The sequence below is a fragment of the Bradyrhizobium sp. JYMT SZCCT0180 genome (assembly GCF_018130165.1).
GTDB lineage: Bacteria > Pseudomonadota > Alphaproteobacteria > Rhizobiales > Xanthobacteraceae > Bradyrhizobium.
The window spans coordinates 1-55,624 of record NZ_JAFCLZ010000009.1 but is presented as its reverse complement, the minus strand read 5'-3'; the positions used below and the strand labels follow the sequence as shown (position 1 = coordinate 55,624).

The following is a 55,624-nucleotide window of genomic DNA, read 5'->3' as shown; positions in this document are numbered from 1 at the left end:
TGCCTCGTCGAAACCGGTGTTCCCTGCTTCGCCTATTGGCCGAAAACCACCGCGTGCATGATCCGCCCGGGAACGAAGGTGAACAGCCCCGCAACCACCAGCGCGCCGGCAAAGATCGAGATCATCGTGATCTTGTGGCCACGGACCTTGTGCCGGCGGGCGTACCAGACGCCGAGCGCCAGCATGATCGGCGTGAAGATCGACAGCAGATGGATCGGGCTCCAGGGACCCAGCAACCTGATCTCGTGGATCCAGAACGAGGAGATCGCGACAACGGCCATCAGGCCGACCCAGATCCAGCCCAGCGTCCGGTGCGGCAGCGTTCCCTTCGGGGCCGCGAACTGGACCACGCCCAGCGCGAACGCCGCCATGGCCGCAAAGGCATGAAGCGGGATCGCGGGAGCAGCCTCCAGCAGTGGCGCGAGCGACATTTGAAACTCCGGGATCGTTGCGGGACCCGGTCAAACGAGCCTTCGCGTCATGCGGCCCATCCTTGCAGCAATCTTTCCACCGTCAAGTTAAATCTTTCCAGTGTCAAGTTGATGGCAGCGCACTTCCACCACCGGATCAACGGGCTATCGTCCCGCCTCAAAAATTGCCGCCAACCCCTTAGAAGCGCACGATTCCGCCGTGGCCGGGCTTGTCCCGACCATCACGGCTTCGTTGCTACGCAAGATATGCGGATGCGCGGGAAATCTGACGCGAAGAACTGCTTCGCGCTCCACCCAGGCAAGACGATCCGGTTAGAGCACCCTCCCGACGGAGGCCTTCACCTTAGAACGGGATATCGTCGTCCATGTCGTTGTTGCGCCCGGTGCCGGCGGCGACCGCGCGGCGCGGCGCGGAAGTGGCCTGGCCACCGCCAAAATCGCCGCTGGAATCGTCGGAGCCAAAACTGCCACCCCCGCCGCCGGAGCGGCCGTCGAGCATGGTCAGGGTCGAATTGAAGCCCTGCAGCACCACTTCGGTCGAGTATTTCTCGACCCCGCTCTGGTCGGTCCATTTGCGGGTCTGCAGCGCGCCCTCGATGTAAACCTTGGCGCCCTTCTTCAGGTACTGCTCGGCGACCTTGCAGAGCCCTTCATTGAAGATCACCACGCGGTGCCACTCGGTCTTTTCCTTGCGCTCGCCGGTACCCTTGTCGCGCCAGGTTTCCGAGGTCGCGATGCTCAGATTGGCGATCGGCCGCCCGTCCTGTGTCCGCCGGATTTCCGGATCCTTGCCGAGGTTTCCGACCAGGATCACCTTGTTCACGCTTCCCGCCATCGTCGCTCTCCACTCAAAATCGGTACCAAAAAACTGCTGCGCCACCGCTGCGATCGGCCGGCACGGGCCGCCCGATTGGCCGCCTCATCCACATCAGGGACATTTGAGACGACCCTATACGCCCGATGGCCGCCCCGACTTAGCGATCCCTCGGCAATCCAGCGGTTATCCACATATAGCATCGCCCGAGGTATTGTTCCAGTTTTGTTCTGCGCAACCTCAGGTCATCCACACCCTGCCGGTATTTCGGTATTTGCTGCGTGCCCGGGGGCCGCGTCCAGCCAGAGTTGCGCGGCGGATTTTCTGAACAAATCATTACCTTGAATCGCCCTCACTTCGCCCGCGAGTGTTGCATTTCAGAGACGGCATTTCCGGTTGAGCTAGCGTATGAATCTACCCAACGGCGCGGCGCTCGCGTCTTGGACGAAACGCTTCGGGACCAACGAGAAGCGAACAAGGACTGGGGACTTTTGAAATGAAGAAGTTTTTGCTTGGTACTGTTGCTCTCGTTGCCTTTGCGGCTCCCGCTGCTGCGGCTGATCTCGCTGCGCGTCCTTACACCAAGGCGCCCCCGATGGTCGTGGCCATCTACGACTGGAGCGGCTTCTACATCGGCGCCAACGGTGGTTGGGGTTCGAGCCGCAAGTGCTGGGACATGAACAGCTTCCTCGGCGTTGCGGTTGCGCCGGCCCTCAACGAAGGCTGCCATGATGCAAGCGGCGGCACCGCCGGTGGCCAGATCGGATATCGCTGGCAGTCGAGCGCTTGGGTGTTCGGCCTGGAAGCTCAGGGCAACTGGGCTGATTTCAAGGGTTCGAACTCGAGCCTCCAGCTCATCGCGCGCAATGAATCGAAGGTCGAGGCCTTCGGCTTGTTCACCGGCCAGATCGGCTACGCCTGGAACAATGCGCTGCTCTATGTGAAGGGCGGCGCTGCCGTGACGAGCGACAAATACGCCGGCTACACGCTTGCTGGCTTGGCATTCGACAGCGCCAGGGAAACCCGCTGGGGTGGAACGGTTGGTGTCGGCCTCGAGTACGGCTTCGCCCCGAACTGGTCGGCTGGCGTCGAATACAACCACATGTTCCTTGGTCACCGTGACGTCGGACTGTCATCGACTGGCCTGCTGTTCGCTGCGGGCGCTGCGAGCCGCACCGACCGCATCAGCCAGGACGTCGACGTCGTCACCGTCCGCGTCAACTATCGCTGGGGCGGCCCGGTCATCGCGAAGTACTGAGCTTCGCTAAAATCCAAAACGGAATATTGAAAAGGCCGGCCTCGCGCCGGCCTTTTTGTTTGCGGTTTGTCGGCCGCTCCGCTGCCACCTGCTGCCATTGCAGTTCCCAGGCAACTCCTTGCAAAACAAACCGTTGATGGCTCGCTGCGAGCACTGGAAATCCCGCGCCGTTCTTCCTACGTTCCAGCTTTCTGCCATCGGCGCCCGGCCTAGGTCTTCCCTGGCCATGCGCGCCCAACGTGGCGCGCCTCCACGCGCCTGGAAATGCCGATATGGATGAAGTGCTGAGGGCGAAGCGCCAAACCAACGCCGGCTCGGGAACGCGCGCGATTACGATCCGCGGCGCGCGCGAGCACAATCTGAAAAACATCGACGTCGAGATTCCCCGCGACAAGCTCGCGGTGTTCACGGGCTTGTCCGGCTCCGGCAAATCCTCGCTCGCCTTCGACACCATCTATGCCGAGGGCCAGCGCCGCTACGTCGAGTCGCTCTCGGCCTATGCGCGCCAATTCCTCGAGATGATGCAGAAGCCGGATGTGGACCAGATCGACGGCCTGTCGCCGGCGATCTCGATCGAGCAGAAGACGACGTCGAAGAACCCGCGCTCGACCGTTGGCACCGTCACCGAGATCTACGACTACATGCGCCTGCTATGGGCGCGCGTCGGCGTGCCCTATTCGCCCGCGACGGGCCTGCCGATCGAGAGCCAGCTGGTGTCGCAGATGGTCGACCGCGTGCTGGCGCTGCCGGAAGGCACCAGGCTCTATCTGCTGGCGCCGGTCGCGCGCGGCCGCAAGGGCGAATACAAGAAGGAGCTCGCCGAATACCTCAAGAAGGGCTTTCAGCGCGTCAAGATCGACGGCAGCTTCCATGAGCTCGCCGAGGCGCCCACGCTCGACAAGAAATTCCCGCACGACATCGACGTCGTCGTCGATCGCATCGTGGTCCGCCCCGACATCGGCCAGCGCCTCGCCGAAAGCTTTGAGACCGCGCTGAAACTGGCCGAAGGGTTGGCGGTCATCGAATACGCCGACGCGCCCGCGGCTGCCGAGGAAAAGAAGTCCGACAAGAAGACCGCAAAGATCCACGACAAGAGCGGCCCGGAACGGATTCTGTTCTCGGAGAAATTCGCCTGTCCGGTATCCGGCTTCACCATTCCCGAGATCGAGCCCCGGCTGTTCTCGTTCAACAACCCCTATGGCGCCTGCCCGGCCTGCGGCGGCCTCGGCGTCGAGCAGCATATCGACGAGGACCTCGTCATCCCCGACAAGGAGCTGACCTTGCGCAAGGGCGCGATCGCGCCCTGGTCCAAATCGTCCTCGCCCTATTACATCCAGACGCTGACCGCGCTCGGCAAGTTCTACAAGTTCACGCTCGACACCAAGTGGAAGGACCTGCCGAAGAAGACCCAGGCAGCGATCCTGCACGGCTCCGGCGACGACGAGATCAAGTTCTCTTATGAGGACGGGGTGCGCTCCTACGACACCAAGAAACCGTTCGAGGGCGTCATCACCAACCTCAACCGCCGTTTTCGCGAGACCGAGAGCGAATGGGCGCGCGAGGAGCTGGCAAAGTATTTCTCCGACATCCCCTGCGAAGGCTGCCACGGCTACCGGCTGAAGCCGGAGGCCCTGTGCGTCAAGATCGGCGGCAAGCATATCGGCGAGATCAGCGAACTCTCGGTGCGCCGCGCCGGCGAATGGTTCGAGAGCGTGCCCAAGGCGCTCAACGCCCAGCAGAACGAGATCGCCATCCGCGTGCTGAAGGAGATCCGCGAGCGGTTGTCGTTCCTGCTCGACGTCGGCCTCAATTACCTGACGCTGTCGCGTTCGTCCGGCACGCTCAGCGGCGGCGAAAGCCAGCGCATCCGCCTCGCCTCCCAGATCGGCTCGGGTCTTACGGGCGTGCTCTATGTGCTGGATGAACCTTCAATCGGCCTGCACCAGCGCGACAATGCGCGGCTATTGGAAACGCTGAAGCGGCTGCGCGACCTCGGCAACACCGTGATCGTGGTCGAGCATGACGAGGACGCCATTCGGCTGGCCGATTTCGTGCTCGACATAGGCCCCGGCGCCGGCATGCATGGCGGCCACATCGTCGCGCAGGGCACGCCCGCCGAGGTGATGGCCAATCCGAAGTCGCTGACCGGCAAATATCTCACCGGCGAATTGTCGGTGGCGATCCCCGAGCGCAAGCCACCGAACCATCGCCGCACCATCAAGGTCATCAACGCCCGCGGCAACAATCTGAAAAACGTCTCGGCGGAAATTCCGCTCGGCCTGTTCACCGCCGTTACCGGCGTCTCCGGCGGCGGCAAGTCGACGCTGCTGATCGACACGCTCTACAAGGCGATCGCGCGAAAACTCAACAACGCCAGCGAGGGCGCCGCGCCGCACGACCGCATCGAGGGGCTGGAGCATATCGACAAGATCATCGACATCGACCAGTCGCCGATCGGCCGCACCCCGCGTTCCAACCCTGCGACCTATACCGGCGCCTTCACGCCGATCCGCGAATGGTTCGCCGGCCTGCCCGAAGCCAAGGCGCGCGGCTACGAGCCCGGGCGCTTCTCCTTCAACGTCAAGGGCGGCCGCTGCGAGGCCTGCCAGGGCGACGGCGTCATCAAGATCGAGATGCACTTCCTGCCCGACGTCTACGTCACCTGTGACGCCTGCAAGGGCAAGCGCTACAACCGCGAGACGCTGGAAGTCCTGTTCAAGGGCAAGAGCATCGCCGACGTGCTCGACATGACGGTGGAAGAAGCCGCCGAATTCTTCAAGGCCGTCCCGCGCGTCCGCGAAACTTTTAAAACCCTGCACCGCGTCGGCCTCGACTACATCCATGTCGGCCAGCAGGCCACGACGCTGTCCGGCGGCGAAGCCCAGCGCGTCAAGCTGGCAAAAGAACTGTCAAAGCGCGCGACAGGACGCACGCTCTACATCCTGGACGAGCCCACCACGGGCCTGCACTTCCACGACGTCGCGAAACTGCTGGAAGTGCTGCACGAGCTGGTGTCGCAGGGCAACACGGTGGTCGTGATCGAGCACAACCTCGAAGTCATCAAGACCGCCGACTGGGTCATCGACCTCGGCCCCGAAGGCGGCGACGGCGGCGGCGAAATCGTCGCCTGGGGCCCGCCCGAGGACATCGTAAAGGCGCCAAGGAGTTACACCGGCAAGTTCCTGGAGCCGGTGCTGAAGCGGGCGGCGGGGAAGCCGAGGAAGAGTAGCGGGGCGAGTGAGGCGGCGGAGTAGACAACCAGACGTGAGGAGAGCCATTTGAGCGATACGCTCACTCAGATTCAGGCTCTCGTGACGCGGAGTTTGCTCCGCATTTCCGATCACGGCTATGACGAACTCGCCAAGGATGATATATCGGTAACTGAGGTACTGACTGGTATCGATACCGCTGTTGTTGTCGAGGATTATCCGGCGGCAATGCGAGGACCTAGCGTTCTCGTTCTACAGTGGGACACTTTTCGGAGGCCGGTTCATGTGGTTTGGGCAATCCCCAAGGATCAATCGGAACCTGCGGTACTAGTCACGGCATACCGACCCGACCAAGAGCGATGGTCATCTAACTTCATGCGACGGAAGAAATGATGCTCCGAAAAACCATCAAACTCATTCACGAAGGCCGCTATGCGGCAGAAGTCCCGGTTGAGCTCATCGAGGACGATACCGGGTGGTCGCCATACCTTTCCTTGGAAGATGCACAGAAGCTTGATGCAGTCCGGCTGGCGTTGCGCAGAGGTGAAATCGCGGAAGCCGCAAAGCATGGCCGGGTATTCGAATTGACGCCAATTTCCGCTTAGCAGGTTAGGCCCGTGCCTAGCCCGATTTACACCTTATTCCGCAATGCGATCCTGGCCGAACAGCAGGTGGTCTGCACCTATGAAGGCCGCCATCGCGAATTGTGCCCGCATATCCTGGGTCTCAACAAGCGTGGTGAGGAAGTCGTGCTGGCGTGGCAATTTGCCGGACCAAGCAGCGGCAAGCTGCCGCAGTGGCGGTGCCTGCGGCTTGCCGACGTCAGAAATGCCAATCCGCGTAACGGGCCATGGCACGCGGGAGGCTCTCACCGTACCGAGCAAACTTGCGTCAACAGCATCGACCTCGACATCAATATTCACGTGCGCAAGCTGCGGTAGCGCGGCCGGCCGGTGCCCCGGGCGTCCCTTTGCAGTAACGCGCCGCTCGCCCTCGCTCTACACCGTCCAATAATGCGGATGCGGGTACGATTTTGAGCGGTCGCCCCAGTCGAAGCCGTCTTCGTCGAACTCGGACGGGCCGGCGCGCAAATCGTCCAGCGTCAGCTCGACCACGAAGGCCTGGCGCGCGGGATCAAACCTGAGGGCGTCCCACCGCACCGGATAATGGTGATGGGTGGCGAGCAGCCCGCCGGTTCTTATCACGGCATACGCGACGGTTCCGCGCACCTTGTCCAGCATCAGTCGTTCGATCGTGCCGAGTTTTGCGCCGTCTCGTCCGTAGACGTTCGCGTGCTCGACGCGATCACTGGGCACCAGGGTATGCGGCATGGCATCCTCCCTGTTTTTCTCTGTTCTCCAGCCAAATGTAGCACCAATGAGCCGGACATGCGCGCGCCCGGCAGCCGCGGCGCACGGACGCATGTAGTATGGGTCGAGCGCAGCGAAACCCATCAGTCCCGCGCGCGGAGGGATGATGGGTATCGCGGAGCCTGTCATCGGGCGCGCATTCGCGCGACCCGTTGGCTCCACCCATCCCACGACCTCTACCGTCGCAAAAACATCCCGAACGCCCGCGGCCCGTCGCCGACCTTGATCTCACCGGTCACCTTCAGCTGGGCCGCATCGATCACGCTGATCGAGTTGCTCTCCCAGTTCGCCACGATGATCTGCTTGCCGTCCGCCGTCGCCGCGATCCCTTCCGGATAATCGCCGACATTGATGCGCTTGACCGGCGCAAGCGTTGCGAGGTCGAACACGCTGACGGTGCCGTCATACTGGTCGCTGACGAAGCCGCGGCCCTGGGCAAGTGCGACCGCGTAGGGGCGCAGGCCCGTCTTCACGCGTCCGATTTCGCTGCCGGCGGCGATGTCGATCACGGAGACGTCGTTGGATCCGACATTGGCGGTGTAGGCCCGCCGGCCGTCCGCATCGATCGTGATGCCGAACGGGCGCGTGCCGACCTTGATGACCGCCCGGCGTTCGCGCGTCGCGGTATCGATGACGGATACGCTGTCGGCATCGCGGTCCGCCGACAGCAGCAGCCGCCCGTCCGGTGTTACCGCAAGCCCCGACGGCGATGCGCCGACCGCGATATCGGCGACCACGCGCTGCGATTTCGGATCGATCACCCGCACCGCCGCGGCGTACCAGTCGGCGACATAGACCGCGCCGCCATCCGGCGCCACCGCAACACCGAGCGGACCGCCACCGACATTGATCCTGCCGACGACCTGGCGGGCGGCGGCGTCGACCACGGTGAGCGCCTTGGCGTCGGGGCTCGTCACATAGGCGAAGCGTCCGTCCGGCGTGATGGCTACCCCTGCCGGCTTGCCGCCGATCGCGATGGTCGCAACCGGCCGCGACGTCGCGAGGTCGACGACCGTGAGATTTTCGCTGAGCTGATTGGTGACGAACGCCTCCTCGGCCCGGGCGGCCCAAACCGTGCCGATGCTGGCGACCGCAGCCGCCAGAACGACATAGCGTTTTCCAGCGAAACCCTGCCCCGCACTTGATGCGGGGTGGACCCGGTTCGCGCTCAGAAAACGCGTCAAGACAAGACTCTAGCCCGCACGATCAGCTTCCGCTTTCGACCTTCTTCTTGAGCGCCTCGAGGCCAGCCTTGTAGAGCCCGCTCACCGCCTTGATGGCGGCCTGGTCGCTCAGCTCCGGCGGCGGATCGTTGTTGGGAAAACCGCGGTAGAACGCGCCGGCCCACTCCAGGCTGCTTCCCTTGCCGTCGGCGCTGGGCGTGACCGTCAGGGTGGACGAATAATTGGTGACCGGCAGCACCTTCACGTCGACGGCCGTGATCCGGTAGGAATAGGTCATCTTCTCGGCATCGTACTTGTAGAGTTCCTCATCGACGGTCGCACCACCAGCCAGCGTCAGACGCCGCGTGGCCTCGATCGCGTTGCCTTTCGTGCCCTCGGTCTTGCCGACCGGCGGCAGCCAGCTCATGTCCTGAAAATTCCCGATCGCAGCCCAAACCTTGGCCGGCGGCGCGTTGATCTCGATCGATTCCCGAACCTTCTGGCGGGTCGGCCCGTGCGCCCAGGCCACCCCCATCACTGCCAGCGCCGCCACCACGGCCCCCACCTTCGCGGTCGTCGTCCTCATGTCGTTTCCTCTTGGTCGTTATGGCCGCGCAGGCGCGCGGCGGCGTTATGGCAACGCATTTTCATACCAAAGGAGGCTGGTTTGTGGCGCCGCCGAAACGCGCGGCGTATTCCACCTGGGGGCACCGCCCGTGCGCAATACACCTCGCTATCGCGCCCTACTTCTCCCGCTTCTCCAGCGACGTCGCGATCCGCTCCAGAAACCCGTTCATCCGCCGCGTCTCTGCGACCTGCTGCTCGTAAAGCTCGATCATGGTCGAGCCGGACGATCCACGCGCCTGCATGCCGTTGCGGCGCGCGAACCAGAACCACACGCCGATCAGCAACACGAACGGCAGCCACGCTACCGCGAAGATATCCATTCATTCATGACAAACGTCTCCGATTTCACTTCCGATCGCCAGGCGGCTTGATGATTGTAACGCACGGCGCAAGGGCGCATGGCCGGTCAAGCCGAAGTGCCCGCACGACCTTTGTAGCGGCTCGGCGCCTCGACGTTCACCGCCCCTCACCCGGTCGAGTCCACCAGGATGGCGATGATGCCGATGAGCGGCACCAGGAATGTGATCGCCTGCCAGAGCGAGCCGTCGATCGACCAGGCGCCGTAGATCTCGCGGCTTCCCGGAATTGGCCTCGCAACCGGCAGCGAGGACGGCCGCTCGTTCCGGAACGCTTTCCATCGCGCCTCGACCGGCTCGCGAACCTGTTTGGGCGGAATGGAGAACAGCTCGTGATGCAGCACCATCTGCATCGACGAACCCTTCGGCGATTCCTTGGGCGATTCCTTGGGCCAGAACACCTGATCCCAGCCGCCGTGGTGATACCTGTCGACGAGCCACTCTGCCAGCTCACGCCCGGGGCCCATCATGAAGCCACGCTTCGGCAGGATGTGCGCCTCATAGAACTCCTGCGATATCACCACGACCGTCAGGTCCTGATAGCGATAGGGAATGCCCGAGGCGGGCATCGTCTCAAGCGCCTCGACGCCCCGCACCTCGTGCCATGGGATAAAGAGGTCCCTGAGCCAGGTAGCGTGGAAGGCGATGCCCGCGGGCGAGAGCATCAGCACCGGCCTTGCGGGCCTGAGGTGCCGGTAGAGCGCATGGGTGATCCAGCCGATGCCGCCGGCGATCAGCATCCAGCCGAACAGGTTTGTCGGCAGCTTTGTCCACAGGCCCGGGTGGAAGAAATCGGCGGGCACGTTCCAGACCAGCACCATCACAGCGAGAACGACGAGCGCAGCGGCCAGCAGCCGTGTCGCCATCGTGCGCCCCTCGAACATCCGCTCGAATGCGTAAATCGCCAGCGCCACAACGGCCGCGGCGGCCATCAGCAGGCCGAAGACCGTCGGAACGCCCGCCCCCGGCGGCCTCGGCTCGACATAGACCACAAAGGCCAGACCGGTGAGGCAGAACAGCAGCGCCAGCGGCATTCTTGCCATGGCCCATCGGTCCCGGCTGTATTCGACGATGCGGGAGATGTCGGCCGGCGCTGGCTCCATGAGTGGGGGTTCCCAACCGGATCGGGCAAACCAGGACGGAAGTTCGCAAAAGAGCCCGCACGATCTTTGTAGCGCTTCGCCGTCTCGACGTTCAGCGGCCCTGCCGAAGATATGTCGCGGACATGCCGATGACGCGAACGACCAGAGATTGGGAGTGCAGCGTGGCCGGACTTCGAATGTGCCCGAAGTCACAGAGCACCGCGACCGCTTGGCGTAGCCCCTATCATCGCGGCGGGAATGGTCTCGCCCAGACAAAGAGGGGAATGACATGACCAATCTGAACAACGACATTCGCGAACTCACAACGGACGAACTGAATGGCGTCAGCGGCGGACGGTCCGATCTTGGGCAGCAACTTCAGCTCGCGCTTCAGGAAGCGAACAACATCTATACGCGGACCTCGAAAGCTCAGTCGGACATGAGCTCAAAATGGTCCCAGACCCTCGACGGCATCGCCCAAAATTTGAAGTAACGAGTCCAGAGGTCGCCCACGCCTCCTCCGTCATTCCGGGGCGCGCCTCTTGGCGCGAACCCGGAATCCATCAGGCGGCACAGGCCGACGCCCGATGGATTCTCTGATGTGCAATTGCACATCATGGCTCTCGCTACGCGAGCCCCGGAATGACTGCCTAATTTAGACGCCGTCCTATCCTCGTCATTGCGAGCGCAGCGAAGCAATCCATATCGCGTCAAGTCGAGGCATGGATTGCTTCGCGGAGCCTGTCATCGGGCGCGCATTCGCGCGACCCGGTGGCTCGCAATGACGGCGTGGGACAGAAGTGCGACAAATTAACCCGACGGGCAAAATTCCACTTTCCTCGTCGGGCAAATCATCTCTACGAATTTGCGCATCCCGTCCCACTCAGAGGGCGTCGGCCGTCGTCACGACGAGGGGCGGGTTGCGATGGACGTAACAGTTGCGATTGACGGTCGCGGCTGAAGCGTACGGTGAAAGCGTGTGGTCCTGGCGCCCGTAACGGCGTCAAGTCCTTAAGGGAGCCAACGCTTCCGAGGGACGACGGTGGCAATTGAGACCGTCTCACCGGGGAGAGCGCGCCATAAGCCGTAAAGCCATTGCGCAGGGAATGTCGGATGCTCTCCGCTGCCCTGTATGCTCATGTGCAGCATTCTTATGCACAATCGCACATGAGACCGCGGGTGCAGCGCGCATCCGGCATTCCCTGCGCCCTCTGAATTTTGAGGGCAAGGAGTTTCCAGGTAAACCTCGGGCGCAATGCGCCGCGAGAACGCGGACGTATGTTTACCCGTCATCCTGAGGTGCGAGCGTAGCGAGCCTCGAAGGATGAATCGGCCACAGCCGGGCCGTCGCCCTTCGAGGCGCGCAAGAGCGCGCACCTCAGGATGACGGGTTGAGAGCTGAGCGCTTCACGCGCAATGACGGCGGCGGCTGTTTGACATCTGAATCAGCAACAGGCGCGAGCCCGCGAGTGCTCCCACGCTGATCAAATCACTTCGAGCACCAGCTCCATCGTCATCAGCACCGGATTGTCGCCGCGCATCAGCCGGCCTTCGGCGATGCCGCCGAGATAATCCACCAGCGCGATATCCAGCGTCGCCTCCAACGTACCGTCGGCGGTCGACGTGATGGTGCCGGAACGGATCGCAAGCTCGGTCGCGAACGGCACGACGGATCGGCCATCGGTGAACTGCGCGCCGATCGTGCTGCCGACCCCGCCATGAATGCGGGCCTGAAATATCCCGTGCTGCCGGCAGAATGCTTCCAGCGCGCAGGCGAAATCCTGGTTCGGCCGCAAGCGCAGCGCAAAGGCCCGGCTCGTGGCGTCGGCACCGGTCGCCTCGCGCGGCACCGGCCCGAACAATTTGAAATTGGTCTCGCTATCCACCTCGGCGGCAAAGGCAGCGCCATCGATCCCGAACGCTTCCACCGCGAACGGCTCGGCGACGATACTCTCCTCGGGCAGGATATGACCGCCATGCAGGTCGCCATCGGTCTCGGTCCACAGGCCGTGGCAGTGGAAGAACGGCGCACCGTCGCGCTCGCCAAGAGTCATCGCCGCGAACTTGAGCTGCGTGATGCCTTCGGGCCGGAACGTATCGCTGTAGAACGCGGCATTGGCGCCGGTCTTCGACAGCGCCGGCATCACATAGGCAAACGGCCCGAGCGCCCCGCCCCGCATGCTCAGCACGCCGCCAGCAAATCCGGCCTCGGCAAAGCCGCGACGCGCAGCTTCCAGCAGCGGCAGGCCGGCTTGGAGCGTGAAGGAGAACGCGCGGCCGCGCGCCTCGACCCACTGGATGCGTTCGGGGTTCGGAGGACCGGGCTGCGCGATGCTACGCATCGCCTCGGGCGCCGGCCGATTTGCCTTCGCCGCCGTCATCGTGGCGCGTCTTCCTTGGTGAGGTCGAGCAGCCCGCGCGCCTCGAGTTCGTCGCGCACCAGCCGCTTCGGAATCTTGCCGTAACCGGATTTCGGCAGCGCCTCCCAGAAGAAGAAGCGCTTCGGCATTTTGTAGCGCGGCACCTTCGGCGACAGGAACGCGGCGAGCTCGGCTTCGGTCACCGCGGCGGCCCCCTCGCGCGGGACGCAGACGGCAACGCCGACCTCACCCCAGAACGGGTCGGGCACCCCAAGCACGGCGACCTCGCCGATCCCGGGATGGGTCAATATCTTCTCCTCGACCTCGCGCGGATAGATGTTCGATCCGCCCGAGATGTACATGTCGGAGGCGCGGCCGGTGATGTAGACGAACCCCTCCTCGTCCATATGGCCGAGATCGCCGGTGCGGAACCAGCCGTCGCGAAACGCCTTCGCGTTGGCATCAGGATTGTCGTAATAGCCGGCGAACACGGCGGGGCCGATCACGCAGATCTCGCCGGTCTCGAACGGCTTGAGCTCTCGCCCGTCATCGCCCTGGATCGAGACCTGCATGCCGGTGCGCTCGAAGCCGCAGGTGCCGATCCGCGCCTGCGGAGAGTCCTCGGGGTCGTGCAGATTGGCCGGCATGACCGTGATGTTGCCGGTGACTTCGCCGAGCCCGAAATACTGCACCAGCACCTTACCCAGCTTGTTCAGCGCGGCCTTCTGGTCCTCGCGGTACATCGGCGCGCCGGCATAGATGATGAAGCGGAGCGAGGAATGATCGTAGCGGTCGACCGCGGGATGCTCGACCATCATCTTCAAAATGGTCGGCACCGTAAAAATGTTGCTGACGCGATGCGCCTCGATCAGGCGGAACGCCTCGTTGATGTCGAACTTCTCCGACGGCAGCAGGATGGTCGGCACGCCCCGTGCGGCCTGCACCAACTGGTGCACGCCGGCGCCGTGCGACAGCGGCGCCACCACCAGCGAGGCGTCCTGTTCGGTGGTGCCGGGCATCAAATCGGCGAGATGGTTGGTGACCACAAAGGCCATCTGGCCATGGGTCAGAACTGCGGCCTTGGACCGGCCGGTCGTGCCGGAGGTGAAGAAGAACCAGCAGGGGTCGTTATAGTCGACCGCGGTATTGGCAAAACTCTCGCCGGCATGCGCCGCAATGGCGGCGCTGACGGATTGCTCGCCAAAGGCGCCCTCGCCGATCCGCCAGATGAACTCCAGCGCCGGGTTGGCGGCCGCGGCGGCGTGCTCCGGGAAATCGCCGTGGCACAAAAAACCCTTGGCGCCGGAGGCGGTGGCGAGATAGGCGACCTCGTCCGGCATCAGGCGGAAATTGGTCGGCACCCAGACCACGCCGAGCCGGAACGCCGCAAACATCGACCAGAACATCTCGTCGCAATTTTTGGAATGCACCAGCAGCCGGTCGCCCTTGACGAGGCCACGCGCCGCCAACGCTGCGGCCAGCGCCGAGACGGCGCGATCGATCTCGCGCCAGGTCCAGGTCCGGTCGCCATAGATAAAACCGGTGCGATCGCCATGGCGGCGGGCGTTGTGGGTCACCAGATGCGCCAGATTCATCATCCGGTTCGACATCCGCACGAGGCCGCCGCGCGGCGCGGCTGTGGTTGCGGTTCCCGTCATGTCGGCACCGCCGCACTGCACAAGCCAAGCAAAATCATCATCGTTACGCTTCTCAAACCTGATCTGAATGTCCCGGCCCGGACGTTAGCAGAAAGCCCGGCCTCTGCCAGCGCGTCCGGGCGTCCCGGTTCCGGCTGCGAGCTTATAGACGCGGCTGCAGGGCTGGCTCATGGTGCCCTCAGCCAAAAACGCCGTTGGGAGATCATGATGGCCAATGAAAAAGGCCCGAACATCAAAAAGAAGCAGAAATGCAAGAATTGCGAGGGCAAGGGCCTGGTGAAGAAGGGCGACAACGTCGTGAAATGCCAGCGCTGCAAGGGGACCGGCGTGCGCTGACCTCCCGATTTTCCTGAACCGTAGCCGTGGCCGATCCGGCAGGTATTGGCCGCCCCACCTCGCGGAAGACCAGCGGACCTGCCGATCGCGGACCGGCAGGTCCGTGGCAAGATCTACTGCGGATGGTTGGCGAGTTCCTGGTCGGTCAGGCGCCAATCCTGCCACAGCTGAAGCGCGCCGAGCAGAGCCACGACTGCGCCGAGTATCGCGTGCCAGGCCGGGAGAAACGCGTCGCCGGAATAGCCGAAAATCCACGGTGAAGCGATCAGCCAGAGCCCGAGGACGATCTCCGCCACCTCCTCCCAGCGCTGCAACGCGACATATTCCAGCTGGGCGAGGCCGAATACCAGCATGCCGACCACGAACGTGTTGAGGATCATGGTGCTGCGATCGGCAGTCATGACCTCGTTGGCGGGCTGCAGGGGAAACCAGGGCGACACCACGATCAGCACGCCAAGCAGCATGCCGAACCAGTCTTCCCACGATCGATGCTTACTGAAGAAACGAAAGTCCGACATAGTAAACCTCCCTGGAAAAAGAGGCATACGTCAGCGGCCGGCTATCCCTGACATCTCCGATCTCGAACCATATCCGGCCGCATCGGGGCGTATGTCTTGCAAAAGACGTAGGTACACCCTAACCGGTTGCAAGACCACGAACCATCTATTGGACTGCGCCAAGTTGCTGCAGGCCCTCGCGGGCGGTGCGCAGGCTGGGGTTGATCTCCAGGGCTTTGCGGAAATCCGCAATCGCCCCCGCCTTGTTGCCCAGCCGCATCTTGGCCTGGCCGCGGTTATTCCAGGAATAGGCGTCGGCCGGATCGTATTGCAAAGCCTTGTCGTAATCGGCAATGCCGCGCTTGGTATCGCCCTGGTACAGCCGGATCATGCCGCGGTTGCGCCAGCCCCGGGGATCGGTCGGCGCGATTTTCGCCGCCGCGCCGTAATCGGCGGCGGCACGCTCCAGTTGCTCGGTATCGCGGTAGACATTGCCGCGGTTGATATAGGCCAGCACGTCAGGCTTCAGCTTGATCTGCACGCTGTAGTCGGCGATCGCACGGGCCGTGTCGCGCTTGCGGTGATGGAGATAGCCGCGATTGCCATAGGCGATGGCGAGCGACGGGTTGTGTTTGATGGCGGCGTCGAAGTCGGTCAGCGCGCGATCGAGGTCGCCTTTGCCGAACCATGCGTCGCCGCGGTTGTTGTAGGCCAAAGCGAAGGTCGGATCGATGCGGAGCGCCGCGTCATAGTCGGCCATGGCGTGATCGAGATCGCGCTTGAAGGCATGGACCCGTCCGCGATTGGTGTAGGCGCAGGCATAGTCCGGATCGAGCTTGATCGCCTCATTGAGATCGGCCATGGCGGCGTCGAGGTCACGCTTCTCGGTAAGGCCGTGGCCGCGGTTGCAATAGGCGCCGGCGAGCCTCTTGCCGGTCTCGGTCTTGCCATCGATCACGACGCTGCAGGCCGTCACCCTCTCATTCGGCGCCGTGGTTGTGCCGATGCAGGCCTGCCAGTTCCGGTCACCTTCCGCCGACGCCGCGGGCGGTTGCGCGAGCATCGTGGCGGCACCCAGCAACGATGCGGTCAGGCAGGTCAAAATGCGCATGTTGTCACCCCGGCAAGCGATTTTCCCGTTGGTCGCTCGTTTGCATCACCGGGTTCACATGCCTAAAATGCTGTGAATTGCATGGAACCTCTCGCATGACCGTCCGCGACAACAAGGCCCAAAACCGCTTCGAACTCGACGTCGAGGGCGCGGTGGCGTTTGCGAATTATCGGCTGACCCCGTCGGCTGTCATCATCACCCATACCGAAACGCCAAGGGCGCTGCGCGGCCGCGGCATTGCCTCCGAACTGGTCAAGGGCGCGCTGGAATTGATCCGCGCCGACGGCCACAAGGTGGTCGCCGGCTGCGGTTTTGTCGTCGACTATCTGCAGAAGAATCCGCAGTTCGCTGACTTGACGGCCTAACCTCTCGTCGTCCGGCCTTGAGCTCAGATGCGCAATTGCGCATCGGGGGACCCATACCGCGTGATGCTCGTTTGGCGGAAGGTCGCTAACGCCAGCATTCTCACCGATAGGCCGCGGCGTATGGGTCCCGGCCTTCGCCGGGACGACGACCTAGACAATCTTGATCGACATATCCGGCAGCCCTTCCAGCTTGCACAGCAGCACGTCACCCTTCACGACCGGACCGACATTTTCGGGCGTGCCGGAATAGATGATATCGCCGGCCTTCAGCTCGAAGGCATCAGACAATTTGGCGATCTGCTCGGCGACGCTCCAGATCATGTTCTGCAGGTTGGAGTTCTGCTTGACGGTGCCGTTCAGCGCCAGCGAGATTGCGCCCTTGGTGAAATGGCCGGTCTTGGCGGCGGGGTGGATCGGGCCGAGCACCGCAGAACGGTCAAAACTCTTGCCGATCTCCCAGGGCTTCTTCTCGTCGCCCAACGCGCGCTGCAGATCGCGCCGCGTCATGTCGAGGCCGAGCGCATAGCCATAGACGTGATCGAGCGCCTTCTCCGCCGGGATGTTGGTGCCGCCCGACTTGAGCGCTGCCACCAGTTCAACCTCGTAGTGATAGTTCTTGGTCAGCGAGGGATAGGGATGATCGGCGACGCTGCCGACCGCGACGTTCTGGATCGCATCCGTCGGCTTCTGGAAAAAGAACGGCGGTTCGCGGGTCGGATCGGATCCCATTTCACGCGCATGCGCGGCGTAGTTGCGCCCGATGCAGTAGATGCGGCGGACCTGATACACGTCGGTCTCGCCGACGATCGGAATGGTCGTCGCCGGTACCGGAAACATCGACTTCGGGCCGGCCTGCGCCGCGGCCGGAGCGCTTGCCGCCGCCCCCGCCAGCGCGATCGCCCCCGTCGTTAGAATGGTTCTGCGGTCGAGGTTGTTCATGATGATCTCCTTGGTTCGCGTTTCTCGTTCAGGCTGTCTCTACAGCGTTTCCGCACAAATTGCATGGCACCTGCGCTTTGCTGCATCGCAGTGAACCGCGCCGCCGCAGCTTGCGACCAACGGCCATCAGCACCGCAACGGTGCCTCTCACATCCTGAATAGGAAAAGACCATGTTGATCTCTCTGATTGCCGCCATCAGGCGATACGCCCGCTACCGATCCGAACTCGCGAGCATGAGCCAGCTTGACGATCGTATGCTCCGCGACATCGGCATCAGCCGCGCCGATCTTGCTAACTCCGCCCCGCGCTACACCGGGCGCCGGCCGTATCCCTGAACGATCGCTCTGTCGCGCATTCCAAACAAGAAGGCCCGCGTCACCGCGGGCCTTTTGTCTATTGATCAGAGCGAAAGCGTCAGTGCTTGATCTCCGGCGGCAGCTTGCCGCCATTTGCGGCCAACTTGGTCATCACCTGCTTGTGCAGCCAGATGTTCATGCTCGCCGAATCGTTGCTGTCGCCGGTATATCCGAGTTCCTTGGCGAGCTCCTTGCGCGCCGTGAAGCTCGAATCGATGTCGAGCGCCTTCATCAGATCGACGATCGAGGTGCGCCACGCCAGCTTCTCGCCCTTGTCGGCCACGGCCTTGTCCAGGATCGGAGCAACATCGATCGTTGCCGCAGGTGCTGCGGATCCGCCGGCGGCAGCTCCGCCTGCAGCAGCTCCGCCGGAAGCTGGCGCCGCGTCTGCCTTAGTGCCGAAGATCGCGCCCATGATTTTTCCGAAAATGCTCATCGTTGGCTCCCAGTGGAATTTGAATAGGTATGTCGCTAATGGCACTGTTTGACCGGCAGTACCAGGCCGGGCTCGCCTTGTAGTTTAGCCAGCGAATTGTGGCTTGCCAATGAAACATTCACCGAAGCGTGAGTGCTATTGTCCCGGTTTGGGAGTACGCTGGTGACTCAGTTCGCGACATGGCCAGTTGTTCTTCCCTGTCTTCGCGTCTGGCCTGATCGTGATCATGTTTGGAAACGGCACGTTTGCGCCCTCCAGCGAGCGCAGGATGCGGCCGCCAGAGGGAGACGACGACCATGGCGATTCCAATTCAAGACACCTCATATCAAGGCAATGTCACATCACTGACGCAGAGCGGACAGGAGACCGCGAACGCGCCAGTGATCCGAACCATCGGCCTTTCCGATTTGCACCGGGCCTTGCAGCTCGGCTGGGAGGATTTCAAGTCCGTTCCAAGTCACGCCGTTATCCTGTGCGTGATCTATCCCGTGCTCGGACTGGTGCTGGCGCGCACGGTGCTTGGCTACTCGGTGTTGCCGCTGTTGTTTCCGCTGGCCGCAGGCTTCGCCCTGCTCGGCCCCTTCGCAGCGCTCGGCCTGTATGAGATGAGCCGCCGTCGTGAGACTGGCGCACAGGCGTCCGCGTGGGATGCGCTCGAGGTGCTGCGCTCACCCTCGTTCGGTGCCATGCTCGGGCTCGGCGTCCTCCTGCTGGCATTGTTTGTGACCTGGGTAGCCACCGCGCAGGCGATCTACATCGCGGCGTTCGGCTATGAGGGCGCGACGGGCATGCAGGATTTCGCGACGCGGGTGCTGACAACGCCGCAAGGCTGGTGGCTGATCGTGGTCGGCTGCGGCGTCGGCTTCCTGTTCGCCCTCGTTGCGCTCTGCATCAGCGTCGTATCGTTCCCGTTGATGCTCGATCGTCACGCCGGCGCTGCCGACGCGATGGTGACGTCACTGCGCGCGGTCGCGCGAAATCCCGTGCCGATGGCGGTCTGGGGTTTGATCGTGGCGGTGCTGCTGGTTGCAGGAACGCTGCCGTTCTTCCTTGGCCTTGCCGTCGTCATTCCACTGCTTGGCCACGCGACCTGGCATCTTTACCGGGAAACCATTGAACCGGAACTCAATCCGCAGCCGCTTCCGCCCCGCGCGCCGCGCGAGCGCAAGCCCGCAGCGGACTTCCCGGCCAATCTGTTCCCCTGGCGGCGCAAGGAAGGCGCATAGGCCTTGCAGCAAGTAGCGAGATCAAGCCGCCGGTCGGCTGTCGACCGGCGGTTTGGCGTCCATTCATACACGCATCGCGCAAGGCCAATCCAGGCAGCCCCGGCCTCGGCCTTCGGATTAAGAATTGCCTATGAATTGAGCGGCCGTACCGATGACACGTTTGTGTCAGCGCCCACGAAATGGCGGCCTTGTTTTGGCCGCTGTTGCTCCGAACATTCGGTGTGGTTTCGAGACTAATGTCGATCATGAATCGACTTTGGAGCGAACGACACTATGACCTCTCGCGTTTCTGTTCGGACTTTGGCGCTGGCTGCACTGCTCCTGACTTCGGCAAGCCCATCGATTGCAGCCCCCTGTGGCACAGGCACGTTTGAGGGCTGGCTCGACGACTTCAGGAAGGAAGCCGCGGCGAAAGGAATTTCGCAGTCGGCCATTCAAGCCGGACTGACCGGCGTGGCGCTCGACAAGGCCGTCATTGCGCGCGACCATTCGCAGAAGGTTTTCAGCCAGAGTTTTGAAGAGTTCTCCGGCCGCATGGTCCCGCCCCGGCTCGCGCGCGGCGCCAACATGCTCAAGCAATATGGGTCGGTGCTCGGGCGCATCGAACAGGCCTATGGCGTGCCCGGCGAAGTGCTGGTGGCGATCTGGGGCCTGGAGACCGATTACGGCGTCAACATCGGAAAATTCCCGACGCTGCGCTCGCTGGCGACGCTGGCCTATGACTGCCGGCGCACCGATTTGTTCAAGGCCGAGTTGATGGACGCGCTCCGCATCGTCGAGCGCGGCGATATCGCCCCACAGGATATGCGCGGCGCCTGGGCCGGTGAAATCGGACAGACCCAGTTCATGCCGTCGTCCTACATCAAATATGCGGTCGATTTCGACGGCAACGGCCGCCGCGACCTGCTGCGCAGTGCGCCTGATGTGCTGGCCTCGACCGCGAACTACCTTGCAAGCTATGGCTGGCAGCGCGGCAAGGATTGGGAGCCCGGCAGCGCGAATTTCGCCGTGATCCAGCAGTGGAATAAGAGCGAGGTCTATTCCAAGACCATCGGTTATTTCGCGACGCAGCTTGCGCGTGCGCCTTAATGGGTCGGGAAAATCGGAGGGCCAGGCACCAAGGCAACAGGCCCTCCGCCGGATACGTCTACTTCGCCGTACCTATGTGCATCGCCTTGCTCAGATGCGCGCCGCAGACGCCCATCTTGCCGCTCAGCATAGCGTCCTGAGCCAGGGCGATTTCCTTCTGCGCGACAATCTTGCCCTCGCCGTCCGCCATCGCTTCGATGGCGGTCTCGGTCTTTTCGAGGTTGGGACCGCTGCAGCCGGCGTTCACCTTGGCGGCGTTTGCGGGAGCGATGGCGTAGGCAATGGCAGCCATTGCGGCTGCTGCGATTAATTTATTGAGCATGTTGTTTTCCGTTTTCTGTTTTTGACAGCACCAGCGTCATTGCCGGAATCTGCGCGACGATTGTTCGCTGGTCGCAGAGAATTGAGGAATAAACTTCGCGCGAGGTGCTGAGCGCAGCATGCAATGCGCTTATGCGAAACGACGCTTTTCATTACGCCTGCGTAATTCATTACAGCTGCGTAACGACGCGGTGCAGCATCTTGATCGATGCAGCGGCGCGCAGATCGGGCGTTCGATCTCTCCATGGTGCGCGCGACGCCGATAGCGATGATCAACGCATGTGGTGTGACGCTGCGTTCAAATCGGGAGCGGTGTTCGCACAGTCTTCGTCTAGCGACACACCAAGATAACTGTCGTCACCACGAGCTGCAAAAGTCATCAGCGGTCGCCAGCCGCAGGACAGTGTCGGCGGGTGCCGGCTGCTGGGCTAATGCCTCAGCTCGTGGCGCGTGCCACAGTCGCGCGCTTGCGCCTAAGTCGGACGCCTAACCACCATAGAGTGATTTCATATTCATTATTAAGCCGAGGACTGCATGCGAATCGCGCATACGAAGCAGGGACGCGATCTGAATTTGTGCAGGTCGACCAACCCTTGATTTCTGATGCAGGAGCATCACTTTATGAGGATGTAATAGTGAGCACCGAAATTTCATCAACTATATGATTTTACGCAGATAATTCATATGAATTGAGATCGGAACCGGCCTTCTCGCCGATCGATCGAGCACCGGTGCCGAAGGGTTAATCAAACCTTACCCAAGCCATGCGTTTCTCGCTTAGCTGCAACGCAACATCGGAACTTCTGCACTGCAAAACATCAGCTATATTCATTTCAACGATGAGGCTTTCCTCCAAGGGCTGAATCGTAATTTCAAGGAGACTACCATGTTACTCTCGCTCATCCGCATGATCCAGGCGTTCCGGGACTATCAGCGCAATGTCAGCGAACTGTCCCAGCTTAGCGATCGCGAACTGGCCGATATTGGCCTTGATCGTTCGGACATTCCGCGCGTTGCAGCCGGGACCTACACCAGCTGATCCTTTGTCAGCCGCCTGACGAACGGATAACGCCCGCCTCGCTGCGGGCGTTGTCGTATCTGAGTCTGGATTACTGTTCTAAAAACGCCATTGCCGCAGGTGCACTTGGCGAGAAAACGCGCTAACCCTGCGCGCATGACCGCAGCCAAGAATCCAACTAACACCGTCCATGTGATTGGCGGTGGCCTCGCCGGCTCGGAAGCCGCCTGGCAGATCGCCAATGCCGGCATCCCCGTGGTCCTGCACGAGATGCGCCCGGTACGGATGACGGAGGCCCATCAGACCGAAGGGCTTGCCGAACTCGTCTGCTCCAATTCATTCCGCTCCGACGATGCCGCCAACAATGCGGTGGGCCTGCTGCACGCCGAAATGCGCCGACTGGGCTCGCTGATCATGCGTTCGGCCGACGCCAACCAGGTGCCCGCCGGCGGTGCGCTCGCGGTTGATCGCGACGGATTTTCGGCCGCCGTCACCCGTGCGCTGCACGAGCATCCTTTGATCGAGATCGACCGCACGGAAATCGCCGGCCTGCCGCCGGCCGACTGGGGCAACGTGATCGTGGCGACCGGCCCCCTCACCTCGGCGCCGCTGGCGGACGCTATTCGCGAACTGACCGACGAGAACGCACTGGCGTTTTTCGACGCCATCGCACCGATCGTGCACAAGGATTCCATCGACATGTCGGTGGCCTGGTTCCAGTCGCGCTACGACAAGGTCGGACCCGGCGGCACCGGCGCCGATTACATCAACTGCCCGATGACCAAGGAGCAGTACGACGCGTTTGTCGCTGATCTGTTGGCCGGCGAGAAGGTCGACTTCAAGGACTGGGAGACCAACACGCCCTATTTCGACGGCTGCCTGCCGGTCGAAGTAATGGCGGAACGCGGCCACGAGACGTTGCGCCACGGACCCATGAAGCCGGTCGGCCTCACCAATCCGCATAACCCGACCGTGAAGGCTTACGCCATCGTACAGCTGCGCCAGGACAACAAGCTCGGCACGCTCTACAACATCGTCGGCTTCCAGACCAAGCTGAAGCACGGCGCCCAGCAGCGCGTGTTCCGCACCATTCCCGGGCTCGAGGGGGCCGAATTCGCTCGCCTCGGCGGGCTGCATCGCAACACCTTCCTGAACTCGCCAAAGCTGCTGGACAACCAATTGCGTCTGCGGGCGCAGCCGCGGCTGCGCTTCGCCGGCCAGATGACCGGCTGCGAGGGCTATGTGGAATCCGCCAGCATCGGATTGATCGCCGGGCTCTACGCCGCGGCCGATGCGCGCGCGCAGTCGCTGGCGCCGCCGCCGGCAACGACAGCACTGGGATCCCTGCTCGGCCACATCACCGGCGGTCACGTCGAGACCGTCGACGCCGGTCCGCGCTCGTTTCAGCCGATGAATATCAATTTCGGCCTTTTCCCGCCGCTGGCCAGCCCGCCGACCAAGAAACCCGACGGGACGCGGCTGCGCGGCAACGAGAAGACGGTCGCCAAGAAGCAGGCGATGAGCACGCGGGCGCTGGCCGATCTCGACCGCTGGATCGCCGATCATTTGCGCGTCGCGGCGGCGGCGTAAGATCATGGCTTTGCCAAAGGATGACGCCGCGGTTCTGTCGGCGCGCTGGACCGAAGGCGTTCTGTTGAAGCGCGACGTGTTCTCGACCGTCGAGCGCGGGCGCTTCAAAAGCGACGCCGGCGAGGTCGATGCGGTGTTGCGCCGGCTCGATCAGGTGCCGGTATGGTCCTATCTCCTCGCCCGCCATCTGTTCGCCCGCGAGCGCCGCGCGCTGGCGCTGGCGCGCGACCTGAATGTCGGCCCAAAATTGCTGTGGGCCGGCCGGCAGGCGCTGGTGCGCGGCTTCATCGATGGCGTCGCGCTGCAGATGGCCAAGCCCCACGGCGACCTCGGCTATTTCCGCTCGGCCAAGCTGGCGCTCCGAAAACTGCATCGCGCCGGCATCTGCCATAACGATCTTGCCAAGGAGCAGAACTGGCTGCGCGGCAGCGACGGGCAAGCCTATCTCACCGATTTCCAGCTGGCCGCCTGTTTCAAGACCCGCAGCCGGCTGTTTCGCATCGCGGCCTACGAGGATCTGCGGCATCTTCTCAAGCACAAGCGCAGCTACGCGCCCGCGGCGCTGACGCCGATGGAGCGCAAGATCCTGGCGCGCAAGTCCGTCGTCGCCAGCGTCTGGCTGATGACCGGCAAGAAGGTCTATCAGGCCATCACCCGCGGCCTGTTCAATTTCACCGATCGCGAGGGCGGCGGCCGGCGCCTGGTCAATGACGCGCCTGTCCTGATCGAGATGATCCGGAAGAATCCAGACGTGCGCGAGGCGGCCATCGTCGCCTTTGCCGACCGCCGCACCGGCGTCGGGCTCTATGCGTTCGTCGAGGCGGATCAGGTTGCGCTGGAAAAGCAGTTGCGCAGCGAGCTTGCCTCCGCCAAGGGCGTCAAACCGCCGGAGCATATCCAGGTCGTGCACGCGCTGCCGCGCGATGCCGCCGGCAAACCGCGCACCGAGATCCTGCAACTCGTCGCGATGAACCAGCTCGACCTGATCGAGCCGATGATGAAGAACGACACCGACCGGGCTTTCCTGAAGGACATCCTGGAGAGCCGCAAGAATTTGCGGGACCGTTTTAATTTTGAAGCAGCCGATATGGATTCGCCGAGGCCTCATCCAACCGGTGTCATCACCCGCGAAGGCGGGTGATCCAGTATTCCAGAGACGACAGCAATCAAATTGAGAGGCCGCGGCGTACTGGATCGCCCGGTCAAGCCGGGCGATGACACCGTCCTAGCCGCCGAATTCCGCCGTCCGCGACGCGCGCCACAGCGTCCAGAGCGTCCGCAATCGCGACGGCGGCCGCGGCTGAAACGGATCGGAATCCGCCCGCGACATCCACTTCAGGTCGCGGCGGACCAGCGCCAGCGGCAGGAATACTGGCCTCACTTCCGGTGGCACGCCGGCGAGCAGTTCGAAGGCGGTGTTCAGGTGCTCCCGCGCCTCGCCGATCAGTTGGTCGGTCGCCGCACGCGCCTGCGGCGTCTGCTTGCCAGAAAACACCTCTTCCATGCCGCTGCCGTGTTGCTGCAGCAATTGCAGCGGCACGAACAGCTGGCGCCGCGCCGCATCCCACGGCAACTTCTCGACCACCTGCACCAGGCCCTGGGCGAAACCGGCGTGTCGCGCGAGGTGATCGACCGCTTCCGAGGGGCGTGACGCGATGCGCCCGGCCAGCGAAAACAGCGCCGACGAAGTGTCGTTGATATAGCCCTCGAGTGCCGCCATCGACGGCATCGGGTCGTTGTAGAGATCGAACTGGTGTTCGTCGATCAGGCGGGACAGCGGATCAACCGGCAGGCGGTAGTCGCGGATCACCTGCAGCAGTTCGGCGGCGACCGGGTTGCCTTCGATGCCGCCATGGCCCGCGCCGGCCAGCATGTCGGTCCACCATTGCAGCCGCATCTCGCCGGGCAGCGGCTGGCTGACCTGCTCGCGCACCCGTGATATCTCGGCATTGAAGGCGTAGATCGCGAGCAGCGCGCGGCGCTGGGCCGCCGGCATGAACAGCGTCGATGCGTAGCGGACGAAATCATGGGTGCGCACCAGATCGGCGCAGAAGCCGGCGGAATCCCCTGATGCCTCGCTTGCGCTCATGGCACCGCGATCAACGCCGCGGCAACGCGCCGGCGCTCACCCATCATGATGTTGTAGGTGCGGATCGCCGCCCCGGTCTGCATCGGGTCCAGCACCACCCGCACCGCGCGCAGCGCCTCGCGCAAATGTTTCGGCGGGATCCAGACGTCGGTGCCGGTGCCGACGACCAGCGTATCGATCGCATTGGCTGACTTGAAGACGCGCGCCAGCGAGTGCTCATCGATTTCATCGGGCTTGGTGACATCCCAGGCCCAGATGCCGTCCGGCAGGCACAGCAGCGAGCCGCGATGCGACATGTCGGCGAACGCGAAACCGCCCTTGCCGTAGGCCTCGATCGGCGCCGACCTCGGAAAATGCGGAGCGTCCGAGGTACCAGTCATGCTTACTTCTTTTTGGGCGTATCCGGCGCGTCGCGGTGCTCGCCGACGCCGAGATAGATCAGGATCGGCGCCGCGATGAAGATCGAGGTGTAGGTGCCGACCAGCACGACGCCGAACATCATGACCGCCGTGAAGCTGTGGATCGCGTGCCCGCCGAACAGCAGCAGCGCCAGCAAGGCCAGCGTCACCGTGACGTGGGTGATGATCGAGCGCGACAGCGTCGAATTGATGGATTCGTTGAGCAGTTGCGGCATCGGCATTTTCTTGTAACGCCGCAGCATTTCCCGGATCCGGTCATAGATCACGACCGTGTCGTTCAGGGAGTAGCCGAGAATCGTCAAAAGCGCCGCGATACTGGTGAGGTCGAAATCGACTTGCGAGATCGACATGAAGCCGATCGTCAGCACGATGTCGTGGACGTTGGCGATCATGGCGCCGAGCGCGAACTGCCATTCGAACCGGAACCAGAGATAGATCAGGATCGCGAAGATCGCGAGCATCAGGCCGAGCATGCCGTAAGCCAGCAATTCGCCGGAGACGCGAGGTCCCACCACTTCGACGCGGCGATACTCCACGCTGTCGCCGAGGGCGCTGCGGACTTTCGTCACCGCATCCTGCTGCGCCTTGTCGCCGCCGGGCTGTTCGGCAACCCGGATCAGGACGTCGGCCGGGCCACCAAACTGCTGAAGCTGAACCTCGCCGAGGCCGAGATTGCTCAAGGTCGCACGCATCGTAGCGATGTCGGCGGAGCCCGACTTGGACTGCACCTCCAGCAGCGTTCCGCCCTTGAAGTCGATACCGAAATTCAGGCCGTGGGTGAAGAACAGGATGATCGCCACGATCGACAGCGCCGCCGAGATCGGAAAGCTGATGCGGCGAAAGCGCGTGAAATCGAAATGCGTATCGTCAGGCACGATCCGCAGCGGCGGCAGCAGATCGAATATGGCGACCACGGTCAGCACGGCAATCAGGATGCCAAGCCCGATGAGGACGAATTGTGTTGTCAAAGCCGACTCCGCTTCAAATTGGCACGGTCTTCGGCCGCTTCCATCGTACCCAGCCGGCGACGATCAGGCTGGTCAGGGTAAATGCGGTGAACACGGTGGTGATGATGCCGATGCCGAGTGTCACGGCAAAGCCGCGGACCGGCCCGGTGCCGATGTAGAACAGCACGGCGGCGGCGATGAAGGTCGTGATGTTGGAGTCGAGAATGGTCGACAGCGCGCGCCTGAATCCGGCGTCGATCGCCGAAATCGCGGTGCGGCCGTTGCGCAACTCTTCGCGGATGCGCTCGTAGATCAAGACGTTGGAGTCGACGGCGATACCGACCGTGAGCACGATGCCGGCGATGCCCGGCAACGTCAGCGTGGCATTCAGCAGCGAAAGGATGCCGAAGATCATGGCGACGTTGATGGCGACCGCGATATTGGCGAACACGCCAAACAGGCGGTACGTCACCAGCATGAAGACGATGACCAGGATCGAGCCGACATAGGCGGCGAGCTCGCCCTTCTCGATCGAATCCTGACCGAGGCCCGGACCGACGGTGCGTTCCTCGATGATGGTCAGCGGGGCCGGCAGCGCGCCGGCGCGGAGCAGAATCGCCAGATCGTTGGCGGCCTGCACCGTGAAGTTACCGGATATCTGGCCGGAGCCGCCCGTGATCGGTTCCTGGATCACCGGCGCCGAGATCACCTTGCCGTCCAGCACGATCGCGAACGGTTCCTTGACGTGTTCTGTCGTTGCCGCCGCGAACTTCCGTGATCCGGAGCTGTTGAACTTGAAGGAAACGATCGGCTGGTTGGTGCGCTGGTCGAAGCCCGGCTGGGCGTCGATCAGGTCGCCGCCCGAGACCAGCACCTGCTTCTTGATCACATAGGGCTGCGGATACTGCGGGTCGGCGCTGGGCAGCAGCTCCGAGTCCGGCGGCACGCTCCCCCGTTGCGCCTGGTCCGGTGGCACCGTCAGATCGACCATCCGGAATTCCATCTTGGCGGTCTTGCCAAGGATGTCCTTCAGTCGGGTCGGATCTTGCAGGCCCGGCACCTGCACCAGGATGCGGTCGATGCCCTGACGCTGGATCAAGGGTTCCACCGTTCCAAGTTCGTTGACGCGGCGCTCGACGATCTGGATCGATTGTTCGACCGACTGGCGGATGCGATCGGTGACCGCGGCCGGAGGGACGGTCAGCCGGATCACCCCACCGCCACCGTCAGCAACCTCAAGGCCACGCTGGCCGCTCGACCCCAGCAAGCCGCCAAGCGGTTGCGACAGTTCACGCAGTTTGGTCAGCGCGGTCGGCACATCCGTGTCTTTGGTGATGCGCACTTCGACGACATCGGCACGGGCACTGAGGCCGGTATACTGGATCTTAGCCTCACGCAGCACGCGGCGGACGTCGTCGCGCACCTGGTCGAGCTTTTCCTTCTTGACGTAATTGGAGTCGACTTCCAGCAGCAGCGACGAGCCGCCCTGCAAATCGAGGCCGAGCACGACGTGGCGCTGCGCCCATTTCGGCCAGGTCTTGACCTGCGCCTCGGGGAAGAAGTTCGGAACCGCGCACAGGCACACCACCAGCGCGGTCAGAATGATCGCCAGCGCCTTCCACCGCGTGAAATACAACATCGAGTTGACCCGTCAGATCAGGAGTATGCGGAGCGCAAATCAGCTCGCGGACGTCTCGTCCTTGGCGGTTTCGGCCTTTTCCTTGGCCGGCTCGCCCTTGGCGCGGACGCCTGAAATCATCTGCCGCATCTGGCGCACGCGCACCCCGTCGGAGATCTCGAACTCGATCTGGTCGTCGTCGACGACCTTGGTCACCTTGCCGACCAGGCCGCCGGAGGTCACGACGGTGTCGCCGCGCCGGATGTTTTTCACCAGTTCGGCATGGTCCTTTATCTTCTTCTGCTGCGGTCGCAGAATCAGGAAGTACATGATGACGAAGATCAGCGCGAACGGCAGCAGCGACATCAACATGCTGTTGGCATCGCCACCGGCTGCAGCCTGGGCGTACGCAGGGGTAATCAGCATTCGAACAATCCTCGTGAGACGGGAAACGACCGGCGACGCAAGCGTCTGGCCGGTCCGGGCAAATTCGCGCGGACTATAGCGGCGGCCGTCCCAATTGCAACGCTGCCAGCCCCCTCATTTAGGCCGCTTGCGGGAGCTTCCAAGGCCCGTTATGGCTGCGCGGTCAGGAACAGGGAAAATGTCGAAAAAGTCCAAGAAAACAGCGGCTCGCGCCACCTCCCAAGCAGGCCGGCGGAAGCCCGCAAAAACCGCGACAAAACGTCCGGCAACCCCCTCGAACGACGCCGCCGCCGAGCGCATCGCGGACGCGCTGGAGGCCATCGCGAGCCACCTTTCCGCGGCCTCCCCGGCCAACTCGGGACCTGAGTCGTTCGGGGCTGCGGACGCCTTCGTCTGGCACCCGGACGGGCGGCTGTCGCCTGTGCCGCGCGTCAGCCGGGTCGACCTCGGATTGCTCAAGGGGATCGACCTGATGCGCGACATCCTGATCGAGAATACCGAGCGCTTTGCCGACGGCCTGCCCGCCAACAATGCGCTGCTGTGGGGCGCGCGCGGCATGGGCAAGTCGTCGCTGGTCAAGGCCGCGCATGCCGACATCAACCTCAAGCGCAAGCCGGCCGACAGACTGAAGCTGATCGAGATCCATCGTGAGGATATCGAGAGCCTGCCGGGCCTGATGGACCGGGTACGCAGCTCCTCCTTCCGTTTCATCGTCTTCTGCGACGACCTCTCCTTCGACGGCAACGACGCCTCCTACAAATCGCTCAAAGCGGTGCTGGAAGGCGGCATCGAGGGACGCCCGGACAATGTGATCCTCTACGCCACCTCGAACCGGCGGCATCTTCTGGCGCGCGAGATGATCGAGAACGAACGCTCGACCGCGATCAATCCCGGTGAAGCGGTCGAGGAAAAAGTCTCGCTGTCGGATCGCTTTGGCCTGTGGCTCGGCTTCCATCGCTGCAGCCAAGACGAATATCTGGCGATGGTCCGCGGCTATTGCGGCCACTACGGCATCAAGCTTGCCGACGAGCAACTGGAGCGCGAAGCGCTGGAATGGTCGACGACCCGCGGCTCACGCTCGGGGCGCGTCGCCTGGCAGTTCACGCAGGAGCTCGCCGGGCGGCTGGGTGTAAGGCTGACGGGGATGTAGTTCGTTACGCGCGAATTGCACGCGACTGTCGTCCTCCGCGAAAGCGGGGGACCCAGTACGCCGCGACCTCTCGATTCGATCGCCAACGTCTCTGGAATACTGGATCGCCCGGACAAGCCGGGCGATGACAGCGGAGTTTGTGGACGCTTCGTGAGGCCTAAAGCCTCACGCCCCGTTCAGGAATTGAAGCGGGTCAACTGGTGAAGATCCTTTGCGGATCTCGAAGTGGAGTTGCGGCGACCCCACCTCACCCGATTGGCCCGACTTGGCAATAATCTGGCCGCGCTTGATCGTGTCTCCGCGCTTCACCATCAGCTCACTCGCATGGGCATATGCGGTGACGTAACCGTTGGAGTGCCGAACCAGAATGAGATTGCCGTAACCCTTCAATTCATTGCCCGAGTAAGCGACGACGCCGTCTTCGGCAGCCTTCACCGGGGTGCCTTCCGGCACCGCCAGATTGATGCCGTCGTTGGCCTTGCCGTTGGTCTTGGCGCCGTAGGTCGTGATGACCTTGCCGCGCACCGGCCAGCGGAAGGTCGGCAGCGCGCCAGTGGCTTCGCTCGACTTGACCGCAGGCGCTTCGGCCGCCGGTTTTTCCTCGACGTTGACGGTCGACTGCGCCAGGCGCGCGCTTTGCGGCTGTGCGGCAGGTGCAACCGGCTTGGCGGCAGGCGCTGCGACCGCCGCGACTTGCTGCACGGGTGCAAGAGGCTGCGCCGCAGGTGCGGCGGCGGTCTTGGCGCCGGGCACGGTCAGCTTCATGCCGAGGCTGAGCTTGGCCGATGTGTCGAGGTTGTTGGCCTTGGCGAGATCCGCCACCGGAAGGTTGTTGCGGCGCGCAATGCTCATCAACGTGTCGCCGCGATTGACGACGTGCACGCTCGACGGCCCTGCCACGGCCGCGACCGGCTTGCTGGCCGGCGGCGCTACTGCCGGTGCGGGTGCCGCGGCAACGGTCTGGCGCGGGATGATCAGTTGCTGGCCGGGCGACAGCGCGCGCGGTCCCTTGTAACCATTGGCCTGCAGGATCGCGGCCGGCGCAACGTTGTAGCGCTTGGCCAGGATATCGAGCGTGTCGCTGGTACCGACGATGATCGTGGTGCCGCCATGCGCGGGCGCAGCGGCAACCGAGCGCGGCGCAACGGTGGCGGTGGTCTCAAGCTTGGGTTGGCCCGGCGGGGTATAGGACGAAAGCCCGCGGCCTCCGCCCGACACGCCGTTGCCTGCGGCCGGATAGGATCGCGGCGCGTTCACCACCGGCGGCGGTGGCGGCAAGGCGGACGACTGGTATTGCGGCTGCGACTGATACGGTTGAGTCTGCGGCCGCGAATATTGCGGCAGCTCGCGACGTTCGACCTGGGGCGCCGGCGCCTGCTGCACCGTACCGGTCGCGTCCGGCTGATAGTTGAAGGGGTTTGACAGAGTGTTTTGCGAGAAGCGCGTCGACATATCGGCGCTGCAGCCGGCAAAGCCAAACGACATCAGCGTCAGCACCGCCACCTGCGGTACGCGACGCGAGCGAAGCAACTCGACGACACGGGACATGGTTACTCACTCATACGCAACTAAATACTCTTTTGAGTAAACACGTCCCGAGTAAATAACCGCTTAACCCTTCAAATAAGATGTTGGCGGGAACCGCCAATCCGTGATGGCTACAGTTCGCGGGCAATCCCCGGCAGCGCCGGCACGAAGCGCACGTCGACCAGCGCCTTGCGGTCGAACCCTGCGTCAGTCCTCGTGACGCGCAGCAGAGTCTGGACACCCTGGTGGGGTCCGATCGGTGCGATCAGGATGCCACCGGGCTCGAGCCGCGCCAGCAGCTTCTCCGGGATTTGCTCCATCGCCGCGGTCACGATGATGCGGTCGAAATCCCCGGCACCTGGCGGGATATCGAAGCCGTCGCCAAGCAGGACCTCGATATTGTCGTAGCCCAGCTTTTCCAGCCGGGCGCGCGCGCTGTCGGCCAGCGTCCGGTACCGCTCCATGGTCAGGACGTGCTTGCAAAGCCGGGACAGGATCGCGGCCTGGTAACCGGAGCCGGTGCCGATCTCCAGCACCTTGTGTTGCTTTTGCAGCTGCAATTGCTCGGTCATGTAGGCGACCACGAAGGGCTGGCTGATGGTTTGCCCGCAGGCGATGCCGAGCGCGCTGTCGCGATAGGCATGGCCGCGATCGGCCGCGGTCACGAACATCTCGCGCGGCACCTCTTCCATGGTGCGCAGGATGGTCTGGTCGCTGATCCCCCGCCGCCGCAGGGAGAGCTGGAACATCATCTTTTCGGGCGGTTCTTGCGACATTAGCGACTCAAGGGTCACGGCTGGCCATTCATCTAGTGCTTCGGCAGAGATTGGATGCAATAGCCAGCAGAGTTTTAAGGAAGAATTTCCTCAAAAATGGGTTCCGATCGCGGAACCACGGTCCGGGAACAGCGTTAGAGCCCGGAAAATCGGGGCTCTTGACGGGCGGGCCGCAGACCTTGGTCTATCCCATCTTGTCGTTGCGCCGACTGGTGTTATTTGCGAACCTTGAGCTCGGGAAGGGCAAGGATTCCATCATGATAGCGACGCGGCCGCAGGGCTGTTCAGTGTTTCTCGTCGAAGACGAGGTCATGATCCGGATGATGGTCGCCGACATGCTCGAAGAGCTCGGCTACAGCGTCGCCGCCGAGGCCGGTGAAATCAGCGAAGCCGTCAAGCTGGCCCAATCGACCGAGTTCGATCTCGCCATCCTCGACGTCAACGTCAACGGCAAGGTGATCACGCCGGTGGCCGAACTGATCAAGGCGCGCAACCGGCCCTTCATTTTCGCGACCGGCTACGGCTCCTCGGGCCTGCCCGAGGAATACCGCGATCGCCCGGCCCTGCAAAAACCGTTTCAACTGGAAACGCTGGCGCAGATGATCAACAACGCACTGAAGAGCGCTGCGGCCTAGCCGCTCTATCCACGCACCCTGCCCGTCATCATCCGCGAAAGCGGATGATCCAGTATCCGAGAGACCGTCGATTGAACCGCGACGCCGCGGCGTACTGGATACCCGCGTTCGCGGGCATGACGCTTCGCGTCACTTCAGCGTCATCGTCAGTGCTTCCGAAAACGCTTCATCGGTGCGGTCGAGCCGCAGCGGCGTCACTGAGACGTAGCGCGCAGCCAATGCGGCGAGGTCGGTGCCTTCGGCCGGGGTGTCCAGCATTGCGGCGCGTTCGAAGCCGATCCAGAAATAGGGATTGCCGCGGCCGTCATGGCGCTCATCGACTTTCAGGAAGCCGAGGTTGCGCTTGCCCTGCCGCGTGACGCGGATGCCCTTGACCTCGTCAGGCATGCAAGCCGGAAAATTGACGTTGATCACGGTGTTCTTGGGCACGCCGGCGTCGATCACCTTGCGCACGATATCCGGCCCGAATTTCACCGCCGTGTCCCACAGCGGCGCGTGGCGCGTGTCGACGGAAAATTCCTGGCTCAGCGCGAAGGACGGGATGCCGAGAATAGTTCCTTCCAGCGCACCGGCGATGGTGCCGGAATAGACCACGTCCTCGGCGACGTTGCGGCCCTTGTTGACGCCCGACAGCACGAGATCCGGCAGCTTCTTGCCGAGGATGTGGCGCGCGCCCATGATGACGCAATCGGTCGGCGTGCCGCGCACCGCAAAATGGCGCGGGCCGACTTCGCGCAGCCGCAGCGGATCGTTGAGCGACAGCGAATGCGAAACGCCGGATTGATCGAGTTCGGGCGCCACGATCCAGACGTCGTCGGACAGTGCACGGGCGATTTCCTCGACGACCTTCAGACCGGGAGCGTGAATGCCGTCGTCATTGGTGCAGAGAATGCGCATCCGTCAAATGCCTTCCGGTTCGATTCGAGCCCGTTTCTTGTTGTCGGGCGCCGTATTATCCGGCTATCGCGGCCGAGGCAAACCGGCACAATACGGTCACTGCCGCACCCGGACGCGCCAGGGACGAACAAATTTTGCGTAGCCTGAAAACAGCATGTGGAATTTCGGCGGCACGGGCTCAGCCGCCTCGGGCTCAGGTGTTGGGATCGCAATTGCCTGCAGTATGACGGGCGGAGACGGAGTCGGTTTAACCGGATCAGGCTCTCGAGGCCGGGGCTCTTCCAGCTTTGCGATCTGAGGAGGCGGCTCAATTGGTGCAGGCGAAACCGGCACAGGCGCCGGCGCAACCGGTGCAGCCGCCTGACGCACCGTCGGCGCAACAGGCGGAGCCGGCGCGATCGTTTCCGGCTGCACCACGCTGCCCGGAGGAAACCGCTTCCGCGCCACCTCGAGGCCCTTGTCGAAATCCGCGACGTTGAGCCATTCTTTGGCTCGCATGGTTTCGATCAGCGCCTCGTCCCACAATTGCGGGACCTCGATATCAAAGAAGCCCTTCAGCTTCTGGTCGATCAACTGCATCCCGTGGCCGGTAACTGCCCATTGCCGGCCGATCCAATGGATGTTGCGATGCAGGGGCATTTTTCGACTTTGCTATTTGTCGTGCTCGATGACTTTGTGGCCGCCCATATACGGCTGCAGCACGTCGGGCACTGCAATCGATCCATCCTGCTGCTGATAGGTTTCCATCACAGCAATCAGCGCGCGACCGACCGCGGTGCCGGAGCCGTTCAGCGTATGCACGAAACGCGGCTTGCCGTCCGGCCCGCGATAGCGCGCATCCATGCGCCGCGCCTGGAAATCGCCGCACACCGAACAGCTGGAGATTTCGCGGTAGGCGCCGCCGTCGCCCTGCCCCGGCATCCACACTTCGATGTCGTAGGTTTTTTGCGCGGAGAAACCCATGTCGCCGGCGCAGAGAGTCATGACGCGATAATGCAGGTCGAGGCGGCGCAGCACTTCCTCGGCGCAGGACAACATGCGCTCGTGTTCGTCACGGCTGGTTTCCGGCGTGGTGATCGAGACCAATTCGACTTTTGTAAACTGATGCTGGCGGATCATGCCTCGGGTATCACGGCCGGCGGCGCCAGCTTCGGCGCGGAAGCATGGCGTCAGCGCCGTAAGACGCATCGGCAATTCCTTGTCGTCGACAATGGATTCTCGGACAAGGTTAGTGAGCGATACTTCGGCGGTGGGAATGAGACCAAGACGTTCACTCTTTAAGCGGCCATCATCTGGAGCCGCCAGCAGTTCGCCCTTGATCGCCCAGAACTGATCATCCTCGAATTTCGGCAATTGCCCGGTGCCGAACATCACGTCGTCGCGCACCAATAGCGGCGGATTGATCTCGCTGTAGCCGTGCTCATTGGTGTGCAGATCGAGCATGAATTGCCCGATCGCACGCTCCAGCCGCGCGAGGCCTTTTTTCAGCACGACGAAACGCGCGCCGGACAGTTTCGCCGCCGCCTCGAAATCCATATAGCCGAGCGCGCCGCCGAGATCGTCATGCGGCTTCGGCGCGAAACCGTAAGTGCGCGCCTTGCCGAACACCTGACGCTGCACGTTGCCGTGCTCGTCGGCACCGTCCGGCACCTCTTCGAGCGGCAGGTTCGGAATCGCGGCCAACTCCTTTGCAAGCTCGTCGTCCGCCGTCTTTGCCGCAGCTTCGAGCTCAGGCATCGTGGTCTTGAGTTCGGCGACCTCGGCCATCAGCTTCGATGCACGCGCCTCATCCTTTGTCTTCTTCGCGTCGCCGATTTCCTTCGAAGCCGCATTGCGCCTTGCCTGCGCCTGTTCGGACGCCAGGATCGCCGCGCGGCGCCTTTCGTCGATCGCCAGCAGCGACGGCGACAGCGGCGCCAGGCCACGGCGCTTCAGTCCGGCGTCGAAGGCTTGCGGGTTATCGCGGATCGATTTGATGTCGTGCATGGCGGGTCATTCCTGAAATTCGTCAAATGCCAACGCAATACGTTGACATTTAACGGTGCGCTTCCCGTACCACACCCGTCATCACCCGCGAAAGCGGGTGATCCAGTATTCCAGAGCAGCGGCGATGGATTCGAGAGACCGCGGCGGACTGGGTACCCCGCTTTCGCGGGGTACGACGACCCCCTACTCGGCCGGATTGGCCGCGGGCGGCGGGGTCGCGGAGGGTGGCGTGCCGGTCGCGGCCTTGGCTGCGGCGGCGGCCCGCTTCTCCACCAGGGCGACCGCGAGGATCGAGCCCTCGTAGAGAACCAGCAAGGGCAGCGCGAGCGAGGCCTGGCTCAACACGTCGGGCGGCGTCAGGACGGCCGCAATGACAAAGGCGACCACGATGAAATAGCGCCGCTTTTCGCGAAGCTGCTTTGCGGTGAGGATGCCGATCCGGCCCAGCAGCGTCAGGATCACCGGCAGCTGGAACGCGATGCCGAAGGCGAAGATCAACCCCATCATCAGCGACAGATATTCGCCCACTTTGGGCAACAGCTGGATCTGCGCGGTCTCGTCGCCGCCGGACTGCTGCATGCCGAGCGAGAAGCGCACCAGCATCGGCAGCACGATGAAATAGACCAGGAGCGAGCCGAGCACGAAGAAGAACGGGGTCGCCACCAGATACGGCAGGAACGCGCCGCGCTCGTGCTTGTAGAGCCCGGGCGCCACGAATTTGTAGATCTGCGTCGCGATGATCGGGAACGAAATGAAGCCGGCGCCGAACAGCGCAAGCTTCAACTGGGTGAGGAAATATTCCAGCAGCGCCGTGTAGATGAACTTCGAATTCTCGGGGCCGGCGACCCAGACGAACGGCCACACCAGCACATTGTAGATCTGCTTGGCGAAGAAGAAGCAGAAGATGAAGGCTATACCGAACGCGAGCAGCGCCTTGATCAGCCGCGAGCGCAGCTCGATCAAATGGTCCATCAGCGGCGCTTTGCTGGCCTCGATGTCTTCGTCGCTCATGACGCTTTGGCGTCCTTGAGAATGTCCGGTGCCGCGGGCGCGATGTCCTGCTGCTGCGCGGCCTGAACTTCACGCGTGATGATCAGCGGCTCGGAGGCCGCCTGATGGGTTTCGGCCTCGACGAAGGTCTCGGCCGTCGGGGCGGCCGGCGTGGTCGGCGCGACGATTTCCGGCGTCACGGTTTCACCGATCGAGGTTTCCACCTGCGAATTCACGGGCTTGTCGATGTCCCCGATCTGCAAGGCGTCACCGACGTCCTTTTGCAGCGAGGTCATCAGATTGGTGGGAGACATGCCTGTCGCGACGTCCTTGACCTCGTCAAAACTCTTCTTGAGGTCGGCCATTTCGGCCTCGCGCATCGCTTCCTGGAACTGGCCCTGGAATTCGGAGGCCATCTTGCGGGCCTTGCCCATCCATTGCCCGACCATGCGCAGCACGCCCGGCAGCTCTTTCGGGCCGATGGCGATCAGCGCGACAACCGCGATGACGACCAGTTCACTCCACCCGATGTCGAACATGAAACTTTCCGCTTACGCGACCCCGCCCCAACCAAATCTCAATAGCAAGATTTGGGGCGGCGCGCGTCTTTTCTCAACCAGCGTCCATGACTTCTATGGGCATGGCTTCAATGGGCACCGGTCCGCGCCGAACCGGCGCGTTCAAGCAAACCGTCAGACAGCCTTGCTGCCGACATCGGTGCGAGCCGCCGTCGGCGCCGCATTGTGATCGATGGTCTTGGTCGGCTCGACCGCGGGCTTTTCCGCAGGCTTGTCATCGTCCTGCAAGCCTTTCTTGAAGGACTTGATGCCCTGCGCGACGTCGCCCATCAGGTCCGAAATCTTGCCGCGGCCGAACAACAGCAGGACCACTGCGATCACGACGATCCAGTGCCAAATGCTAAGCGAACCCATCCTGCAACCCTCCAAAAGAGACGGCCGGCATCCGGCCCAAGCTTTGCCGGAAGGTAGGCCCGGGAGGTGTCAAAAACAAGGACCCAAGCCGCGGCAAATCGCTGTCGCAGCTACGTATTATTGCTACCGTTAATCCGTTTTCGAGGACCAACCGGCCCCTAGCGGAACAGGCCCCGAACCGGGCCCGTTTTACTTTGCATGGGGTTGTTTTCGATATTTTTGTCCACGCCTCAGCTTTCGCTGGGGGTCTCGGGCTCGGCCGCGGGCGCCAGCAGGAGTTCCAGGGTGTCGCCGGCATCCAGCGGATCCTCGTCCTCGCGCAGCGCCACGTCGTCCGAAGGCGTCGGAACGCTGAAGCCGGAAGGCAGCCGCGAATCCAGCAGGCCGGTGCCCTTCAGCTCTTCCAGGCCCGGCAGATCGCCGAGCGCTTCGAGGCTGAACTGCGACAGGAACCCATCTGTGGTGCCGAAGGTCAGCGGACGGCCCGGCGTCTTGCGGCGGCCGCGGGGACGGATCCAGCCGGTCTCCAGCAACACATCCAGCGTGCCCTTGGAAGTGATCACGCCGCGGATTTCCTCGATCTCGGCGCGCGTCACCGGCTGGTGGTAGGCGATGATCGCGAGCACCTCGATGGCCGCACGCGACAGGCGCCGCGTTTCCGTGCTCTCCCGCGTCATCAGCCACGACAAATCGCCGGCGGTGCGGAACGTCCACTTGTTCGCGACCCGCACCAGATTGACGCCGCGCGTGGCGTATTCCGCCTGCAATTGCGCCAAAGCGACCTTGACGTCGACGCCGTCGGGCATCCGCTTGGCCAGCGCGGCCTGATCGACCGGCTCGGCGGAGGCGAACAACAGCGCTTCCAGCAGCCGCAATTCTTCGGGCCTCGCTTCGGGCTCGTTCGTGGGATCGACGGAATGTTCCTCGGCTTCTTCCATGCGCTTTTCCGCGAGGCTCGCCATGGCTAGGTCTCCTTCTTCCACTTACTCGACCGAGAGATCCGAGGCGGACATCGCCCCGGACGCTTGCGGCTGACGCTTACGAAAATACAGCGGCGCGAACGCCTCTTTCTGGTTCAATTCCATCTCACCTTCCCGCACCAGCTCGAGCGCTGCGGCAAAGGTGGAGGCAAATACCGTCGCCTTCTGCGAGGGATCGACAACATAACTGAGAAGAAATTCGTCGAGGCAGCTCCAGTCCTCGGCCATGCCGACCAGCCGCTCCAGCGAGGCGCGCGCTTCCGACAGCGACCACACTGTGCGCTTGGCCAGATGTACTGTTGCCAACACCTTCTGTTGACGCTGCGTGGCATAGGCCGTGAGCAGGTCGTACAGGGTCGCGGTGAATTTGGGGTGGCGAATTTCCGCGATCGATTCCGGATTGCCGCGCGGGAAAATATCGCGCTGGAACTGCGGCCGGTTCATCAGCCGGTTGGCCGCCTCGCGGATGGCTTCCAGCCGGCGCAGCCGGTTGGCCAGCGCGGTCGCCATCTCCTCGGCGCTCGGGCCGTCGGGCGTCGCCGGTTCGGGCAGCAGCAGCCGCGATTTCAGGAACGCCAGCCAGGCCGCCATGACAAGGTAGTCGGCCGCGAGTTCGAGGCGAATCTTTCGCGCCGCCTCGATGAAGACGAGATACTGGTCGGCCAGCGCCAGGATCGAAATTTTGGACAGATCGACCTTCTGTTGCCGCGCCAGCGTCAGCAACAGGTCGAGCGGACCTTCATAGCCCTCGACGTCGACGACCAGCGAGGGCTCGCTGTCGGTGCCGTCAGCGGCGGGCCGTCCGGTCTCAAACGATAGAATCTCCGCGGTCATACCGTCCCTACCCGATCCATCAACGCGTCCAGTTCAGCCCGCGCCGCCTGCCGGTCGAGCGGAAGAGGCGCTTTTCGCGAGGCCAGCGCCCGGTTGGCGCGATTAAGTGCCTCGCCCGTCAGTTCCGGCGTCTCGGCTGCGACATCGCGCATTTCGTCGAGCTTGCCGTTGCAATGCAAAACCATGTCGCAGCCGGCGTTGACGATGGCTCGGGTCCGCTCGGCGATCGATCCCGCCAATGCATTCATGGACACGTCATCACTCATCAACAAACCTTGGAACCCGATTACGCCGCGAATCACCTGCTGGATGATTGTCGCAGAAGTCGTCGCCGGATGGACGGGGTCTAGCGCGCTAAACACAACATGTGCGGTCATCGCCATCGGCAGGTCCGCCAGCGGTTGAAAGGCGGCAAAATCGGTCCGATCGAGCTCTTCCCTCGTCGAATCAACCGTCGGCAGCCGAAAATGGCTGTCCGCTGTGGCCCTTCCATGGCCGGGAATGTGCTTCAGGACCGGCAACACCCCGCCCTGCTCCAGCCCCTCGGTGACGGCACGGGCGATCGCGGCCACTTTGCCCGGCTCGGTTCCATAGGCCCTGTTCCCAATGACGGCGTCAGCCCCCGCAATCGGCACATCTGCGAGCGGCAGGCAGTCCACCGTGATTCCGAGGTCGATCAGGTCGGCTGCGATCAGCCGTGAGCTCAAACGGGCGGCCTTGAAGCCCAATTTGGAGTCAATGTCGTACAGCGCCCCAAAGACGGCGCCTGGCGGATAGACCGGCCAATGCGGCGGTCCGAGCCGCTGCACCCGCCCGCCTTCCTGATCGATCAGGACCGGCGCATCGGCGTTTCCAACCAAATCGCGCAATTCGCCAACCAGCGAAGCAACTTGCGCCGGGGTCTCAATGTTGCGTTTGAATAGGATGAAGCCCCATGGCAGCTCGGCACGGACAAACGCGCGCTCGTCAGCGCTCAATTCCAGTCCGGATATGCCTGTGATGAATGCACGGCTGCTCATGGGGGCCGATTAGGCCCCTCACAGCTCCCGGGTCAAGGAAACGGCCGTTAATTCTTGAGGATGACGCACTGTCCACCGGCGGTTTTCAGGTTGCCGCACAGCTGCGCCGCCTCCTCCTGCGAACCAAACGGTCCGACCATCGAGCGGTAAACGACGCCCTTATCGCCAAGATCCGCCCGCCTGATCGAAGCCGAACGCGTCCCCAGCACGGATGGATACTTGCCCTGCAGCGCCCGGTAGGAAGCCAGCGCATCGGCCTCGTTCTTCTGCGAGGAGACCTGGACGAGGTATCCGACGCCGGAAGGCGCAGCCTGCGCCGGATTGGTTCCGGCGACACGGGTGGGCGCCGGATCGGGCGCTGCGCCGCCTTGCGGCGTCAGCGCGAGCGGGCCATTAGCGCTGGCGTTGGCGGATGCCGGGTTGCGCGGCGCCGCAGTCGGGGCTGGCGCCGGTGCGGCCGTACGGGCAGCCGGCGCGGGCTTTGCCGCCCCTGCAGGAACGCCACCATTATCGGCATCGCCCTTGACGGCAAGGGTCTTGACCTTGCGCGGTTCATTGTTCGGCAGGGAGCCGTTCGCGGCGGTCGCTGGCGACGGAGCGGCTGGAGAGACGCTTGCGACCGAGGGCGGGCTGCCATTCTGGTTCAGCGGCGGAAACACCACGCGCGGGCCGGACCTAGAGTTGACGTCGACCGGAGCCTCTTCACGCGAAACGATCTTTTCGCCGCCATCACCGGGCACCATGCGGTCCGGTGTCTTGCCCGAGGCGCCATCGCCGGGCGTCGCCATGACCTTGGTCGGGCTGTTGTCGGCCTTGATGATCGGCGGCTCGCCGCTGCGCGGTGAACCGACATAGGTTCGATAGGCGAAGGCAGCCCCCGTCCCGACCACGGCCAGCGCCAGAACGGCGGCGACCGTGATCAAGCCGTTGCTGCGCTTGCGCGGCGGCTCCGGCTCTTCCTCATAATCACTCTGATAGGCGTAGGGATCATCCGGAAACGCCGGATCCCGCGCAAATTCATGCTGGCCGGATTCCAGCTGGCCATACAGCGCGTCGTCATACCGCGAGGGATCCACCGGCTGCTCGTCCGCGTATTGCTGCGCCGGCGCGTGATGGTCCTGTTCATGTGCCGCCGGCTGCTGAGCCGCGTAGCGGTGCAAGGGATGCACGGGGCTGGGCTGATATTCCGGCTCCGGCTCTTCGTATTCCTGTTGTGGTGGCGGTGGCGGCGCATCGTGCCTGGCGCGCTGCATCCATGGCGGCGGGCCCGCGGCCACGTTGACCTCTTCCTCGTCCACGGCGTCGTATTGCGGGCGCACGTTAGCCCGCGACTGCAGCGGGTGCGGGGTCTTGGCGCCGCTGCTAAACGGATCGGACTGCCCGATCAGCCGCGCCAGTTCCGCCAGCGGATCGCTGTCGCCCCTAGCCGGGGCAGCCGGGTTCGCGCCGCGATCATCGTCGGCGTCGGAAGGAAAAGGTCGTTCCTGATATCGATTAGCCATCGTGAAGATGCATCCCCTTCGGGACAGCGCCAACCCGCCATGACCATACGAGCCATGAATACGAATTGGCTCCTGCCAGATACCCTCACAATCCCCATTGCGAGGGCCTATGCCCCTTGCCTACCGCATCTCGGTCGGAGCGTGGACGCCGAGAACGGCTAAGCCCGATGCCAGAACCGAGACGACGCCCTGGACCATTGCCAGTCGCGCCCTCGTAATGTGTGCATCATTAGTGATAATGAAGCGTAAATAGGGCAAATCCCGCCCCCTGGTCCAAAGCGCGTGAAATTCACTCGCGAGATCATAGAGGTAAAAAGCGATTCGGTGGGGTTCATGCGCCACCGCCGCCGCCTCGATCATCCGGGGATAGAGCGCCAGCTGCTTCAGCAGGCTGAGTTCCGCAGGGTCCGTCAGCCGCTCCACCGCGGCATCCCCGAGATAGGCCGCCCGGGCGGAATCGCTCTCCGGCAGGTCGGGAACCATTTCCCGGGCGTTCTTGAAGATCGAATGGCCGCGGGCATGGCCGTACTGGACGTAGAACACCGCGTTGTCCTTGGACTGCTCGATCACCTTGGCAAGGTCGAAATCCAGCACCGCGTCGTTCTTGCGGAACAGCATCATGAAGCGCACGGCGTCCGAGCCGACCTCGTCGACCACCTCGCGCAAGGTGACGAACTCGCCGGAGCGCTTTGACATCTTCACAGGCTCGCCGTCGCGCAGCAGCTTGACCAGTTGCACGATCTTGACGTCGAGGGCCGCCTTGCCCGAGGTCACGGCCTTGACCGCGGCCTGCATGCGCTTGATGTAGCCGCCATGATCGGCGCCGAACACGTCGATCAGGTTGGTGAAGCCGCGATCGAACTTGTTCTTGTGGTTGGCGATGTCGGACGCGAAATAAGTATAGCCGCCATCCGACTTGATCAGCGGACGATCGACATCGTCTCCGAATGCGGTGGCCCGAAACAGCGTTTGCTCACGGTCCTCGTAGTCGTCGACTACCTTGCCTTTGGGCGGCGCCAGGCGGCCTTCATAGACATCGCCTTTGGAGCGCAGATAGTCGATGGTCTCGGTGACCTTGTTGTTGCCGGTCTCGATCAGCGAGCGCTCCGAGAAAAACACATCATGCTTGATGTGGAGCGCTGCGAGATCGCCCTTGATCATCTCCATCATCATGTCGATGGCCTTGAGGCGCACGATCGGCAGCCAGGCGTTTTCCGGCATCGCCTTGAGCTTGTCGCCGTATTCGGCGGCAAGCTCCTGCCCAACCGGCACGAGATAATCGCCGGGATACAGGCCTTCCGGTATCGCACCGATGTCTTCACCGAGCGCTTCGCGGTAGCGCAGATACGCCGAGCGGCCGAGCACATCGACCTGCGCGCCGGCGTCGTTGATGTAATATTCGCGCGTGACGTCATAGCCAGCGAACTGCAGCAGGCTGCACAAGGCATCGCCGAACACCGCGCCCCGGCAATGGCCGACATGCATCGGCCCGGTCGGATTGGCCGAGACATATTCGACATTCACCTTTTCGCCGCCGCCAATCGCGCTCTGGCCGTACGTGACACCCTCGCGCAGTACCGTGCGCAGCGCATCGGCCCACACCTCTGGCTTCAAGGTGAGATTGATGAAACCCGGCCCGGCGACTTCGACGGAGGCGATCAGATCATCCGCGCGCAGTTTCTCGGCGAACTTGTCGGCGAGATCGCGCGGCTTTGCCTTGGCTTCCTTGGCGAGCACCATCGCGGCATTGGTCGCCATGTCGCCATGGGTCGCGTCGCGCGGCGGCTCGACCACGACGCGGGAGAAATCGATGCCGGCGGGCCAATTTTCTTCGGCCGCAAGCGCGGCACAAATCCTGTGCACGCGCGCGAGCACATCGGCAAAAAGATGCGGAGAAGTGGGTTTTTCGGCCATTTTTTCTAAGTTCCTGGGCCGCCGCCTAACGCAAATCCGGGGTCGAGTCAAAAAGCCTTTGGTGCTCGATCAGGGCGAAGCGGTCGGTCATCCCGGCAATGAAATTGCCGATCCGGCGGGCACGCCCGGCTTCGGTCTCCTGCTCGGTACCCTCGACCCACTCGGCCGGCAAGTCGCCCGGCGACTTCTGGTAGCGCGCGAACAGGTCGAACACGATCTGCTCCGCCTCGCCCATCACCCGCATCACCCGCTTGTGGCGGTACATCCGCAGCTTCAGGAACGCCTTGATCTCGGCCTCCTCCGCAGCCACTGCGGGAGGAAACGCGACCAGCGGCTGATTGTGGTGGCGCACATCATGGGCCGATTGCGGCTTGGCCGCCTCGAGCCGCCTGCCTGCCTCGGCGACGACAGCCGAGATCATGTAGGAGATCAGCTCGCGCACCAATTCCGCCCCGCGCCTGACGTCATCGAGATCAGGATAGTGCTTGCCGATGTCGGCGATGATGGCGGCCGTGAGCGGCATCACCTTGAGGTCGTCGACGCCAAACAGGCCCGCGCGCAGGCCGTCATCGATATCGTGGGCGTCATAGGCGATGTCGTCGGCGAAGGCTGCAACCTGGGCCTCCAGCGAGGCGTAGGTCCACAGCTCAAGATCATATTTGCGGTTGAAATCGGCGATCCCGACCGGAATCCCGCTGTCGCTGTAACGTCCGGCCGGGTCCCCGCTCCGCATCGTCAGCGGGCCGTTGTGCTTGACGATGCCCTCCAGCGATTCCCAGCTCAGATTGAGCCCGTCGAACTCGGGGTAGCGATGTTCCAGCGAGGTCACGACGCGCAGGGTCTGGGCGTTGTGATCGAAGCCGCCATGGGCCGCCAGGCATTTGTCCAGCGCCCGCTCCCCGGCGTGGCCGAACGGGGGATGGCCGAGATCGTGGGCCAGCGCCAGCGTCTCGGTGAGGTCCTCGTCGAGCCCGAGCTGGCGGGCCAGCGCGCGGGCGATCTGGGCCACCTCCAGCGAATGGGTCAGCCTCGTGCGGTAATGATCGCCTTCATGGAACACGAAGACTTGAGTTTTGTGCTTCAGGCGGCGGAAGGCGGTGGAATGGATCACCCGGTCGCAGTCGCGCCGGAACGGGCTGCGGGTCTTGCTCGGCGGCTCCGTAAACAGCCGGCCGCGGCTGCGATCGGGATCGCAGGCATAGTGCGCGCGGGGGGCAGCCATTCCGACCGACACGTTTTTTTAGTCCTTATCCATTTGATTCTGCGAGATTACATACTTAACTATGGGGAGCGCGGGATACCAAATGAATTGGGTATGACGCCTTCGACCGGAGACCACGCATGACCACTGCCATCACCGTCAGCGAGCGGGCCGCCCGCCGCATCGGGCAAATCCTCAAGACCGAGGGCGACGGCGCCATGCTGCGCATCTCCGTCGAAGGTGGCGGCTGCTCCGGCTTCCAGTACAAGTTCGATGTCGAGCACGCCCAGGCCGAGGACGATCTGGTGATCGCGCGCGAGGGCGCGGTGGTGCTGGTCGATCCGGCATCGGTGCCGTTCCTGGCCGGCTCGGAGGTCGATTTCGTCGACGACCTGATCGGCGCGTCGTTCCGGGTGGTCAATCCGAACGCCACCGCCTCCTGCGGCTGCGGCACCAGTTTTTCGATCTGAGCGACATCAGCGCGACCTAACGCTTGTCGGCGAACAGCGCCTTCGCATTGCCGCTCGCGATCTGCTCGGCGATTTTTGGCGATAGCTGTGCCAGCCATGCGCGATAGCTCGCCATGATCTCACCATAGCTCGCCCAGCGCTCCGGCACCCAGGTGTCCGAACCGAGCAGGAAGCGATCGGGATAGCGTTCGAACAGCGTCCGCCACTCAGCCGTCAGCTTGCCCGCGCCGTCGGTGATGCCGCTGCGATACGACAACTCTCCCCACAGCTTTGGGTATTTCGACAGCATCACCGTGACGCGATCGGTCGACAGCCCAAAGCCGGTATGCGCCCAGATGATCCGGGCCTTCGGATTGTCCCGCATCAGGATCTCGACCGCCTCGTCATCGGCATGGGCGTGCAGGTAGAGGTCGTTGGCGACGGCAAAATCGACGGTCTTCTTCACCCACTCGTTTTCCGCCGACTTGCCCGACAGATGGAATTCGCCGATGCCGCGGTAATAGCCGCGCTTGAATTCGTCCTGCACGAGATCGAAGATCACGGGATCGCCGAACCAGCTCTGGATATCTGACCGGACGCGGTACGGCCGGATGAAAGGCACGACCTGCAGGCCCTCGGCCTTCGCATCCACCAGCGCATGCGTTCCGCTGTTCGGGCGGCTGGTCGCTAGGATGCCGGTGACGCGATGCTTCTTGAACAGCGCGAGCACCTCGTCGAGCTGGTAATAGGGCTTTGGTTCCCAATTGTAATGCAGATGCGCGTCGAAGATTTCGATCGGCTCGGCGGCGACCGCCCTCGTCCCGGCACTCCACGCAAGCGCGATCAGGACAACGACGCATCGCAAGGCGGTCCGCATTGCCCGCGCCGGGACCATTACTCGGCCGCGACCACGTGCGGCCGCTTGTCGTCGCCGGTTTCTTCGAGCTGCGGCTCGAGCCGGCGCTTCAGGCGGCGGTCGATGCGGTCGAGATAGATGTAGATCACCGGGGTGATGTACAGCGTCAGCAGTTGCGACAGGCACAGACCGCCGACCACGGCGACGCCGAGCGGCTGGCGCAGCTCGGCGCCCGCGCCGGCGCCGAGCGCGATCGGCAGCGTGCCGAAGATCGCGGCGAACGTCGTCATCATGATGGGGCGGAAACGCAGCAGCGCGGCTTCCCGGATCGCATGTTCTGCACTGAGGCCGACGCTGCGGCGCTCCAGCGCAAAGTCCACCATCATGATGGCGTTCTTCTTGACGATGCCGACCAGCATTACGATGCCGATCATCGCGATGACCGACATCTCCATTCCGAACAGCATCAGGGTCAGGATCGCGCCGATGCCGGCCGACGGCAGGCCGGAGATGATCGTGATCGGGTGGATGAAGCTCTCGTAGAGGATGCCGAGGATGACGAAGGCAGCGAACACGGCGGCGAGGATCAGGACGCCCTGCCCGCGCAGCGAATCCTGGAACACCTGCGCCGTGCCGGAGAAGCCGGTGGCGATGGTCGCCGGCAGATTGGAGCTCTGCTCGAGCGTGGTGATCTTGTCGACCGCATAGCCCAGCGAATAGCCGGGCGCGAGGTTGAACGAGATCGTCACCGCCGGCTGCTGCGCCTGGTGGTTGATTTGCAGCGGCCCCACCGTCGGAACCAGCTTTGCCACCGCCGACAGCGGAATGGTCTGGTTGTTCTGGGTCTTCATGTAGAGCCTGGACAGGTCGGACGGATCGACCCGGAACTGCGGCTGCACTTCGAGGATGATCTGGTAGTCGTTCGACGGCATGTAGATGGTGCCGACCTGACGCGAGCCGTAGGCGTTGTAGAGCTGGTTGCGAACCTGGTCGACGGTGACGCCGTAAACGGCGGCCTTCTCGCGGTCAATGTCGACCGTCATCTGCGGGTTCTTGATGTAGAGATCGGTGGTGACGTCGAGCAGGCCCGGCACCTTCTCGATCCTGTCGCGCATTTCCGGCGCCAGCCGGTACAGCGAGTCGGTGTCGCCGCTCTGCATCACGTACTGGTATTGGCTCTTGGAAATCCGCCCGCCGATATTGAGGTTCTGGATCGGCTGGAAGAACGCCTGCATGCCTGGAATCTGGCGGGCCTTGCCCCGCAGCCGCCCGATGATCGTCGTGAGGTTGTCGCGTTCCTTCTTCGGCTTCAGCGCGATGAACAGGCGCCCGTAATTCGCCGTCGCGTTCGGTCCGCCGGCACCGACGGTGGAGTTGATGTATTCGACCGCGGGATCGCCTCTCAGCACCGCCACCAGCGCCTGCTGCCGCTCCTTCATCGCATCGAAGGACGTGTCGGTCGCGGCCTCGGTCACGCCGATCAGGAAGCCGGTGTCCTCCTGCGGAAAGAAGCCCTTCGGCACGATCATATAGAGGTAGACGGTGCCGCCCAGCGTCGCCAGCGTCACGGCCAGCATCAGCGCCTTGCGCGCCAGCACCCAGTCGAGCGTCCATTCATAGGCACGCAGCCAGGATTCGAACATCGTCTCGAAACCGCGAAGCACGATGTTCGGCTTCTTGTTCGGGTCGTGCGCCCGCAACACGCGCGCGCACAGCATCGGCGTCAAGGTCAGCGAAACGAATCCCGACACGATGATCGCGACCGATACCGTCACCGCAAACTCGCGGAACACCCGGCCAACGATACCACCCATCAGCAGCACCGGGATGAACACGGCGATCAGCGAGAAAGTGATCGAAATGATCGTGAAGCCGATCTCGCGCGCGCCTTTCAGCGCCGCCTCGAACGGCTGCATCCCCCGCTCGATATGGCGGACGATGTTCTCCAGCATGACGATGGCGTCGTCGACCACGAACCCGACCGACAGGGTCAGCGCCAGCAGCGTCATGTTGTTGATCGAATAGTCGAGCGCGTACATCACCGCGCAGGTGCCGAACAGCGAGATCGGAACCGCCAGCGCCGGAATGAAGGTCGCGGACGCCGAGCGCAGGAACAGGAAGATGACGAGGATGACCAGCACGATCGCGATCAGCAGCGTCTCCTCGACGTCGGCGACCGCCTGACGGATGGATACCGAGCGATCCATCAGCACGTTGATCGACACCGATGGCGGGATCTGCGCCCGGAGCACCGGCAGTTTGGCCAGGATGCCATCGACCACCGCCACCGTGTTGGCGTCCGGCTGTTTCTGGATGCCGAGCACGATCGAGCGCTCGTCGTTCAGCCAGGTTGCGATCCGCTCGTTCTCGACGCTGTCGTAGATCTTTGCGACCTCGTCGAGCTTGACCGGCGAACCGTTGCGCCAGGCCACCACGATCTTGCTGTAGTCGGCCGCCTTGTCCATCTGGCCGGAGGCCTGCAGCGCGACGTCCTGCTTCGGTCCGTTCAGCGTGCCGACCGGGGTCGACGAATTGGCGGCCGAAACCGCGGCGCGGATGTCCTCGAGCGACAATCCGCGCGCCGCGGCGGCTTCCGGATCGGCCTGGACGCGAACGGCGAACTTCTGCGCACCGTAGACACTGACCTGCGCGACGCCCGGTATCTGCGACAAGGTCTGGCCAATGGTGATTTCACCATATTCGTTGACCGCCGACAGCGGCAGCGTCGGTGAACCAAGCACCACGAACAGGATCGCGAAATCGGCCGGGTTCACTTTTCGGAAACTCGGCGGGATGCGCATCTCGATCGGCAACCGCCGTTGCGCGATGGTCAGCGCCGTCTGCACGTCGAGCGCGGCGGAATCGATGTTGCGGTTGAGATCGAACTGGATCGTGATCGAGCTGGTGCCCTGCGAGGAATTCGACGACATCGAGGAGATGCCGGCGATGGTCGAGAGCTGGCGCTCGATGACGCCGGCCACAGATGATGCCATCGTCTCCGCGCTCGCGCCCGGCAAGGTCGCGGTCACGGCGATCGTCGGGAAGTCGACCCGCGGCAGCGCCGATACCGGCAGCAGGCGGAAGCCGAAGATGCCGAATGCAATGATCGACGCCGTGATCAGCGTCGTCATGACCGGCCGGCGGATGCAGAGCTCCGAGAGCGTCATCGGCTACGCCCCCGCCTTCTTCGTCCGCGGTTCGACCCGCGTTCCGTCCGACAGCAGCAATTGTCCGTCGACCACCACGCTTTCGTCGCCGGCGAGGCCTTCTGAAATCACCGACATGCCCTGCGAGGTACGATCGACCGTGACCGATTGAACCTTGGCGGTGCCGTCCTTGACGACGAAGACGAAATTGCCGCTCTGGCTGCGCTGCACGGCGACCGTCGGAACCACGATCGCATCTTCGCTGCGGATCGTCAGCCTGGTCGCGACCAGGGTGCCCGGCCACAAGGTCTCATTCTCGTTGTTCATGATACCGCGCACGGTGACCATGCCGGTGGTGGCATCCACCGTGTTCTCGACCATCGCAACCTTGCCGCTTTCCGAGCGCTGATGACCCGGGATCGTCGCGGTCACCCCGGATGCCCCCTTCGCCATCGACTCGCGCAGATCGACCAGCACGCGCTGGGGGACGGCGAAAGTCACGTAGACCGGCGCCATCTGGTTGATGACGGCGAGCGCCGCGAGATCGGCCGGCCGCACGAAATTGCCGACCTTGACGTTGGCGGTACCGACCCGGCCCGAGAACGGTGCGCGGATCGTGGTGTAGCTTTTCTGGACCTTCAGATTGTCGAGCGCCGCCTGGTCGGCCTTGATGGTTCCAGCCAGGATGTCAGCCGTGGTCTTGGCGTTGTCGAGATTGACCTGCGTGGTGGCGCCCTTGCCGATCAGCTCGCTGTAGCGCCGGACATCGCGCAGCGCGCCTTCGAGCTGGGCCTGGTCCTTCGCCAGCACCCCCTCGGCCTGCTCGATCTGGGCGTCGATCTGGCGCGCATCGAGCGTGAACAGCAAGTCGCCTTCGTTGACCTTGGCGCCGTCCTGGAAATGGACCGACACGATGGTGGTCTCCAGCCGCGACTTCAGCGCCACGCTGGAGATCGGCGTGACGGTTCCGTTGGCATCGACATCGACGGGCACGGACTTGCGCTCCGCCTTCGCCAGTTCGACCGAGACCATCCGAGGGCGCTGCGGCCCCTGTGCGCTGGCGTTGCTCCCCATCCACGACGAGCGGGTTGTGTAGGCCGCGATGGCGACGATGCCGATAATGCCGGCAAAAAGTATCCAGTTACGCTTTTTCATAATTTTTCACGTCCGCCGGTCCGCAAAGGGCGGGACAGCTGCTCCCGGCCCCCTTGACGGCGACTTTTACGCCTTATTTCTAGATAGTTATCACAGCCTCGCGGCACATGGTATGCCACTGCAGCGAAAATGTGCGATTACAATCCGGGCTTTTGCAATGCGTATTGCTACGTGGAACGTCAATTCGGTTCGGCAACGGATCGACCATCTGCTGACCTGGCTGAAGGACTGCGCGCCTGACGTCGTCTGCCTGCAGGAAATCAAATGCATCGATGACGCCTTTCCGCGGCTCGAAATCGAGGCGCTCGGCTACAACGTCGTCACCCACGGTCAGAAGACCTTTAACGGCGTTGCGCTGTTGTCGAAGCTGCCTTTCGAGGAAACCAAATCCGGCCTCGCCGGCGACGACGAGGACGCCCATGCCCGTTTCCTTGAGGGCGTGATTCCCCTGAAGAAGGGCGTGCTGCGCATCGCCTGTCTTTATTTACCCAACGGCAACCCGCCAGATACGGACAAATATCCCTACAAACTCAAATGGATGTCGCGGCTTCTTGAATACTCGAGGGAGCGACTTAAAGCGGAGGAGCCGCTGATCCTGGCGGGCGATTTTAACGTCATTCCGGCGGCAGCCGACGTTTACAATCCCTCCGCCTGGGCCAAGGACGCCTTGTTCTTGCCGGCGACCCGCGAGGCCTTTCAATCCCTCCTCGGCCTCGGCCTGACCGACGCGCTGCGCGCCGTGAACGACGCTCCCGGGCAATACACGTTCTGGGACTATCAGGCCGGGGCCTGGCAGAAGAACTGGGGCATTCGGATCGACCATTTGCTGCTGTCGCCGCAGGCCAGCGACCGGCTCACCAATGTCGGCGTCGATAGCTACGTGCGTGCCTGGGAGAAGCCGTCGGACCATGTCCCGGTCTGGGCCGATCTCGATCTCGAAACCGCCTGAGCGAATTGGCGCCGCTCAAGGCAAGCCGCGGCAGCAACTAAGAGGCCGCGGGAATCAGTCCCGGCGGCCCTGCACCCAGTGCTCGAGCATCTGCAGCGCCATGGCGCGGTCGTCGCCAGAGGCTTTCGACATCGCCCGGGTGTAGCTTTCCTTGATCCAGGCCTCGTCCGGCGTCGCACTCTCGCTCGCCAGGGTCAGCCACATCAGCCCCCGCGCGCGCTGCGGCGGCAGCCGGTCGCCGTTGAACAGCATCTGTCCGAGCAGCGCCTGCGCCTGATGCTGGCCCTTCTGGGCGGCCAGACCAAGCCAGCGAGCGCCATAGCGGAAATCTTCCCGCGAAGCGTCCGGGGTCTTCAGATAGAGCCGCGCCAGGTCGTACTGGGCGTCGGCATTGCCGAAATAGGACGCGGCATAGGAGAACATCTCCCGCGCCCGCTCCCGGTCGACCTTGACCTTCGAATTGGGAATGCCGTTGAGATAGTACCGCCCCAGCGCCACGAACGCGTTGGCCACGATCGTCGCCTGAGGCGCCGACGGGCTATCCTCGGCGTGCTGGTTGGCAATGCGGCTGAAATATTCGAACGCCCGCAGGTCGTCCTGGGTGACGCCATCGCCGTTGGCATACATCCGGCCGAGCTTCCACTGCGCCACCGGATGACCGCCTTCAGCGGCGTATTGCAGGGAGGTCAGCGACGGCGCAGTGGCGGCGGCCGCCGCGGTTGCCGGCGGAATCGCCTTTTTTGCGCCTGGAATACCCAAGGCCTGGGCGTTCAACGCCTGGGCGGCGGGCTGGGAAACCACGGGAAGAGCGGCATCTTTGGGATTTACCGGCGCACCATCGAACGCGAATCCGGAGCCTGCCACCGGCGCGGCCCCTAACATCAACGCAAGAATGATACGCCTAGATGTCCGCATAACACTGTTTCTCGTGCGCACCGTCTGGATGGGAAACAGCGCCACCCATCGCCTGCCCGGTCCTTTGGGCGTCCTTCCACAGCGCAGCCGATTTGAGGTTAGTCGCTCGGGACTGCCGTTTGGTCTCATGTTCAGGGGCGTCGGCGCCGGTCAACTTTACGTTAAGACCCTCCGCGGCGTTCTCTTCGCGGTCCAAGCCGCGGACAGAACTTGAAAATTCAGAACCTGGAAATCTCGGCTTCGACATGCCCGCGACCTTCACGACCGCACCTTCCTGCGCAAAATCTTTTTGGCCAACGATACCGCCCGAGGCGGCCATCGGCTTTACGCTCTTGAGGTTTTCGGCGATCGTCCGGCCCGTGGCGGTAAGGCAATTCCCGCGCAGGTGGCCGTTGTCGAGCAGCGTCTTCATCAGAAGCGATATGCTCCCAATTTCCTGTATGTCTTTGGCAACATAACGGCCGCTCGGCTGCAAACCCGCGGCACACGGAGTCTTTTTGAAGATTTCCCCCGCGAAGATTTCGGCGAGGTCGATCGAATCGAAATGGACGCTGCATTGATCGGCGACAACAGGCAGGTGCGGTGCAGCATTGCCGGCGCCGAAGGAAGCCGCGACGACAGCGGCATAGGCTTGCGCGCGTGCGGGACCCGCCGTCACATGACAGCTCGGCAGCCTGTCCTTGATGTTGCTCCTTGCGTCCATCGCGAACCTGTTTCCCCAGCCGACTCGTCTTGGCGAGCGCTGTGGCCATCAGCCTATGAAGGCATGATTTCATGCAGGGGTGTGGCTAAAAAGCGGCGCAGGCAATAGCTGGCTGCTTTGACGGTTAAATGTTCAGGAACTGTTGCGGCCACGCAACAATCGTGGCAAGCGGGCAACGATCGATGGCACAACGCGCACAGGCTGTGGAACGAAATTTTCGCTACCCTTGCTTGGCGCCACCCGGGCCGCGTGTTTGCCTGATCGCCCTCACCGGCAGCCGATCGATCGCGCGCAGGCCGGGCCGCTTGCGCCATTTGATTTCGGATGGATCGACTGCCAGCGTCAGTTCGGGCCAGCGCCGGAACAGCGATTTGAGCGCGCATCGGCCTTCGATCCGCGCCAGCTGATGGCCGAGGCAAAAATGGATTCCGGTGCCGAACGCGATGTGTCGGTTGGGCCTGCGCTGCAGGTCGAGCCGCTCGGGATGCGGATTGGCTTGCGGGTCCATGTTGGCGGCGGCGAGCATCGCCATGACCTTTTCGCCCTTCCTCACCTGCACGCCGCCAAGATCGACATCCCGGCGCACATAGCGCGGCTTGGTGAATTGCACCGGCGTGATGAAGCGCAGAAATTCCTCGACCGCCAGATCGAGCCGGCTTTCGTCCTCACGCAGCCAGTCGCGCAGTCCGGGATTCTTCAGAAGCTCGAACGCCGATCCGCTGATCAAATGGGTCGTGGTCTCGTGGCCGGCGAACAGCAGCAGGAACACCATCGACACGATCTCCTCGCGGCTGATCTTCCCGCCGTCCTTTTCGACGCGCACGATCTCGGCGATCAAGCCCTGCCCGCCTTGCCGGCGAACGGTTTCCAGATGCTGCTCGACATAGCGCCGCATGGCAAAAATCTTCGGCATCATGCCGAGGAAGCCGAGCGCACCGGTGAAGCGGGTAAAGCCGCTGGCCCAGGCGGTGAATTTGGCGCGGTCGGCGAGCGGCAGCCCGAGCAGTTCGCAAATCACCGACAGCGGCAGCCGGCGCGCAAAGCGCTCGACGAGATCAGCCGGACTGCCATCGGCGAACAATTCATCGGCAAGCTGGTCGCCGATGGCCTGGATATGCGGTTCCATGTCGAGCACGGCGCGGCGGCGGAACGCTTCATCGACGATGTCGCGCAACCGCTTGTGGTCGGGCTCGTCCATCGACAGCATGCTGTTGGCGAGCGTGCGCACGATGCCCGGCATCCACCATTGCAGCCCGGCGACATTGCCATCGTCGCGGCGGATGGTGAAGGTCTCCGTATCCTTCAGCACCTGATCGGCGAGCGCTTGCGTGGTCGTGGCCCACACCTTGCCGATGATCGGAAAGCGCACCTCCACCACCGGCCCGGTACTGCGCAGCTTCTCGATCGCGGTGGCAGGATCGCGAAAGAACTCCTGGCTGGTGAAGTCTGCCTGTAAACTCATGCGCGGTTCCTTCGCTGCGGTCCGATGCCCGATATGCGAGCTCGAGGCAATAATTCCAGACCCAGTGAGTAACGTCATTGCGAGGAACGATAGCGACGAAGCAATCCATGCTTCCCGCGCGGAACGATGGATTGCATCGCTCCGCTCGCAATGACGGCGACGGAGCGGCTCCGCACAATGCTGTCATCCCCGCGCAGGCGGGGATCCAGTACGCCGCGGCTTCTCGGATCTGTCACGGACGCCTCTGGAATACTGGATCACCCGCCTGCGCGGGTGATGACAGCTGAATGTGGGTTCGCGTTCTCGCGACGCATTGCGCCCGAGCTTTGCCAGAAATTTCCTTGCCCTCGAAGATAGAGGGCGCAGGGAAGACCGGGTGCGCGCTGCACCCGCGGTCTCGTGTGCGATTTGCACTAAGTAGGCTGCACACGAGCATACAGGGCAGCGGAGAACACCCGGCCTTCCCTGCGCAATGGCTTTACGGCTTATGCCGTGATCTCCCCGGAGACGAGTTCTTGGTTGACTCCGTCACCA

General features: G+C 63.2%; 56 protein-coding genes and 1 pseudogene. 18 read left to right on the top strand and 39 right to left on the bottom strand.

The window, feature by feature from the left end:
- Window positions 1–32: 32 nt before the first annotated feature.
- Window positions 33–431 carry a DUF2306 domain-containing protein gene (locus JQ641_RS15040; RefSeq protein ID WP_211996738.1) on the bottom strand — a complete coding sequence of 133 codons (399 nt, stop codon included), beginning with the start codon at window positions 429–431 and terminating at the stop codon, window positions 33–35.
- 343 nt (window positions 432–774) lie between these two features.
- On the bottom strand, window positions 775–1,266 hold the full coding sequence (locus JQ641_RS15035) for a single-stranded DNA-binding protein (RefSeq protein WP_211996737.1): 492 nt from the start codon (window positions 1,264–1,266) through the stop codon (window positions 775–777).
- 475 nt (window positions 1,267–1,741) lie between these two features.
- Between JQ641_RS15035 and JQ641_RS15030 the strand changes: the two genes are divergently transcribed.
- From JQ641_RS15030 to JQ641_RS15010, 5 genes are all read left to right on the top strand, one after another.
- Window positions 1,742–2,503 carry an outer membrane protein gene (locus tag JQ641_RS15030; protein ID WP_211996736.1) on the top strand — a complete coding sequence of 254 codons (762 nt, stop codon included), beginning with the start codon at window positions 1,742–1,744 and terminating at the stop codon, window positions 2,501–2,503.
- A gap of 272 nt (window positions 2,504–2,775) precedes the next feature.
- The gene (gene uvrA / locus JQ641_RS15025) at window positions 2,776–5,757 is read left to right on the top strand and encodes an excinuclease ABC subunit UvrA (protein WP_211996735.1); all 2,982 of its coding nucleotides are present in this window, start codon (window positions 2,776–2,778) and stop codon (window positions 5,755–5,757) included.
- Window positions 5,758–5,814: 57 nt separating this feature from the next.
- On the top strand, window positions 5,815–6,105 hold the full coding sequence (locus tag JQ641_RS38865) for a DUF4258 domain-containing protein (RefSeq protein ID WP_502754965.1): 291 nt from the start codon (window positions 5,815–5,817) through the stop codon (window positions 6,103–6,105).
- Entirely contained in the window at window positions 6,105–6,317 is a 213-nt protein-coding gene (locus JQ641_RS15015; protein ID WP_211996733.1) for a hypothetical protein, read from the top strand. Before JQ641_RS38865 ends, JQ641_RS15015 begins: the two co-directional genes overlap by 1 nt.
- Before the next feature lie 12 nt (window positions 6,318–6,329).
- A complete protein-coding gene (locus JQ641_RS15010) occupies window positions 6,330–6,653 on the top strand; it encodes a hypothetical protein (protein WP_211996732.1) in 324 nt (107 codons plus the stop codon).
- A gap of 57 nt (window positions 6,654–6,710) precedes the next feature.
- On the opposite strand, the gene JQ641_RS15005 is transcribed toward JQ641_RS15010, so the two are convergent.
- The 5 genes from JQ641_RS15005 to JQ641_RS14985 all read right to left on the bottom strand — a co-directional run bounded on the left by JQ641_RS15005 (window position 6,711) and on the right by JQ641_RS14985 (window position 10,331).
- Window positions 6,711–7,043, bottom strand: a complete 333-nt coding sequence (locus JQ641_RS15005; protein ID WP_211996731.1) for a PRC-barrel domain-containing protein — start codon at window positions 7,041–7,043, stop codon at window positions 6,711–6,713.
- A gap of 215 nt (window positions 7,044–7,258) precedes the next feature.
- Complete coding sequence (locus tag JQ641_RS15000; RefSeq protein ID WP_211996913.1) at window positions 7,259–8,185, bottom strand: YVTN family beta-propeller repeat protein; 927 nt, start codon at window positions 8,183–8,185, stop codon at window positions 7,259–7,261.
- 103 nt (window positions 8,186–8,288) lie between these two features.
- Window positions 8,289–8,831, bottom strand: a complete 543-nt coding sequence (locus JQ641_RS14995) for an SRPBCC family protein (RefSeq protein ID WP_211996730.1) — start codon at window positions 8,829–8,831, stop codon at window positions 8,289–8,291.
- A 157-nt stretch (window positions 8,832–8,988) separates the two neighbouring features.
- Entirely contained in the window at window positions 8,989–9,192 is a 204-nt protein-coding gene (locus JQ641_RS14990; protein ID WP_211996729.1) for a hypothetical protein, read from the bottom strand.
- 146 nt (window positions 9,193–9,338) lie between these two features.
- Window positions 9,339–10,331, bottom strand: coding sequence for a hypothetical protein (locus tag JQ641_RS14985; RefSeq protein ID WP_211996728.1), 993 nt, complete (start codon window positions 10,329–10,331; stop codon window positions 9,339–9,341).
- A 268-nt stretch (window positions 10,332–10,599) separates the two neighbouring features.
- Between JQ641_RS14985 and JQ641_RS14980 the strand changes: the two genes are divergently transcribed.
- Window positions 10,600–10,803, top strand: coding sequence for a hypothetical protein (locus tag JQ641_RS14980; protein ID WP_211996727.1), 204 nt, complete (start codon window positions 10,600–10,602; stop codon window positions 10,801–10,803).
- Window positions 10,804–11,794: 991 nt separating this feature from the next.
- Here JQ641_RS14980 and JQ641_RS14975 read toward each other — a convergent pair.
- Together JQ641_RS14975 and JQ641_RS14970 are read right to left on the bottom strand one after the other, a co-directional pair.
- Window positions 11,795–12,652, bottom strand: a complete 858-nt coding sequence (locus JQ641_RS14975; protein ID WP_211996912.1) for a PCC domain-containing protein — start codon at window positions 12,650–12,652, stop codon at window positions 11,795–11,797.
- Between the two features lie 35 nt (window positions 12,653–12,687).
- Window positions 12,688–14,265: an acyl-CoA synthetase gene (locus tag JQ641_RS14970; protein WP_249150466.1), complete on the bottom strand. Its 1,578-nt coding sequence runs from the start codon at window positions 14,263–14,265 to the stop codon at window positions 12,688–12,690.
- Here JQ641_RS14970 and JQ641_RS14965 point away from each other — a divergent pair.
- Entirely contained in the window at window positions 14,251–14,664 is a 414-nt protein-coding gene (locus JQ641_RS14965; RefSeq protein ID WP_211996931.1) for a hypothetical protein, read from the top strand. The genes JQ641_RS14970 and JQ641_RS14965 overlap by 15 nt on opposite strands.
- Before the next feature lie 113 nt (window positions 14,665–14,777).
- Here JQ641_RS14965 and JQ641_RS14960 read toward each other — a convergent pair whose 3' ends face one another.
- Both JQ641_RS14960 and JQ641_RS14955 read right to left on the bottom strand, forming a co-directional pair.
- Window positions 14,778–15,182, bottom strand: coding sequence for an SPW repeat protein (locus JQ641_RS14960; protein ID WP_211996725.1), 405 nt, complete (start codon window positions 15,180–15,182; stop codon window positions 14,778–14,780).
- A gap of 145 nt (window positions 15,183–15,327) precedes the next feature.
- A complete protein-coding gene (locus tag JQ641_RS14955; protein WP_211996724.1) occupies window positions 15,328–16,272 on the bottom strand; it encodes a tetratricopeptide repeat protein in 945 nt (314 codons plus the stop codon).
- A 95-nt stretch (window positions 16,273–16,367) separates the two neighbouring features.
- On the opposite strand from JQ641_RS14955, the gene JQ641_RS14950 reads away from it, so the two are divergent.
- Window positions 16,368–16,637 (top strand): GNAT family N-acetyltransferase, encoded by a 270-nt coding sequence (locus tag JQ641_RS14950; protein WP_211996723.1) that lies wholly within the window; start codon window positions 16,368–16,370, stop codon window positions 16,635–16,637.
- Window positions 16,638–16,787: 150 nt separating this feature from the next.
- Here JQ641_RS14950 and JQ641_RS14945 read toward each other — a convergent pair whose 3' ends face one another.
- Window positions 16,788–17,576: a fumarylacetoacetate hydrolase family protein gene (locus tag JQ641_RS14945; RefSeq protein WP_211996722.1), complete on the bottom strand. Its 789-nt coding sequence runs from the start codon at window positions 17,574–17,576 to the stop codon at window positions 16,788–16,790.
- A 171-nt stretch (window positions 17,577–17,747) separates the two neighbouring features.
- Between JQ641_RS14945 and JQ641_RS14940 the strand changes: the two genes are divergently transcribed.
- Complete coding sequence (locus tag JQ641_RS14940) at window positions 17,748–17,912, top strand: DUF1127 domain-containing protein (RefSeq protein ID WP_211996721.1); 165 nt, start codon at window positions 17,748–17,750, stop codon at window positions 17,910–17,912.
- Window positions 17,913–17,991: 79 nt separating this feature from the next.
- On the opposite strand, the gene JQ641_RS14935 is transcribed toward JQ641_RS14940, so the two are convergent.
- Window positions 17,992–18,369, bottom strand: a complete 378-nt coding sequence (locus JQ641_RS14935; protein ID WP_211996720.1) for a DUF3597 domain-containing protein — start codon at window positions 18,367–18,369, stop codon at window positions 17,992–17,994.
- Between the two features lie 296 nt (window positions 18,370–18,665).
- Here JQ641_RS14935 and JQ641_RS14930 point away from each other — a divergent pair, with 296 nt between their 5' ends.
- On the top strand, window positions 18,666–19,595 hold the full coding sequence (locus JQ641_RS14930; protein WP_211996719.1) for a DUF2189 domain-containing protein: 930 nt from the start codon (window positions 18,666–18,668) through the stop codon (window positions 19,593–19,595).
- Window positions 19,596–19,868: 273 nt separating this feature from the next.
- Window positions 19,869–20,684, top strand: coding sequence for a lytic murein transglycosylase (locus JQ641_RS14925; protein WP_211996718.1), 816 nt, complete (start codon window positions 19,869–19,871; stop codon window positions 20,682–20,684).
- A gap of 58 nt (window positions 20,685–20,742) precedes the next feature.
- Here JQ641_RS14925 and JQ641_RS14920 read toward each other — a convergent pair whose 3' ends face one another.
- Window positions 20,743–21,006 carry a hypothetical protein gene (locus JQ641_RS14920; RefSeq protein WP_192739849.1) on the bottom strand — a complete coding sequence of 88 codons (264 nt, stop codon included), beginning with the start codon at window positions 21,004–21,006 and terminating at the stop codon, window positions 20,743–20,745.
- An 885-nt stretch (window positions 21,007–21,891) separates the two neighbouring features.
- Here JQ641_RS14920 and JQ641_RS14915 point away from each other — a divergent pair.
- The 3 genes from JQ641_RS14915 (at window position 21,892) to JQ641_RS14905 (ending at window position 24,754) form a co-directional block, all read left to right on the top strand.
- Window positions 21,892–22,044, top strand: a complete 153-nt coding sequence (locus JQ641_RS14915) for a DUF1127 domain-containing protein (protein WP_211996717.1) — start codon at window positions 21,892–21,894, stop codon at window positions 22,042–22,044.
- A 135-nt stretch (window positions 22,045–22,179) separates the two neighbouring features.
- Window positions 22,180–23,613 (top strand): methylenetetrahydrofolate--tRNA-(uracil(54)-C(5))-methyltransferase (FADH(2)-oxidizing) TrmFO, encoded by a 1,434-nt coding sequence (gene trmFO, locus JQ641_RS14910; protein ID WP_211996716.1) that lies wholly within the window; start codon window positions 22,180–22,182, stop codon window positions 23,611–23,613.
- Window positions 23,614–23,617: 4 nt separating this feature from the next.
- Window positions 23,618–24,754 (top strand): AMP-binding enzyme, encoded by a 1,137-nt coding sequence (locus tag JQ641_RS14905; protein WP_211996715.1) that lies wholly within the window; start codon window positions 23,618–23,620, stop codon window positions 24,752–24,754.
- Window positions 24,755–24,838: 84 nt separating this feature from the next.
- Here the strand turns inward: JQ641_RS14905 and JQ641_RS14900 are convergent, their stop codons facing one another.
- From JQ641_RS14900 to yajC, 5 genes are read right to left on the bottom strand one after another with little or no spacing between them, the layout of a single operon-like run.
- On the bottom strand, window positions 24,839–25,702 hold the full coding sequence (locus tag JQ641_RS14900; RefSeq protein WP_211996714.1) for a phytoene/squalene synthase family protein: 864 nt from the start codon (window positions 25,700–25,702) through the stop codon (window positions 24,839–24,841).
- Window positions 25,699–26,082: an Mth938-like domain-containing protein gene (locus JQ641_RS14895; RefSeq protein ID WP_211996713.1), complete on the bottom strand. Its 384-nt coding sequence runs from the start codon at window positions 26,080–26,082 to the stop codon at window positions 25,699–25,701. Before JQ641_RS14895 ends, JQ641_RS14900 begins: the two co-directional genes overlap by 4 nt.
- Before the next feature lie 2 nt (window positions 26,083–26,084).
- Window positions 26,085–27,089, bottom strand: coding sequence for a protein translocase subunit SecF (gene secF, locus JQ641_RS14890; protein ID WP_211996712.1), 1,005 nt, complete (start codon window positions 27,087–27,089; stop codon window positions 26,085–26,087).
- 13 nt (window positions 27,090–27,102) lie between these two features.
- Complete coding sequence (gene secD / locus JQ641_RS14885; protein ID WP_211996711.1) at window positions 27,103–28,707, bottom strand: protein translocase subunit SecD; 1,605 nt, start codon at window positions 28,705–28,707, stop codon at window positions 27,103–27,105.
- A gap of 39 nt (window positions 28,708–28,746) precedes the next feature.
- Window positions 28,747–29,112 (bottom strand): preprotein translocase subunit YajC, encoded by a 366-nt coding sequence (gene yajC, locus JQ641_RS14880; RefSeq protein WP_211996710.1) that lies wholly within the window; start codon window positions 29,110–29,112, stop codon window positions 28,747–28,749.
- 178 nt (window positions 29,113–29,290) lie between these two features.
- On the opposite strand from yajC, the gene JQ641_RS14875 reads away from it, so the two are divergent.
- Window positions 29,291–30,262 carry an ATP-binding protein gene (locus tag JQ641_RS14875; RefSeq protein ID WP_211996709.1) on the top strand — a complete coding sequence of 324 codons (972 nt, stop codon included), beginning with the start codon at window positions 29,291–29,293 and terminating at the stop codon, window positions 30,260–30,262.
- Between the two features lie 165 nt (window positions 30,263–30,427).
- Here JQ641_RS14875 and JQ641_RS14870 read toward each other — a convergent pair whose 3' ends face one another.
- On the bottom strand, window positions 30,428–31,810 hold the full coding sequence (locus JQ641_RS14870; RefSeq protein ID WP_211996708.1) for a peptidoglycan DD-metalloendopeptidase family protein: 1,383 nt from the start codon (window positions 31,808–31,810) through the stop codon (window positions 30,428–30,430).
- Window positions 31,811–31,920: 110 nt separating this feature from the next.
- The gene (locus JQ641_RS14865) at window positions 31,921–32,565 is read right to left on the bottom strand and encodes a protein-L-isoaspartate(D-aspartate) O-methyltransferase (protein ID WP_502754962.1); all 645 of its coding nucleotides are present in this window, start codon (window positions 32,563–32,565) and stop codon (window positions 31,921–31,923) included.
- A 257-nt stretch (window positions 32,566–32,822) separates the two neighbouring features.
- On the opposite strand from JQ641_RS14865, the gene JQ641_RS14860 reads away from it, so the two are divergent.
- On the top strand, window positions 32,823–33,200 hold the full coding sequence (locus tag JQ641_RS14860) for a response regulator (protein ID WP_211996707.1): 378 nt from the start codon (window positions 32,823–32,825) through the stop codon (window positions 33,198–33,200).
- A gap of 129 nt (window positions 33,201–33,329) precedes the next feature.
- Here the strand turns inward: JQ641_RS14860 and surE are convergent, their stop codons facing one another.
- From surE to JQ641_RS14800, 12 genes are all read right to left on the bottom strand, one after another.
- Window positions 33,330–34,097, bottom strand: a complete 768-nt coding sequence (gene surE, locus JQ641_RS14855) for a 5'/3'-nucleotidase SurE (protein WP_211996706.1) — start codon at window positions 34,095–34,097, stop codon at window positions 33,330–33,332.
- Window positions 34,098–34,193: 96 nt separating this feature from the next.
- Window positions 34,194–34,736 (bottom strand): hypothetical protein, encoded by a 543-nt coding sequence (locus JQ641_RS14850; protein WP_211996705.1) that lies wholly within the window; start codon window positions 34,734–34,736, stop codon window positions 34,194–34,196.
- Window positions 34,737–34,748: 12 nt separating this feature from the next.
- Window positions 34,749–36,083: a serine--tRNA ligase gene (gene serS / locus JQ641_RS14845; RefSeq protein WP_211996704.1), complete on the bottom strand. Its 1,335-nt coding sequence runs from the start codon at window positions 36,081–36,083 to the stop codon at window positions 34,749–34,751.
- Between the two features lie 183 nt (window positions 36,084–36,266).
- A complete protein-coding gene (gene tatC, locus JQ641_RS14840; RefSeq protein WP_211996703.1) occupies window positions 36,267–37,094 on the bottom strand; it encodes a twin-arginine translocase subunit TatC in 828 nt (275 codons plus the stop codon).
- Window positions 37,091–37,612, bottom strand: coding sequence for a Sec-independent protein translocase protein TatB (tatB, locus tag JQ641_RS14835; RefSeq protein ID WP_192739513.1), 522 nt, complete (start codon window positions 37,610–37,612; stop codon window positions 37,091–37,093). The genes tatC and tatB overlap by 4 nt, the downstream gene beginning before the upstream one ends.
- Window positions 37,613–37,765: 153 nt before the next feature.
- Window positions 37,766–38,005 carry a twin-arginine translocase TatA/TatE family subunit gene (locus JQ641_RS14830; protein ID WP_192739514.1) on the bottom strand — a complete coding sequence of 80 codons (240 nt, stop codon included), beginning with the start codon at window positions 38,003–38,005 and terminating at the stop codon, window positions 37,766–37,768.
- A gap of 230 nt (window positions 38,006–38,235) precedes the next feature.
- Window positions 38,236–38,967 carry an SMC-Scp complex subunit ScpB gene (gene scpB, locus JQ641_RS14825; RefSeq protein WP_192739515.1) on the bottom strand — a complete coding sequence of 244 codons (732 nt, stop codon included), beginning with the start codon at window positions 38,965–38,967 and terminating at the stop codon, window positions 38,236–38,238.
- Window positions 38,968–38,988: 21 nt separating this feature from the next.
- Entirely contained in the window at window positions 38,989–39,819 is an 831-nt protein-coding gene (locus tag JQ641_RS14820) for a segregation and condensation protein A (protein WP_192739516.1), read from the bottom strand.
- Window positions 39,816–40,838: a beta-N-acetylhexosaminidase gene (gene nagZ, locus JQ641_RS14815; RefSeq protein WP_211996702.1), complete on the bottom strand. Its 1,023-nt coding sequence runs from the start codon at window positions 40,836–40,838 to the stop codon at window positions 39,816–39,818. The genes JQ641_RS14820 and nagZ overlap by 4 nt, the downstream gene beginning before the upstream one ends.
- Before the next feature lie 47 nt (window positions 40,839–40,885).
- Window positions 40,886–42,340, bottom strand: coding sequence for an SPOR domain-containing protein (locus tag JQ641_RS14810; protein ID WP_211996701.1), 1,455 nt, complete (start codon window positions 42,338–42,340; stop codon window positions 40,886–40,888).
- Window positions 42,341–42,460: 120 nt separating this feature from the next.
- A complete protein-coding gene (argS, locus tag JQ641_RS14805) occupies window positions 42,461–44,254 on the bottom strand; it encodes an arginine--tRNA ligase (protein WP_211996700.1) in 1,794 nt (597 codons plus the stop codon).
- 25 nt (window positions 44,255–44,279) lie between these two features.
- Window positions 44,280–45,488: a deoxyguanosinetriphosphate triphosphohydrolase gene (locus tag JQ641_RS14800; protein WP_211996699.1), complete on the bottom strand. Its 1,209-nt coding sequence runs from the start codon at window positions 45,486–45,488 to the stop codon at window positions 44,280–44,282.
- A gap of 107 nt (window positions 45,489–45,595) precedes the next feature.
- Between JQ641_RS14800 and erpA the strand changes: the two genes are divergently transcribed.
- Complete coding sequence (gene erpA / locus JQ641_RS14795) at window positions 45,596–45,925, top strand: iron-sulfur cluster insertion protein ErpA (protein WP_192739521.1); 330 nt, start codon at window positions 45,596–45,598, stop codon at window positions 45,923–45,925.
- A 16-nt stretch (window positions 45,926–45,941) separates the two neighbouring features.
- Here erpA and JQ641_RS14790 read toward each other — a convergent pair whose 3' ends face one another.
- From JQ641_RS14790 to JQ641_RS14780, 3 genes are read right to left on the bottom strand one after another with little or no spacing between them, the layout of a single operon-like run.
- Window positions 45,942–46,781, bottom strand: coding sequence for an amidohydrolase family protein (locus JQ641_RS14790; protein ID WP_249150454.1), 840 nt, complete (start codon window positions 46,779–46,781; stop codon window positions 45,942–45,944).
- Window positions 46,782–46,798: 17 nt separating this feature from the next.
- The gene (locus JQ641_RS14785; protein WP_211996698.1) at window positions 46,799–49,927 is read right to left on the bottom strand and encodes an efflux RND transporter permease subunit; all 3,129 of its coding nucleotides are present in this window, start codon (window positions 49,925–49,927) and stop codon (window positions 46,799–46,801) included.
- 3 nt (window positions 49,928–49,930) lie between these two features.
- Window positions 49,931–51,061, bottom strand: coding sequence for an efflux RND transporter periplasmic adaptor subunit (locus JQ641_RS14780; protein WP_211996697.1), 1,131 nt, complete (start codon window positions 51,059–51,061; stop codon window positions 49,931–49,933).
- 157 nt (window positions 51,062–51,218) lie between these two features.
- On the opposite strand from JQ641_RS14780, the gene xth reads away from it, so the two are divergent.
- A complete protein-coding gene (gene xth / locus JQ641_RS14775; protein ID WP_192739524.1) occupies window positions 51,219–52,010 on the top strand; it encodes an exodeoxyribonuclease III in 792 nt (263 codons plus the stop codon).
- A 54-nt stretch (window positions 52,011–52,064) separates the two neighbouring features.
- On the opposite strand, the gene JQ641_RS14770 is transcribed toward xth, so the two are convergent.
- The 3 genes and pseudogenes from JQ641_RS14770 to JQ641_RS14760 form a co-directional block, all read right to left on the bottom strand.
- On the bottom strand, window positions 52,065–52,925 hold the full coding sequence (locus tag JQ641_RS14770; RefSeq protein WP_192739525.1) for a tetratricopeptide repeat protein: 861 nt from the start codon (window positions 52,923–52,925) through the stop codon (window positions 52,065–52,067).
- A pseudogene (locus JQ641_RS14765) lies at window positions 52,912–53,550 on the bottom strand (dihydroxy-acid dehydratase domain-containing protein); the annotation flags it as partial. The pseudogene JQ641_RS14765 and the gene JQ641_RS14770, both read right to left, overlap by 14 nt.
- A gap of 298 nt (window positions 53,551–53,848) precedes the next feature.
- Window positions 53,849–55,090, bottom strand: coding sequence for a cytochrome P450 (locus tag JQ641_RS14760; protein WP_211996695.1), 1,242 nt, complete (start codon window positions 55,088–55,090; stop codon window positions 53,849–53,851).
- Between the last annotated feature and the right edge of the window lie 534 nt (window positions 55,091–55,624).

Coding starts and splice junctions, on each gene's coding strand:
- JQ641_RS15040 (WP_211996738.1), bottom strand. CDS start 431: ATGTCGCTCGCGCCACTGCTGGAGGCTGCTCCCGCGATCCCGCTTCAT.
- JQ641_RS15035 (WP_211996737.1), bottom strand. CDS start 1,266: ATGGCGGGAAGCGTGAACAAGGTGATCCTGGTCGGAAACCTCGGCAAG.
- JQ641_RS15030 (WP_211996736.1), top strand. CDS start 1,742: ATGAAGAAGTTTTTGCTTGGTACTGTTGCTCTCGTTGCCTTTGCGGCT.
- uvrA (WP_211996735.1), top strand. CDS start 2,776: ATGGATGAAGTGCTGAGGGCGAAGCGCCAAACCAACGCCGGCTCGGGA.
- JQ641_RS15015 (WP_211996733.1), top strand. CDS start 6,105: ATGCTCCGAAAAACCATCAAACTCATTCACGAAGGCCGCTATGCGGCA.
- JQ641_RS15005 (WP_211996731.1), bottom strand. CDS start 7,043: ATGCCGCATACCCTGGTGCCCAGTGATCGCGTCGAGCACGCGAACGTC.
- JQ641_RS14995 (WP_211996730.1), bottom strand. CDS start 8,831: ATGAGGACGACGACCGCGAAGGTGGGGGCCGTGGTGGCGGCGCTGGCA.
- JQ641_RS14990 (WP_211996729.1), bottom strand. CDS start 9,192: ATGGATATCTTCGCGGTAGCGTGGCTGCCGTTCGTGTTGCTGATCGGC.
- JQ641_RS14985 (WP_211996728.1), bottom strand. CDS start 10,331: ATGGAGCCAGCGCCGGCCGACATCTCCCGCATCGTCGAATACAGCCGG.
- JQ641_RS14980 (WP_211996727.1), top strand. CDS start 10,600: ATGACCAATCTGAACAACGACATTCGCGAACTCACAACGGACGAACTG.
- JQ641_RS14975 (WP_211996912.1), bottom strand. CDS start 12,652: ATGCGTAGCATCGCGCAGCCCGGTCCTCCGAACCCCGAACGCATCCAG.
- JQ641_RS14965 (WP_211996931.1), top strand. CDS start 14,251: ATGCGCCAGATTCATCATCCGGTTCGACATCCGCACGAGGCCGCCGCG.
- JQ641_RS14970 (WP_249150466.1), bottom strand. CDS start 14,265: ATGAATCTGGCGCATCTGGTGACCCACAACGCCCGCCGCCATGGCGAT.
- JQ641_RS14960 (WP_211996725.1), bottom strand. CDS start 15,182: ATGTCGGACTTTCGTTTCTTCAGTAAGCATCGATCGTGGGAAGACTGG.
- JQ641_RS14955 (WP_211996724.1), bottom strand. CDS start 16,272: ATGCGCATTTTGACCTGCCTGACCGCATCGTTGCTGGGTGCCGCCACG.
- JQ641_RS14950 (WP_211996723.1), top strand. CDS start 16,368: ATGACCGTCCGCGACAACAAGGCCCAAAACCGCTTCGAACTCGACGTC.
- JQ641_RS14945 (WP_211996722.1), bottom strand. CDS start 17,576: ATGAACAACCTCGACCGCAGAACCATTCTAACGACGGGGGCGATCGCG.
- JQ641_RS14940 (WP_211996721.1), top strand. CDS start 17,748: ATGTTGATCTCTCTGATTGCCGCCATCAGGCGATACGCCCGCTACCGA.
- JQ641_RS14935 (WP_211996720.1), bottom strand. CDS start 18,369: ATGAGCATTTTCGGAAAAATCATGGGCGCGATCTTCGGCACTAAGGCA.
- JQ641_RS14930 (WP_211996719.1), top strand. CDS start 18,666: ATGGCGATTCCAATTCAAGACACCTCATATCAAGGCAATGTCACATCA.
- JQ641_RS14925 (WP_211996718.1), top strand. CDS start 19,869: ATGACCTCTCGCGTTTCTGTTCGGACTTTGGCGCTGGCTGCACTGCTC.
- JQ641_RS14920 (WP_192739849.1), bottom strand. CDS start 21,006: ATGCTCAATAAATTAATCGCAGCAGCCGCAATGGCTGCCATTGCCTAC.
- JQ641_RS14915 (WP_211996717.1), top strand. CDS start 21,892: ATGTTACTCTCGCTCATCCGCATGATCCAGGCGTTCCGGGACTATCAG.
- trmFO (WP_211996716.1), top strand. CDS start 22,180: ATGACCGCAGCCAAGAATCCAACTAACACCGTCCATGTGATTGGCGGT.
- JQ641_RS14905 (WP_211996715.1), top strand. CDS start 23,618: ATGGCTTTGCCAAAGGATGACGCCGCGGTTCTGTCGGCGCGCTGGACC.
- JQ641_RS14900 (WP_211996714.1), bottom strand. CDS start 25,702: ATGAGCGCAAGCGAGGCATCAGGGGATTCCGCCGGCTTCTGCGCCGAT.
- JQ641_RS14895 (WP_211996713.1), bottom strand. CDS start 26,082: ATGACTGGTACCTCGGACGCTCCGCATTTTCCGAGGTCGGCGCCGATC.
- secD (WP_211996711.1), bottom strand. CDS start 28,707: ATGTTGTATTTCACGCGGTGGAAGGCGCTGGCGATCATTCTGACCGCG.
- yajC (WP_211996710.1), bottom strand. CDS start 29,112: ATGCTGATTACCCCTGCGTACGCCCAGGCTGCAGCCGGTGGCGATGCC.
- JQ641_RS14875 (WP_211996709.1), top strand. CDS start 29,291: ATGTCGAAAAAGTCCAAGAAAACAGCGGCTCGCGCCACCTCCCAAGCA.
- JQ641_RS14870 (WP_211996708.1), bottom strand. CDS start 31,810: ATGTCCCGTGTCGTCGAGTTGCTTCGCTCGCGTCGCGTACCGCAGGTG.
- JQ641_RS14865 (WP_502754962.1), bottom strand. CDS start 32,565: ATGTCGCAAGAACCGCCCGAAAAGATGATGTTCCAGCTCTCCCTGCGG.
- JQ641_RS14860 (WP_211996707.1), top strand. CDS start 32,823: ATGATAGCGACGCGGCCGCAGGGCTGTTCAGTGTTTCTCGTCGAAGAC.
- surE (WP_211996706.1), bottom strand. CDS start 34,097: ATGCGCATTCTCTGCACCAATGACGACGGCATTCACGCTCCCGGTCTG.
- JQ641_RS14850 (WP_211996705.1), bottom strand. CDS start 34,736: ATGCCCCTGCATCGCAACATCCATTGGATCGGCCGGCAATGGGCAGTT.
- serS (WP_211996704.1), bottom strand. CDS start 36,083: ATGCACGACATCAAATCGATCCGCGATAACCCGCAAGCCTTCGACGCC.
- tatC (WP_211996703.1), bottom strand. CDS start 37,094: ATGAGCGACGAAGACATCGAGGCCAGCAAAGCGCCGCTGATGGACCAT.
- tatB (WP_192739513.1), bottom strand. CDS start 37,612: ATGTTCGACATCGGGTGGAGTGAACTGGTCGTCATCGCGGTTGTCGCG.
- JQ641_RS14830 (WP_192739514.1), bottom strand. CDS start 38,005: ATGGGTTCGCTTAGCATTTGGCACTGGATCGTCGTGATCGCAGTGGTC.
- scpB (WP_192739515.1), bottom strand. CDS start 38,967: ATGGCGAGCCTCGCGGAAAAGCGCATGGAAGAAGCCGAGGAACATTCC.
- JQ641_RS14820 (WP_192739516.1), bottom strand. CDS start 39,819: ATGACCGCGGAGATTCTATCGTTTGAGACCGGACGGCCCGCCGCTGAC.
- nagZ (WP_211996702.1), bottom strand. CDS start 40,838: ATGAGCAGCCGTGCATTCATCACAGGCATATCCGGACTGGAATTGAGC.
- JQ641_RS14810 (WP_211996701.1), bottom strand. CDS start 42,340: ATGGCTAATCGATATCAGGAACGACCTTTTCCTTCCGACGCCGACGAT.
- argS (WP_211996700.1), bottom strand. CDS start 44,254: ATGGCCGAAAAACCCACTTCTCCGCATCTTTTTGCCGATGTGCTCGCG.
- erpA (WP_192739521.1), top strand. CDS start 45,596: ATGACCACTGCCATCACCGTCAGCGAGCGGGCCGCCCGCCGCATCGGG.
- JQ641_RS14790 (WP_249150454.1), bottom strand. CDS start 46,781: ATGCGGACCGCCTTGCGATGCGTCGTTGTCCTGATCGCGCTTGCGTGG.
- JQ641_RS14785 (WP_211996698.1), bottom strand. CDS start 49,927: ATGACGCTCTCGGAGCTCTGCATCCGCCGGCCGGTCATGACGACGCTG.
- JQ641_RS14780 (WP_211996697.1), bottom strand. CDS start 51,061: ATGAAAAAGCGTAACTGGATACTTTTTGCCGGCATTATCGGCATCGTC.
- xth (WP_192739524.1), top strand. CDS start 51,219: ATGCGTATTGCTACGTGGAACGTCAATTCGGTTCGGCAACGGATCGAC.
- JQ641_RS14770 (WP_192739525.1), bottom strand. CDS start 52,925: ATGCGGACATCTAGGCGTATCATTCTTGCGTTGATGTTAGGGGCCGCG.
- JQ641_RS14760 (WP_211996695.1), bottom strand. CDS start 55,090: ATGAGTTTACAGGCAGACTTCACCAGCCAGGAGTTCTTTCGCGATCCT.